Source organism: Belnapia sp. AC561, assembly GCF_979252845.1.
This window is the reverse complement of sequence record NZ_CEEDBP010000001.1, coordinates 55460-110966: the sequence shown is the minus strand read 5'-3', so window position 1 is coordinate 110966 and position 55507 is coordinate 55460. Positions and strand designations below refer to the sequence as shown.

The 55507-nt window shown below is 72.1% G+C and carries 52 protein-coding genes and 1 tRNA gene (2 of these 53 cut by a window edge); 28 read left to right on the top strand and 25 right to left on the bottom strand.

The features are described 5' to 3' along the window. The 5 genes from AC0IW9_RS00525 to AC0IW9_RS00505 form a co-directional block, all read left to right on the top strand. Positions 1-881 carry the 3' portion of a protein adenylyltransferase SelO gene (locus tag AC0IW9_RS00525; RefSeq protein ID WP_471646245.1) on the top strand. It extends 583 nt beyond the left edge of the window, so the window shows 881 of its 1464 coding nt (coding positions 584-1464); its start codon lies beyond the left edge, outside the window; it ends in the stop codon at positions 879-881. Positions 882-999: 118 nt separating this feature from the next. Then, positions 1000-1653: a hypothetical protein gene (locus AC0IW9_RS00520; RefSeq protein WP_471646244.1), complete on the top strand. Its 654-nt coding sequence runs from the start codon at positions 1000-1002 to the stop codon at positions 1651-1653. Continuing rightward, complete coding sequence (locus AC0IW9_RS00515) at positions 1646-1912, top strand: acyl carrier protein (protein WP_471646243.1); 267 nt, start codon at positions 1646-1648, stop codon at positions 1910-1912. Before AC0IW9_RS00520 ends, AC0IW9_RS00515 begins: the two co-directional genes overlap by 8 nt. Beyond that, positions 1909-3528 (top strand): AMP-binding protein, encoded by a 1620-nt coding sequence (locus AC0IW9_RS00510; RefSeq protein ID WP_471646242.1) that lies wholly within the window; start codon positions 1909-1911, stop codon positions 3526-3528. The genes AC0IW9_RS00515 and AC0IW9_RS00510 overlap by 4 nt, the downstream gene beginning before the upstream one ends. Before the next feature lie 131 nt (positions 3529-3659). Further along, a complete protein-coding gene (locus AC0IW9_RS00505) occupies positions 3660-4052 on the top strand; it encodes a hypothetical protein (RefSeq protein WP_471646241.1) in 393 nt (130 codons plus the stop codon). A gap of 60 nt (positions 4053-4112) precedes the next feature. Here AC0IW9_RS00505 and AC0IW9_RS00500 read toward each other — a convergent pair whose 3' ends face one another. The 3 genes from AC0IW9_RS00500 to AC0IW9_RS00490 all read right to left on the bottom strand — a co-directional run bounded on the left by AC0IW9_RS00500 (position 4113) and on the right by AC0IW9_RS00490 (position 6045). Beyond that, entirely contained in the window at positions 4113-4769 is a 657-nt protein-coding gene (locus AC0IW9_RS00500) for a glutathione S-transferase family protein (protein WP_471646240.1), read from the bottom strand. After that, positions 4763-5524: a class II aldolase/adducin family protein gene (locus AC0IW9_RS00495; RefSeq protein WP_471646239.1), complete on the bottom strand. Its 762-nt coding sequence runs from the start codon at positions 5522-5524 to the stop codon at positions 4763-4765. The genes AC0IW9_RS00500 and AC0IW9_RS00495 overlap by 7 nt, the downstream gene beginning before the upstream one ends. An 86-nt stretch (positions 5525-5610) precedes the next feature. After that, on the bottom strand, positions 5611-6045 hold the full coding sequence (locus AC0IW9_RS00490) for a M23 family metallopeptidase (RefSeq protein WP_471646238.1): 435 nt from the start codon (positions 6043-6045) through the stop codon (positions 5611-5613). 314 nt (positions 6046-6359) lie between these two features. Here AC0IW9_RS00490 and AC0IW9_RS00485 point away from each other — a divergent pair, with 314 nt between their 5' ends. Both AC0IW9_RS00485 and AC0IW9_RS00480 read left to right on the top strand, forming a co-directional pair. Beyond that, positions 6360-7526 (top strand): fumarylacetoacetate hydrolase family protein, encoded by a 1167-nt coding sequence (locus AC0IW9_RS00485; protein ID WP_471646237.1) that lies wholly within the window; start codon positions 6360-6362, stop codon positions 7524-7526. 157 nt (positions 7527-7683) lie between these two features. After that, a complete protein-coding gene (locus AC0IW9_RS00480) occupies positions 7684-8466 on the top strand; it encodes an alpha/beta hydrolase (protein ID WP_471646236.1) in 783 nt (260 codons plus the stop codon). Here the strand turns inward: AC0IW9_RS00480 and AC0IW9_RS00475 are convergent. Next, a complete protein-coding gene (locus AC0IW9_RS00475) occupies positions 8392-9294 on the bottom strand; it encodes a Rossmann-fold NAD(P)-binding domain-containing protein (RefSeq protein ID WP_471646235.1) in 903 nt (300 codons plus the stop codon). The two genes, AC0IW9_RS00480 and AC0IW9_RS00475, sit on opposite strands and share 75 nt — an antisense overlap. Before the next feature lie 45 nt (positions 9295-9339). On the opposite strand from AC0IW9_RS00475, the gene AC0IW9_RS00470 reads away from it, so the two are divergent. Further along, positions 9340-10170 (top strand): tetratricopeptide repeat protein, encoded by an 831-nt coding sequence (locus tag AC0IW9_RS00470; RefSeq protein ID WP_471646234.1) that lies wholly within the window; start codon positions 9340-9342, stop codon positions 10168-10170. 10 nt (positions 10171-10180) lie between these two features. Here AC0IW9_RS00470 and fzlA read toward each other — a convergent pair whose 3' ends face one another. The 4 genes from fzlA to AC0IW9_RS00450 are packed head-to-tail and all read right to left on the bottom strand — an operon-like array spanning position 10181 to position 13623. Further along, positions 10181-10849, bottom strand: coding sequence for an FtsZ-binding protein FzlA (fzlA, locus tag AC0IW9_RS00465; RefSeq protein WP_471646233.1), 669 nt, complete (start codon positions 10847-10849; stop codon positions 10181-10183). Positions 10850-10899: 50 nt separating this feature from the next. After that, complete coding sequence (locus AC0IW9_RS00460) at positions 10900-11583, bottom strand: MarC family protein (protein ID WP_471646232.1); 684 nt, start codon at positions 11581-11583, stop codon at positions 10900-10902. 4 nt (positions 11584-11587) lie between these two features. Beyond that, positions 11588-12838 carry an aminopeptidase gene (locus tag AC0IW9_RS00455; protein ID WP_471646231.1) on the bottom strand — a complete coding sequence of 417 codons (1251 nt, stop codon included), beginning with the start codon at positions 12836-12838 and terminating at the stop codon, positions 11588-11590. Positions 12839-12879: 41 nt separating this feature from the next. Further along, positions 12880-13623 (bottom strand): SH3 domain-containing protein, encoded by a 744-nt coding sequence (locus AC0IW9_RS00450; RefSeq protein WP_471646230.1) that lies wholly within the window; start codon positions 13621-13623, stop codon positions 12880-12882. Positions 13624-13731: 108 nt separating this feature from the next. Here AC0IW9_RS00450 and AC0IW9_RS00445 point away from each other — a divergent pair, with 108 nt between their 5' ends. Further along, positions 13732-15093, top strand: a complete 1362-nt coding sequence (locus tag AC0IW9_RS00445; protein ID WP_471646229.1) for a hypothetical protein — start codon at positions 13732-13734, stop codon at positions 15091-15093. Positions 15094-15135: 42 nt separating this feature from the next. Here AC0IW9_RS00445 and gltB read toward each other — a convergent pair whose 3' ends face one another. The 3 genes from gltB to AC0IW9_RS00430 form a co-directional block, all read right to left on the bottom strand. Further along, the gene (gene gltB / locus AC0IW9_RS00440) at positions 15136-19665 is read right to left on the bottom strand and encodes a glutamate synthase large subunit (protein WP_471646228.1); all 4530 of its coding nucleotides are present in this window, start codon (positions 19663-19665) and stop codon (positions 15136-15138) included. Positions 19666-19670: 5 nt separating this feature from the next. Continuing rightward, positions 19671-21110 carry an NAD(P)-dependent oxidoreductase gene (locus AC0IW9_RS00435; protein WP_471646227.1) on the bottom strand — a complete coding sequence of 480 codons (1440 nt, stop codon included), beginning with the start codon at positions 21108-21110 and terminating at the stop codon, positions 19671-19673. A 216-nt stretch (positions 21111-21326) separates the two neighbouring features. Next, on the bottom strand, positions 21327-22286 hold the full coding sequence (locus tag AC0IW9_RS00430; RefSeq protein WP_471646226.1) for a complex I NDUFA9 subunit family protein: 960 nt from the start codon (positions 22284-22286) through the stop codon (positions 21327-21329). A gap of 149 nt (positions 22287-22435) precedes the next feature. On the opposite strand from AC0IW9_RS00430, the gene AC0IW9_RS00425 reads away from it, so the two are divergent. The 8 genes from AC0IW9_RS00425 to hpf all read left to right on the top strand — a co-directional run bounded on the left by AC0IW9_RS00425 (position 22436) and on the right by hpf (position 29487). Further along, positions 22436-22522: transfer RNA gene (locus AC0IW9_RS00425), tRNA-Leu, on the top strand. Between the two features lie 115 nt (positions 22523-22637). Next, on the top strand, positions 22638-23642 hold the full coding sequence (locus tag AC0IW9_RS00420; RefSeq protein WP_471646225.1) for a 2-hydroxyacid dehydrogenase: 1005 nt from the start codon (positions 22638-22640) through the stop codon (positions 23640-23642). 148 nt (positions 23643-23790) lie between these two features. Next, positions 23791-24471: a ribonuclease D gene (locus tag AC0IW9_RS00415; protein WP_471646224.1), complete on the top strand. Its 681-nt coding sequence runs from the start codon at positions 23791-23793 to the stop codon at positions 24469-24471. A gap of 212 nt (positions 24472-24683) precedes the next feature. Next, entirely contained in the window at positions 24684-25379 is a 696-nt protein-coding gene (gene lptC, locus AC0IW9_RS00410; protein ID WP_471646223.1) for an LPS export ABC transporter periplasmic protein LptC, read from the top strand. Next, positions 25376-26431, top strand: a complete 1056-nt coding sequence (locus AC0IW9_RS00405; protein WP_471646222.1) for an LptA/OstA family protein — start codon at positions 25376-25378, stop codon at positions 26429-26431. Before lptC ends, AC0IW9_RS00405 begins: the two co-directional genes overlap by 4 nt. Continuing rightward, positions 26428-27216 (top strand): LPS export ABC transporter ATP-binding protein, encoded by a 789-nt coding sequence (lptB, locus tag AC0IW9_RS00400; RefSeq protein ID WP_471646221.1) that lies wholly within the window; start codon positions 26428-26430, stop codon positions 27214-27216. Before AC0IW9_RS00405 ends, lptB begins: the two co-directional genes overlap by 4 nt. A gap of 28 nt (positions 27217-27244) precedes the next feature. Next, positions 27245-28729 (top strand): RNA polymerase factor sigma-54, encoded by a 1485-nt coding sequence (gene rpoN / locus AC0IW9_RS00395; RefSeq protein WP_471646220.1) that lies wholly within the window; start codon positions 27245-27247, stop codon positions 28727-28729. A 134-nt stretch (positions 28730-28863) separates the two neighbouring features. Continuing rightward, positions 28864-29487 carry a ribosome hibernation-promoting factor, HPF/YfiA family gene (hpf, locus tag AC0IW9_RS00390; protein ID WP_471646219.1) on the top strand — a complete coding sequence of 208 codons (624 nt, stop codon included), beginning with the start codon at positions 28864-28866 and terminating at the stop codon, positions 29485-29487. Positions 29488-29562: 75 nt separating this feature from the next. Here hpf and AC0IW9_RS00385 read toward each other — a convergent pair whose 3' ends face one another. Both AC0IW9_RS00385 and AC0IW9_RS00380 read right to left on the bottom strand, forming a co-directional pair. Next, positions 29563-29811 (bottom strand): DUF1150 family protein, encoded by a 249-nt coding sequence (locus AC0IW9_RS00385; RefSeq protein WP_471646218.1) that lies wholly within the window; start codon positions 29809-29811, stop codon positions 29563-29565. An 81-nt stretch (positions 29812-29892) separates the two neighbouring features. Next, positions 29893-30378, bottom strand: coding sequence for an Hsp20 family protein (locus AC0IW9_RS00380; RefSeq protein ID WP_471646464.1), 486 nt, complete (start codon positions 30376-30378; stop codon positions 29893-29895). Positions 30379-30532: 154 nt separating this feature from the next. Here AC0IW9_RS00380 and def point away from each other — a divergent pair, with 154 nt between their 5' ends. From def to truA, 3 genes are all read left to right on the top strand, one after another. After that, on the top strand, positions 30533-31060 hold the full coding sequence (gene def, locus AC0IW9_RS00375; RefSeq protein ID WP_471646217.1) for a peptide deformylase: 528 nt from the start codon (positions 30533-30535) through the stop codon (positions 31058-31060). Further along, the gene (gene fmt, locus AC0IW9_RS00370; protein ID WP_471646216.1) at positions 31060-31965 is read left to right on the top strand and encodes a methionyl-tRNA formyltransferase; all 906 of its coding nucleotides are present in this window, start codon (positions 31060-31062) and stop codon (positions 31963-31965) included. The genes def and fmt overlap by 1 nt, the downstream gene beginning before the upstream one ends. Before the next feature lie 115 nt (positions 31966-32080). After that, on the top strand, positions 32081-32842 hold the full coding sequence (gene truA, locus AC0IW9_RS00365; protein ID WP_471646215.1) for a tRNA pseudouridine(38-40) synthase TruA: 762 nt from the start codon (positions 32081-32083) through the stop codon (positions 32840-32842). Here truA and AC0IW9_RS00360 read toward each other — a convergent pair. Genes AC0IW9_RS00360 through dapD form a run of 4 tightly spaced genes read right to left on the bottom strand, consistent with a single transcriptional unit; the run spans position 32839 to position 36690 of the window. Further along, positions 32839-34137 carry a leucine-rich repeat-containing protein kinase family protein gene (locus AC0IW9_RS00360; protein WP_471646214.1) on the bottom strand — a complete coding sequence of 433 codons (1299 nt, stop codon included), beginning with the start codon at positions 34135-34137 and terminating at the stop codon, positions 32839-32841. The genes truA and AC0IW9_RS00360 overlap by 4 nt on opposite strands. After that, a complete protein-coding gene (locus AC0IW9_RS00355) occupies positions 34134-34688 on the bottom strand; it encodes a hypothetical protein (protein ID WP_471646213.1) in 555 nt (184 codons plus the stop codon). The genes AC0IW9_RS00360 and AC0IW9_RS00355 overlap by 4 nt, the downstream gene beginning before the upstream one ends. Positions 34689-34717: 29 nt before the next feature. Next, positions 34718-35854: a succinyl-diaminopimelate desuccinylase gene (dapE, locus tag AC0IW9_RS00350; protein WP_471646212.1), complete on the bottom strand. Its 1137-nt coding sequence runs from the start codon at positions 35852-35854 to the stop codon at positions 34718-34720. Beyond that, a complete protein-coding gene (gene dapD / locus AC0IW9_RS00345) occupies positions 35854-36690 on the bottom strand; it encodes a 2,3,4,5-tetrahydropyridine-2,6-dicarboxylate N-succinyltransferase (RefSeq protein ID WP_471646211.1) in 837 nt (278 codons plus the stop codon). The genes dapE and dapD overlap by 1 nt, the downstream gene beginning before the upstream one ends. A gap of 157 nt (positions 36691-36847) precedes the next feature. Between dapD and AC0IW9_RS00340 the strand changes: the two genes are divergently transcribed. Both AC0IW9_RS00340 and AC0IW9_RS00335 read left to right on the top strand, forming a co-directional pair. Beyond that, positions 36848-38326 (top strand): sensor domain-containing diguanylate cyclase, encoded by a 1479-nt coding sequence (locus AC0IW9_RS00340; protein WP_471646210.1) that lies wholly within the window; start codon positions 36848-36850, stop codon positions 38324-38326. Beyond that, positions 38326-39576: a DUF2336 domain-containing protein gene (locus AC0IW9_RS00335; RefSeq protein WP_471646209.1), complete on the top strand. Its 1251-nt coding sequence runs from the start codon at positions 38326-38328 to the stop codon at positions 39574-39576. The genes AC0IW9_RS00340 and AC0IW9_RS00335 overlap by 1 nt, the downstream gene beginning before the upstream one ends. 46 nt (positions 39577-39622) lie before the next feature. On the opposite strand, the gene AC0IW9_RS00330 is transcribed toward AC0IW9_RS00335, so the two are convergent. Further along, positions 39623-40351: a transporter substrate-binding domain-containing protein gene (locus tag AC0IW9_RS00330; protein ID WP_471646208.1), complete on the bottom strand. Its 729-nt coding sequence runs from the start codon at positions 40349-40351 to the stop codon at positions 39623-39625. A gap of 149 nt (positions 40352-40500) precedes the next feature. Here AC0IW9_RS00330 and AC0IW9_RS00325 point away from each other — a divergent pair, with 149 nt between their 5' ends. Next, positions 40501-41652: a phytanoyl-CoA dioxygenase family protein gene (locus AC0IW9_RS00325; RefSeq protein WP_471646207.1), complete on the top strand. Its 1152-nt coding sequence runs from the start codon at positions 40501-40503 to the stop codon at positions 41650-41652. 55 nt (positions 41653-41707) lie between these two features. Here AC0IW9_RS00325 and AC0IW9_RS00320 read toward each other — a convergent pair whose 3' ends face one another. Then, positions 41708-42145 carry an anthrone oxygenase family protein gene (locus AC0IW9_RS00320; protein ID WP_471646206.1) on the bottom strand — a complete coding sequence of 146 codons (438 nt, stop codon included), beginning with the start codon at positions 42143-42145 and terminating at the stop codon, positions 41708-41710. 279 nt (positions 42146-42424) lie between these two features. On the opposite strand from AC0IW9_RS00320, the gene ligD reads away from it, so the two are divergent. The 3 genes from ligD to AC0IW9_RS00305 are packed head-to-tail and all read left to right on the top strand — an operon-like array spanning position 42425 to position 47231. Then, positions 42425-45025, top strand: a complete 2601-nt coding sequence (gene ligD / locus AC0IW9_RS00315; protein WP_471646205.1) for a DNA ligase D — start codon at positions 42425-42427, stop codon at positions 45023-45025. Next, the gene (ku, locus tag AC0IW9_RS00310) at positions 45025-45903 is read left to right on the top strand and encodes a non-homologous end joining protein Ku (protein ID WP_471646204.1); all 879 of its coding nucleotides are present in this window, start codon (positions 45025-45027) and stop codon (positions 45901-45903) included. The genes ligD and ku overlap by 1 nt, the downstream gene beginning before the upstream one ends. A gap of 11 nt (positions 45904-45914) precedes the next feature. Beyond that, complete coding sequence (locus AC0IW9_RS00305) at positions 45915-47231, top strand: PQQ-dependent sugar dehydrogenase (protein ID WP_471646203.1); 1317 nt, start codon at positions 45915-45917, stop codon at positions 47229-47231. A 37-nt stretch (positions 47232-47268) separates the two neighbouring features. On the opposite strand, the gene AC0IW9_RS00300 is transcribed toward AC0IW9_RS00305, so the two are convergent. Then, entirely contained in the window at positions 47269-47502 is a 234-nt protein-coding gene (locus tag AC0IW9_RS00300; RefSeq protein WP_471646202.1) for a hypothetical protein, read from the bottom strand. A gap of 188 nt (positions 47503-47690) precedes the next feature. On the opposite strand from AC0IW9_RS00300, the gene AC0IW9_RS00295 reads away from it, so the two are divergent. Both AC0IW9_RS00295 and AC0IW9_RS00290 read left to right on the top strand, forming a co-directional pair. Continuing rightward, positions 47691-48674 (top strand): Bug family tripartite tricarboxylate transporter substrate binding protein, encoded by a 984-nt coding sequence (locus AC0IW9_RS00295; protein ID WP_471646201.1) that lies wholly within the window; start codon positions 47691-47693, stop codon positions 48672-48674. A 5-nt stretch (positions 48675-48679) separates the two neighbouring features. Continuing rightward, a complete protein-coding gene (locus AC0IW9_RS00290; RefSeq protein WP_471646200.1) occupies positions 48680-49597 on the top strand; it encodes an amidohydrolase family protein in 918 nt (305 codons plus the stop codon). Positions 49598-49708: 111 nt separating this feature from the next. Here the strand turns inward: AC0IW9_RS00290 and AC0IW9_RS00285 are convergent, their stop codons facing one another. The 5 genes from AC0IW9_RS00285 to AC0IW9_RS00265 all read right to left on the bottom strand — a co-directional run. After that, on the bottom strand, positions 49709-50143 hold the full coding sequence (locus AC0IW9_RS00285; protein ID WP_471646199.1) for a response regulator: 435 nt from the start codon (positions 50141-50143) through the stop codon (positions 49709-49711). 195 nt (positions 50144-50338) lie between these two features. After that, positions 50339-51670, bottom strand: coding sequence for a dihydroorotase (locus tag AC0IW9_RS00280; RefSeq protein ID WP_471646198.1), 1332 nt, complete (start codon positions 51668-51670; stop codon positions 50339-50341). 84 nt (positions 51671-51754) lie between these two features. Beyond that, entirely contained in the window at positions 51755-53515 is a 1761-nt protein-coding gene (gene asnB, locus AC0IW9_RS00275; RefSeq protein ID WP_471646197.1) for an asparagine synthase (glutamine-hydrolyzing), read from the bottom strand. Continuing rightward, positions 53515-54525 carry a glycosyltransferase gene (locus AC0IW9_RS00270; protein ID WP_471646463.1) on the bottom strand — a complete coding sequence of 337 codons (1011 nt, stop codon included), beginning with the start codon at positions 54523-54525 and terminating at the stop codon, positions 53515-53517. Before AC0IW9_RS00270 ends, asnB begins: the two co-directional genes overlap by 1 nt. Positions 54526-54545: 20 nt before the next feature. Beyond that, positions 54546-55507, bottom strand: the 3' portion of a protein-coding gene (locus AC0IW9_RS00265) for a glycosyltransferase (protein ID WP_471646196.1). It continues 55 nt past the right edge of the window; only the last 962 of its 1017 coding nucleotides appear in the window; its start codon lies off the right edge, out of view; the stop codon is at positions 54546-54548.

Sequence of the window (55507 nt, the reverse complement as noted above, 5' to 3'; positions counted from 1 at the left end):
TGCGCCTGCTGGCCGACCATGCCATCGCCCGCCACTATCCGGAGGCCGCGGCGGCGCCCAGCCCCTACCGCGCCCTGCTGGAGGGCGTGGTGGCGCGGCAGGCCGGGCTCATCGCGCAGTGGCTGCTGGTCGGCTTCATCCACGGGGTGATGAATACCGACAATTGCACCATCTCCGGCGAGACCATCGACTACGGCCCCTGCGCCTTCATGGACGCCTATGACCCGGCGACGGTCTACAGTTCCATCGATCATGCCAGCCGCTATGCCTACGGCAACCAGCCGCGCATCGCCCAGTGGAACCTGACCCGGCTGGCCGAGGCCCTGCTGCCGCTGCTGGCCGAGGACCAGGATGCGGCGGTCGCCCAGGCGCAGGAAGCCCTGGCCGGCTTCGGCCCGACCTTCCAGGCCGCCTGGCTGGCCGGGCTGCGGCGCAAGCTCGGCCTGCTGGAGGCGCAACCGGAGGATGCCGACCTGGCCCAGGCGCTGCTGACCGCGATGACCGAGAATCAGGCGGACTACACCCTGACCTTCCGCGGGCTGGGCAACCTGCTCGCCGGCGGCCCCTCCCCCCGCACGCTGTTCGCCGACCCCGCCGCCTTCGATGCCTGGGAGGCGCGCTGGCAGGCCCGGCTGGCCGCGGAGGCGACCGATCCGGCCGCCCGCCTCGCCGCCATGCAGGCCAGCAACCCGGCCTTCATCCCGCGCAACCACCGGGTGGAGGCGGCGCTTTCGGCCGCCGTCGAGCGCGACGACTTCGCCCCCTTCGAGGAGCTGATCGCGGTGCTGGCGCGGCCCTTCGAGGACCAGCCCGGCTTCACCCGCTACAGCCTACCGCCGGAGCCGGAGGAGCGGGTGCTGGCGACCTTCTGCGGCACCTGATCCCTTTCCCGTTTCTTTCCCCGGTCGAAAGCAATGGTTGACCACCAGCCGGGGCGGCTTCTAACGTCCCGGTTGTAATCATTTCTCCATTCCGCGGTCGAACCGGGTACCCTGCCTCATGCCGGATGGCTCCCTTGTCGCTGCCCGGACCGCGGCCGATGCCGCGTTGTTCCGGAATTTCGAGAGCCTCGGCGACAATTGCGAATTCGGCTTCGTCCATTACCACTTCAACCCAACCAATACCTCCAGCCTGCTCCGCTGGGCCGGGACGGACGTGGACCGGCTGGTGCATGGGCTGGAGACCGGCTTCGCCGGGGTGGGCGACCCGGCCCATACCCGGATCATCTGGAGCGAGCGGGAATACTCGCTGCACGACCCGCGCTTCTTCACCACCCATACCTTCCACCAGCAGCAGGCGCCGACGCCGGAGCGCGAGGCCGAGTTGCTGCGGCGGGGCTGCGCCGCGTTGCGGCTGCTGCGGCGGATGCTGCTGCGCGACATCGCCGAGGGACGGCGGATCTTCGTCCATAAATCCGCCAGCCCGCAGTTCGACGAGCCGGCGATGCACCGGCTGCATGCGGCGCTGCGCCGGCATGGCCCGGCCGGGCTGCTCTGCGTCCGGCCGCCGCGGCCGGGCGAGGTGGCGGGCGACGTCTCGCGGCTGGCGCCGGGCCTCATGCTGGGGCGGATCGACCGCTTCGTGATGGCGGAAGGGCCCTACGACATGTGGCATGGCCTCTGCCGCCAGGCGCTGGCGCTGCACCATGGCTGAGGGCGGGGCTGAGCGGGCCGCCCTGCTGGCCGCCCTGGCCGGGATGATGCCGGCGATCACCGGCATGCCGACCGGCGAATTGCGGGCGGAAACCCTGCTGGAGGATATCCCCGGCCTCGACAGCCTGCGGCTGATGGAGCTGCTGGCGACCGCCGAGAGCCGCTTCGGGGTGGAGCTGGACCCGGCCGACCTCGAGGACCTCCTGCGGCTCGGCGATATCGCCACGGCGCTGGAGCGGGCGCCGGCGCCGCGGGCGTGAACCCGCATCGGCAGGCGATGGCGGCGGCGCTGCGCCGGGCCGGGCCGGAGGGCTGGCTGAGCACCCCGGACCTGCCGATGGACCATCGCGGGCCGCTGGACTGGCCCTACCTCCCCTGGGGCGGGGCCGGCGCGGCCCGGCCGCTGCTGGAGGCGCTGCGGGAGGCCATGCGGCGCGCCCCGGACAGCCTCGCCTGCGAGGATGCCGAGGGCAGCCTGGACTTCGCCGGGCTGTGGCAGGCCGTCGCACGGCTGGCCCGGGCCATGGCGGCGCAGCCGGCGCCGGTGGTGGCGATCCTCGCCCCGGGCGGGCGCGGCTGCCTCGCGGCGATCCTCGCCTGCCTCGCCGCCGGGCGCATCGGCGCGGTACTGGATGCCAAGGTGCCGGAGGCACGGCGCGCCCTGCTGCTGCGGCTGACCGGGGCCGGGCTGGTGCTGGCGCCCGCGGCCACGGCCGCGGCGATCGCCGCCGCGCATGGCCTGCCCGTGCTGCCGCTGGAGACGGGCTTCGCCGGACCGCCGGCCAGGATGCCAGCCACCACCCCGCGCGACCCGCAGGCACCGGCGGTGATCCTGGCGACCTCCGGCAGCACCGGGGAGCCGAAGCTGATCGCCATCGGCGAGCGCGGCCTGGGCTTCCGCCTGGCGACGCGGATCGACGAATGGCACATCGGCCCGGCCGACCGGGTGCTGGTGGTCTCCCCGGCTTCCAGCATCGGCGGGCTGAAGGCCCTGCTCTATGCGCTGACCGGCGCGGCGGTGCGGGTCGAGGCGCTGGGACCGGGCGGGCTGCGGCCGCTGCTCGCGGCCATGGCGGCCTGGCGGCCGACCATCCTGCGGCTGGTGCCTTCCCTGCTGCGCAGCCTAGTGGCGCAGCCCGGCGCCGCGGCCGGGCTGGCCAGCCTGCGCCTGGTCTGCTGCGGCGGGGAGCCCCTGCTGCGGGCCGATATCCCGCTATTCCGCCGGGCGCTGCCGCCGGGCTGCCTGATCGCCAATGCCTATGGTTCGACCGAGGCGGAGGGCATCGTCTGGTTCGCGGATGAGGCCGATGCGCATGACCCGGTGCGGGTCGCCGCCGGGCGGCTGGTGGGCGACGTCGAGGTGCGGATCGCCGACGAGGATGGCCGCCCCTGCCCGCCCGGCGAGGTCGGCGAGCTGGAATTCCGCAGCCACTGGCTGGCGCTGGGGGAATGGCGGGAGGGCATGCTGGTGCCCGGCCGGCTGCGGCCGGACCCCGCCGACCCGGCCCGACGCATCTATGCCAGCGGCGACCTGGCGCGGCTGGATGCGGATGGGGTGGTCGTCGTGCTCGGCCGGCGGGACCGGATGGTGAAGCTGAACGGGCTCCGGGTGGAGCTCGGCGAGATCGAGACGGCGCTGCTGGCGGTGGCGGGCGTGGCCGAGGCCAGCGTGGTGGCGCGGCAGGCCGAGGGGCGGGTGCTGGTGCGCGGCTTCGTCGTCGGTGCGGCGACGGTGCCGGCGCTGCGGGCGGCGCTGCGGTCCCGGCTGCCGGCCTACATGCAGCCGGGGACCTTGCAGGTGCTGGAGGCCTTGCCGCGGCTGCCCGGCGGCAAGGTGGACCAGATGGCGCTGCTGGACTGGCCGCTGCCGGGTTGAAGCGCTATCGTCTGAGAACCAGAACGAATGACGCGAACCATGCGACACTGACCAGACGCCGATGCATGGCACCCGGGCCAAGGTCGGCGATGATGGACTGTGGAGCATCGAGTGGCAGGCGAGGCGCGCGCATGATCGATCGCAGAGAACAGCGTGTCTTCGCATCGCTGGCCAGCCTCGCGGGTGTCGGTGCCGCCGGCTTTCTCATCACCCTGATCTCGGGGGGCGACGCGCCGCGTGGCCTACAGGTGGCCGTGTTCCTGACCGTTTTTGCGCTTGGGCCGGGTATTGCCCTGGCACTCTGCGCGGAGGCGCTTCTGGAGCGTTTCGACGAGGTGTCTTGGGGTGCCTACGCCACCACGGGTTTCTTCGGGGGTGGTATCCTGTCGGTTCTGTTTCTGGGCGTTGGCGGGGATGACCCGAACGGGTTCCTCACCGGGCTGGCCTGTAGCTCAGCGGGGGCGAGCGCATATTGGGCCGTCCTGAGACCGGACCGCTACGATGAACGGGACGATGTGGCGTAGGTCCGCCCTAGGGTCGGCAGCCGACCCGGCTGCCGGGTACCGGACGTCAGGCACGCAGCATTAGGCCGGTTCCAGGTCCCGCTTCGCCATCATCGCCTTGAAGGCCGGCCGCGCGTGGCAGGTCTTCAGCCAGGCCGAGAGTGCCGGATAGGGCGTGAACAACTCCGTCGCGGGCATGGCGTAGCGCACCACCTCCGAGAGGGTGATGTCGGCCACGGTGAAGCGGCCGCCGACCGCATAGCCGGTGGCCGAGAGTGCCTGATCCAGCACCGCGAAGGGCGCGCGCAGCGCGGCGACCGAGGCGGCGGCGAGGGCCGCGTCGCGTTCCTCCGGCGGCTTGGCGGCGAGGTTGTAGAGCACCTGGATGGAATGCGGCTCCACCTCGGTCGCGGCCCAGAGGGTCCACATGCCCATCAGCCCATCCTCCGCCGCATCCGCCGGCCCCAGCGCGCCGCCGTAGCGCCGCGCGAGGTAGAGGTTGATGGCGAGGGATTCGTGCAGCACCAGCCCGTTGTCGTCGATGCTGGGGATGCGCCCGTTCGGGTTCACCGCCAGGAAGGCCGGCGAGCGGGTGTTGAGCGGCGCATCCGCCGCATCCGGGTCGGCCAGCCGATAGGACTGGATGACCGGGACGTGGCGGAAGGGCAGGCCGATCTCCTCGGCCAGCCAGATGTTGCGCGAGGCGCGGGAGCGCAGGACGCCGTAGACGGTCAGCACCGGTACTTGGCGCCCTTGCGGTCCACGGTGCGGACCAAGCCCTGGAATTCCATCAGGCCGTATTCCGGGGTGGCGCGCATCTTCTTCATCCGGGCGGCGGCGCGGTCGATGATGTACTGCTCGATCGCCACCGGCGGCTCGTCCAGCTGGCGGGCCATGAGTTCGAGCTCGCAGGCGCGCTCGAGCATGTAGAGGCGCATCATGGCGCCGTGGATGGTCTCGCCGAGCGTCAGCAGGCCGTGGTTGTGCAGGATGACGCAGGAGCCGCCCTTGCAGGATTCGGCCAGCGCGTCGCATTCCTCCTGCGAGGTCGGCACGCCGTATTCGTGGTAGACCACGTCGTCGTAGACGTGCAGCGCATCCTGGCTGATCGGGCGCAGGCCGCGCTTCATGAGGGAGACGCCGCCGCCCGCGCGGGTATGCGTGTGCAGCACGCAATTCGCATCCGGCCGGCCGATGTAGACCCCGCTGTGGATGGTGAAGCCGGCGGCGTTGTAGCGGCCCTGGTCGCCGATGACGTTGCCCTTGAGGTCCATCTTCACCAGGGAGGAGGCGGTGACCTCGTCGAACATCTCGCCGTAGCGGTTGATGACGAAATGCTCCGGCTCGCCGGGGATGCGGGCGGACATGTGGGTGTTGATCAGGTCGGTCCAGCCGAGGTCGTGGCAGACGTGGTAGAGCGCGGCGAGGTCGCAGCGGGTCTGCCACTCGGCATCGGACATGTCGGAGCTGGCGAGCTTCATGGCTGATGACATCGGGGATTCCCTTCGCATCGCGTCCGGCGGACGCGCCGGGCGGGGCATGGTGCGCGACCCCGGCACGGGCTGCAAGGCGATGATGGCTAGCGCCTGCAGGATTCGAGGCGGAAGGCCGGGGCGGGATCCTGGCGGACGCCGTTCAGCCAGAGCTCCAGGTGCAGGTGGGTGCCGTAGGTGATGCCGGTGCGGCCGATCCGGCCGATCGCCTCGCCCGCGGCGACGCTGCGGCGGCCGGTGGCGAGTGCGGGGGTGACGGTGCCGAGATGGGCGTAGCGGGTCATCCAGCCGCCAGGGTGGCGGAGGTCCACTTCCAGCCCGGTGCCGCCGCGGCGGCGGATGGCCAGGACCTGGCCGGCGGCGGCGGCGCGGATGGTGGCGCCGGCGGGGGCGGGCAGGTCGAGGCCCGGGTGGTCGCGCGAGGCGCGCGGACCGCCGGCCGGGCGCGGGCCGAAGGGCGAGGAGATGCAGGCCGGGGTGACGGGCGGCAACCAGGCGGGGGCGGGTGAGTCGAGGGCCATGCAGCGGATCAGCTGGGGATAAAGCCTGCTAAAATCCGCACAATTCGGCTCAATTCCATAAAATTCCGCTCAAATCCGTAAAATTCGGCTCAATTTTCGCGCGGTCCCGGCCGACAAGCCATTGATTCCACGCATAATAAAGTTTTACCGGGACGATATCTGCGGGATTCCGCGGCGACAGGGCCGATGCCGCCACTTGATTTTATTCCTATAGCGGTTCGCCCCGCCCGGGGCAAGGGAAAGCCGTCCCGGGGGGGGCTTCGCGCCCTTCCCCGCCCCGCCTAAGAATGCTCCCAATGGGAGAGGATCACGCCATGCAATTGGATCACAGCGCCCTGCCGCAGGATTGGGCCGAGGGAAGCTTCGCCGCGCGGATCATGACCGCGGAAGGCCCCAGCGTCCTCGCCCTGCTGAAGGGGGCGGCTTTCGACATGACCCCGGCCTTCGGCACCAGCAGCGCCTGGCTGAACGAGCCGGACCCGGTCGCCGCCATCCGCAACCGCGGCGTGCCGATCCCGCTCGACCTGCCGGCGATGCTGGCCAATAGCGCGCATGCGACGCGGAATACCGCGAAGCCCTGGCTGCTGGCGCCGATCGACCTGCAGGCGGTGAAGGCCTGCGGCGTGACCTATGTGCGCTCCATGCTGGAGCGCGTCATCGAGGAGCGCTGCCGCGGCGATGCCTCCCAGGCGGAAGCGGTGCGGGGCGAAGTGCGGGCCATCATCGGCGACGACCTGTCGCAGTTGCGGCCGGGCAGCGCCGAGGCGGCGGCGGTGAAGGCGGCGCTGGTCGAGAAGGGCTGGTGGAGCCAGTACCTGGAAGTGGGCATCGGGCCGGATGCGGAGATCTTCTCCAAATGCCCGCCGATGGCCTCGGTCGGCATCGGCGCCAAGGTCGGCGTGCATCCGAACAGCGCCTGGTCCAACCCGGAGCCGGAAGCGGTACTGGCGGTGAATGCGCGCGGCGCCATCCTCGGCGCCATGCTGGGCAACGACGTGAACCTGCGGGACGTGGAGGGCCGCTCGGCGCTGCTGCTGGGGCGGGCGAAGGACAACAACGCCTCCTGCGCGCTCGGGCCGCTGCTGCGGCTGTTCGATGCCGGCTTCACGCTGGAGGACGTGCGGCGGGCGGAGCTGACCCTGACCATCACCGGCCGCGACGGCTTCGCGCTGGAGGAGCGCGGCATGGTCGGCGCCATCGCCCGCGACCCGACCGAGGTGGTGGACCAGATGATCGGGCCGCATCACCAGTACCCGGACGGCGCGGTGCTCTTCCTCGGCACGCCCTTCTCCCCGAGCAAGGACCGCGGCGAGAAGGGCCAGGGCTTCACCCACCATCCCGGCGACGTGGTGCGGATCGCCACGCCGCGGCTCGGGGCGCTGGTGAACGAGGTGGACCGGACGGATATGTGCCCGCCCTGGGTCTTCGGGACGGGGGCGCTATTCGCCAACCTGGCGCGGCGGGGATTGCCGCGGGCTTGAGGAAGAAAGGCCGGGAGAAGGTATTCTCCCGGACCCTCATCTATTTCCATTAATTTGAATGCCGCGTGGCAGTGAGGCTTCGGGACATGGGCAGACTCACAAAAAGGAAGGATGGGGTTCGGGGAAGGAATACTTTTCCTTCCCTGACCTTCCTTCGATGACCGAGGAAACCGGCCGCCTCGACCGCGGCGACGGCATCGAGCTCGCCTGGCGCCGCGTCCCGGGGCGCGAGCCCGGCGTCGTCTTCCTCGGTGGCTTCAACAGCGACATGACCGGCAGCAAGGCGGAGGATCTCTCGGCCTTCTGCGCCGCGCGGGGCCAGGCCTTCCTGCGGCTCGACTACAGCGGGCACGGCGCCAGCGGCGGGCGGTTCGAGGATGGGACGATCGGCTGCTGGGCGGCGGATGCGGCGGCGGTGATCGCGGCGCTGACCTCGGGGCCGCAGGTGCTGGTCGGCTCCTCCATGGGCGGCTGGATCGGCATGCTGCTGGCGGTGCGGCAGCCCGAGCGGGTGGCGGCGCTGGTCGGCATCGCGGCGGCGCCGGACTTCACCCCGCGGATCGAGGCGATGCTGCCGCCGGAGGTGAAGGCCATCATCGCCCGCGACGGGCTCTGGTATCGGCCGAGCCAGTATGGCGCCCCCTTCCCCATCACCGCGAAGCTGCTGGAGGAAGGGCGCGATCACCTGCTGCTGCAGGCGCCGGTGCCGATCGCGGTGCCGGTCCGTCTGCTGCAGGGGCAGGCGGACCCGGACGTGCCCTGGGAGACGGCGTTGAAAATCGCCGGGGCGGTGACCGGCGGGGATGTGCAGGTGCTGCTGGTGAAGGATGGCGACCACCGGCTCTCCCGGCCGGAGGACCTGCTGCTATTGCGGCGGGTGGTCGGGGACCTGCTCGGCGCGCAGGATGGCGGCGAGGCCGGCGCGATAGCCGGGATATAGCCATTCGATGCCGAGCGCCGCCTTGGTCGCGGCATTGGCGACCTTGCGGTTCTCCGTCCAGAAGCTTCGGCCCATGGGGGACATGCCGGCCGCGGCCTGCTCGTAGGGGATGGCGGGGGGCGGCGGCACGCCGAGCAGGCGGGCCGCTTCGGCGACCACCTCGGCGCTTTCCGCCACCTCGTCGTCGACCAGGTTGAAGATGCGCCGGCCGGGCGGCGGGTCCTGCGCCATGGCGGCGAAGGCGGCGAGCGCGATGTCGTCGCGGTGGATGCGGCTGAAGGCGTGGCCGGGCTTGACGGTGCGGCGGGCGGTGCCGGCGCGGAGCTCGTCCAGGGCGCTGCGGCCGGGGCCGTAGATGCCGCCGACGCGGAAGATGTCGACGGCGAGGCCCCCGGCGAAGGTGGCGGCGAAGGCGGCCCAGGCCTGCTCGGCCTCGAGCCGGCGGCGGGAGCGGTCCTGGCCGGGGGCGGGCGGCGTCGATTCATCGACCCAGCCGCCGTCGCGGTCGCCATAGACGCCGGTGGTGGAAAGGTAGCCGATCCAGCGCAGCCCCGGCGCCGCGGCGATGGCAGGGGCATGGGCGGCCAACACCGGATCGCCGGCCTCGCCCGGGGCCGCGGTGACCAGAAGATGGGTCGCGGTGGCGAAGGCCGGGCCGGCCGCGGCGAAGGCCAGCACCGTGGCGCCGGGCGGGGCTCCGGCGCGGGCCGGGTCGCGGGCGGTGCCGGTGACCTGCCAGCCGGCGGCCAGGGCGCGGCGGGCCACGGCGCCGCCGCTGTAGCCGAGACCGGCGACGAGAAGATGTCCGGGGGGATGCGGAGCTGTCATGCAGGTGATCTGGCGCCAAAAGGCCCCGGCCGCTAGACTGCCGGGGTGAAGCTTGTTCGCCCCGTTCTGCTCGGCGCATTCGCCGCCGCGCTGCTGGCCGGCGCCGCCGGGACCGGCTGGCTGACGCTCCGCGGCCCGCAGGCGGAGGCGGCGGCCGATGTGCTGCCCTTGCCGCCGGACGTGCCGCGGCTGGCGGAAAGCCCGGAATACGAGGCCTGCCTGGGGCTGATCCGCAGCGATGCGGAGGGCGCCCGGGCCATGGCGGAGGCCTGGGAAGCCGCCGGCGGCGGCGAGGGCGCGCGGCATTGCGGCGCGCTGGCGCTGCTCGGCATGGGGGAGCCGGAGCGGGCGGCGGAGCGGCTGGAACAGCTCGGCCGGGCCAGCCGGAGCAGCGCGGCGACGCGGGCCTCCCTGTTCGCCCAGGCGGGACAGGCCTGGATGATGGCGGGCCAGGGCAGCCGGGCCTTCGCCACCACCACCATGGGGCTGGGGCTGACGCCGGATGATGCGGAGCTGCTGCTGGACCGCGCCGTGGCGCTGGGCACCCTCGCCCGCTATGCCGAGGCGATGGAGGATGTGAACCGGGTGCTGGCGCTCGACCCCGACCGGGCCGAGGCCTGGGTCTTCCGGGCCGCGGCGAACCGGCACCTGGAGAAGGTGGACCAGGCGGCGGCCGACGTGGAGCGGGCGCTGGCGCTGGCGCCGGAGAATGCCGAGGCGCTGCTGGAGCGGGGGATCATCCGCCAGCTCAAGGGCGATACCGCCGGGGCGAAGCAGGACTGGGAGCGGGCGGTGAGCCTGGCGCCGGACAGCGCGACCGCGGATCTGGCGCTGCAGAACCTGGCGCTGAACGAGGCGGGGCCGCAGCGGCGCTGAGGCCCGGGCGTCAGAAATCCGGGTTGTCGTAATGGTCCGGCGGGGTCAGGCCGCTGACGCGGTCGGCCAGGATGGCGCGGAAGCAGGGGCGCGACTTCATCCGCGCGTACCAGTCGCGCGCCGCGTCGCTCAGCTCCCATTTCACGTCGCCGATGTAGTCCAGCGCCGAGAGATGCGCCGCGGCGGCGAAATCCGCGAGGCTGAGCTGTGGCCCGGCGAGCCAGGCGCGGTTCTCCGCCAGCCAGCCGAGATAGGCCATGTGCGCGCGCATGTTCGCGTAGCCCGCGCGCATCGCCCCCGCATCCGGGTTGCCGCGGCCCATGGTGCGCTTCATCTGCTTCTCGAAGAGCAGGTTCTGGGTGACCTCGGCGTTGAACTTGCCGTCGAACCAGGCGACGAGGCGGCGCACCTCCGCCCTTTCGCCGAGCGTGCGGCCGAACAGCGAGACATCCGGGTAGGCCTCATCCAGGTATTCGCAGATGGCGTAGCTATCGGCGATGGTGAAGCCGTTCTCCTCCAGCAGCACCGGAACGGTGACGGCGGGATTCATCGCCTCGAATTCGGGACGCCGCTCCCAGACCCGCTCGACGCGGAGCTCGAAGGGGATGCGCTTCTCCGCCAGGGCCAGGCGGACCTTGCGGCAGAAGGGCGAGAGGGGGATGTGATACAGGATGCGCACGGGCTGGCCTTATGCCACCCCCCTGCCGGGGGCGGAAGCCGCGTTGGCGATCATTGGCGATGGGCATGGAGTTCCAGCAGCCCGGCCAGCACGTCGGTGACTCCGCTGAGGGTGATCTGGGTGCCGACGCAGAGCATGAGGAAGGCGGCGAGCCGGCTGACGACGCGGGCCCGGGCCTCCCCCAGCAGGCCGGTCACCCGGTCCGCCGAGGCATAGGCGAGCCAGACGAAGGCGGCGACCAGCAGCGCCGCGGCGGAGACGCCGGCGAAGAAGGGCAGCGCCTCCGCCAGCCGGCCGGAGGGGCGGTTGGCGCCGAGGGCGATGGCGACGGAGATGGTGCCGGGCCCGGTGGTGAAGGGCATGGTCAGGGGGAAGAAGGCGACATCCTCCTCCCCCGCCGCGCCCTCGGCCTGTTCCTGCTTGCGCGCCTCGATGCGTTCCGGGGCCGAGAGCAGCGCCCAGGCCCGCGTCGCGACGACCAGCCCGCCGGCGATGCGGAGCGCGGCGAGGCTGACGCCGAAGAACTCCAGCAGGTAGGAGCCGAGCCAGAGCGCGCCCAGCATGACCAGCGCGGCATAGAGCCCGATGCGCCGGGCCAAGGCCAGGCGCTCGGCATGCGAGCGCTCCGCCGTGACCTGGCTGAAGATCAGCGAGGCGCCGATCGGGTTGACGATGGAGAACAGCGCGGAGAAGGCGAGCACGAAGCTCTGCGCCGCCGCGCCGGTATCGATCACCGGGTCAGCCGACCCATTCGCCCTGGCGCATCAGCGGCTCCGCCGTGCCGTCGGCGGCGAGGCCGTCCACATCCGTCTCGGCGGAGCCGATCATCCAGTCGACATGGATGAGGCTGCGGTTGGCGCCGGCGGCGGCGAGCGCGGCCTCGTCCAGGTTCTGGTCGGTGAAGCACTTCGAATAGGCCTGGCCGAGGGCGATGTGGCTGGCGGCATTCTCGTCGAAGAGCGTGTTGTAGAAGAGCAGGCCGCTCTGCGAGATCGGGTTGGAATGCGGGACGAGGGCGACCTCGCCCAGGCGGCGGGCGCCCTCGTCCGTGCCGATCATGCGCTCGAGCACCGACTGGCCGGCGCTGGCGCTGGCCTCGGTGATGACGCCGGCCTCGAAGCGGACGCGGATGTCGCGGATCAGGGTGCCCTGGTAGGCCAGCGGCTTGCTGGCGGCGACCACGCCCTCGGTCATGGCGGCGTGGGGGGTGGTGAAGACTTCCTCGGTCGGGATGTTGGGGTTGCCGGTGATGCCGTTCTTGGCGGTGGAGGAGCCGCCCATCCAGGCATGGCCCTCGGCGAGGCCGACCTTGAGGTCCGTCCCTGGGCCGCGGAAGCGCAGCGCGGCGTAGCGGCGGGCATTCAGCATCCGGCGCTTGGCCATGAGCGTGGCGTTATGCGCCTCCCAGGCAGCGACCGGGTCGGCCTCATCGACGCGGGAGGCGGCGAAGATGGCGTCCCAGAGCCGGGCGACGGCGGCGGCTTCGTCCAGGTCGGGGAAGACGCAGCGGGCCCAGGCGGGGGTGGCATTGGCGACCAGGGTCCAGTTGATGGCGGTCGCGGTGATCAGCTCCAGCGCCGGGCGATAGGCGATGGAGCGGGCGCGGTTGGCGCGGGCGACCTTGGCCGGGTCCTCGGCCGCCAGCAGCGTCGGGTTGTCGCCGACGATGGCGAGGCGGGCGGCACCGTTGCGGAAGGCCTGGGCCATGCCGTCGAAGAGCCAGGCGGGGGCGGCATCGAAGCTCTCGTCCGAGGCCAGGCGGTAGCGGGCCAGGGCGGACTGGTCGTCCGACAGGATGGTGGTGACCAGGCTGGCCCCGGCGCGATAGGCCTGCTCGGTGATGCGGCGGGCGAGCGGCAGGGCCTCGACCGGGGCGGTCATCACCAGCTCCTGCCCCGGGGCGAGGCCGAGGCCGGTGCGGATGGCGAGCATGGCCAGCCGGTCCAGCCGGGCGTCCTGGGTGAGCGTGCTGCGCGGGATGGAATCCATGCGGGGGGGTCTCCTTGGGCGTGACTATCCGCCGGCCGCGCTCAGCGTTCCAGCATGGACTCATGCACCCAGCCGAACGGCTGGTCCTCCCCCACCTGCCGCCAGCCGCCGGGGGCCTCGGCGAAGACCCGCAGCGAGGAGGCGCGGGGGACGATGCGGACCACGGCGCCGCCGCCGGCCGGGCTGCTGCGGATGTTGACGGGGTGGGCGGCGGTGGTGGTGACGGTGCCGGTGGGGCGTGCGGTTGTAGGCGGGGTAGCCGCGGCGGCGGAGGGTGCCGCCGGGGCCGGGGCCGGCGGGGCGGCCGAAAGGGCGCCATCGGCCGGCAGCGGCGGCAGGGCGCGGGCGGCCTGGCCGGGGGTATTGCGCGGGCCGCCGCCGTCGAAGCAGCGGTCGACGCTTTCGATATAGACCCGCGTCGCCTCCATGTTGGAAACGCCGAGGACGAGGTCGGTCCGCACCGCCTTGCCGTCCTTCAGCGTGACGGTGGCGACCCAGGGGATGAAGGGGTCGTTGGCGCCGCCGCCCGGGTTGGTCTGGCCGCAGACCGCCAGCGTCTCCGGCATCTGCTGGCGATAGACCTGCACGGCGCGCAGCCGCAGGTCGCCGACCATGCGGAGGCGGCTGCGGACCTGGTCCTCGGCGGCGCGGCGGGCCTCGGCCAGCGTGGCGGCCTGGGTGGCTTCGGCCTCGGCGGGCTTGGGCGGGTCGTCGCAGGCGGCGAGGCCCAGCAGGGCGGCGAGGGCGAGGGGCAGGTGCCAAGGGGACAGGAAGCAGGGAGACATGCGGCGAGGCATGCGGGAATTGCCCGCGGAATGCCAGCATCCCCGGCGCACATGATTGAGTGACCACGGCCGCGGCCATAAGGTCCGGCCGCGCTGAGGGAGCATGCCATGCCGCGATCGACGGGCCCGGAGGACGGGAGGGTGGAGGCGGCGGTGGCCCAAGGGGAGGCCCAGGCCAAGGCCGCGGCGCCGGGGCTGCGCAGCATCCTCTTCACCCATTGCGAGGATGCGGAGACGCTGGCGCTGCTGCGGCCGGAGGCGGGCGACCTGGCGACCGCGGCGGCGGTGAACCGGGCGGCGGCCGCGGCGATGGCAGCCGCCGGGGTGAAGGTCTTCGTCCAGCGCGGCGACCGGGCGCGCTTCGCCGACTGGATGGAAGGGCGCGACGACCGGCCCGGGGCCTGGCGCGACCGCGGCCGGCTGCTGGCGGGCGGCGAGGCGCTGGCGCTGCTCGGGCTGGACCCGAAGCTGGCGCGGCCCCGCCCCGGCCGGGCCAGCGGCACCCCGGCGGACCGGCTGCTGCGGGCCTTCCTCGGCGAGGATGCGGCCGCATTCGAGGCGGTGGCGCAGGAGGTGCTGGAGGCCGGGCGGGACGGCGCGATCGAGGTGGCGCTGCGCAAGGCCGCCGAGCGCTACGGCGAGGAGGCGGCCGGGGAGCTGGCGGAGGAGCTGCTGCAACTGGCCGAGGGGGCGGCGATCGGCCCCTCCGGCTGGGCCGAGCTGGCGGTACTGCCCTTCGCCCTGCCGGCGGGGCCGCTGCCGGATGCGGCGGCGCTGGGGCGGGGCTTCCTCGGCAGCGGCGCCTTGCCGGACAGCGTGGAGCTGCGGCTGCTGCCGGAATGGCGGCTGGCCGAGGCGGTGGAGGCGCTGGGCCCCGGCGGGCTGCGCCGGGTGCTGCTGGACATGGTCGCCGGACGGCCGCCGGCGGCGCTGCCGCCCGTCGCGGCTCCGGCGCTGGACGAGGACGGCTTCGCCGTGCTGCTGGGGCTGCGGCTCGACTGGGACATCCCGGACTGGGACCAGGTGGCGGCGGAAGGGCTCACCCCCGAGCTGCCCGAGGATGCGCCACTGCCGCCGCCGACGCCGGAGGAGACCGCCCGGGCCGAGGCCTTCGCCCGCTGGCGCGAGGCCATCGTCGAGGCGACGGCGGGCTGCCAGCCGCTCGGGCTGGTGCCGCCCTCCGAGCTGGCGGCGGAGATCGAGGATTTCCTCGCCGGCGAGGAGGAGGCGGCGGATGGGCTGGAGGAGATCCGCGAGTTCGTCGCCATGGCGCAGCGGGAGGTGCCGGGCGAGGAGGTGGTCTGCCGGCCGGAGGTGATCGGCGAGGCGCTGGAGCTTTCCTTGTACACGCGCGCCGGGCGCTTCCTCGACAGCCTGCGGCTGGGGCCGGAGCAGCTGCCGGCGCGGGCGGAGGCGATGCCGGCGGTGATCGCCGGCTTCGTGCCGCTGGTGAAGGATGCGCCGGGGTGAACCAGGCGCCTGGCCGGGGGAGTCCCGGCCAGGCGGTAGGCGCTACTCCGCGGCGACCGCGGCGGTGTCCTGCATCGGCGCGGCCAGGTACTTGGCGTATTCCTTCGGCACGACATGCCAGAAGCGGCCGCGTTCCTGGGCCCAGTCGTTCAGCAGCCGGGCGGCGAGGCGCGAGCCCGTCTCCGCGACATGCCGGGCGAGCAGGGATTGCAGCTCTGCCTCCCAATGGGTGGAGGCGAGGCGGGACCAGAGCAGCGTGTCGGGATTGACCCGGCGCTCGAAGGTATCCTCGGCGTCGTAGAGGAAGGCCATGCCGCCGGTGAAGCCGGCGCCGAAGTTGTCGCCGACCGGGCCGAGGATGACCACCGTGCCGCCGGTCATGTATTCGCAGCCATTGGCGCCGCAGCCCTCGACGACGGCGAGCGCACCCGAGTTGCGGACGGCGAAGCGCTCACCGGCCTGGCCGCCGGCGAAGAGCTCGCCGGCGGTCGCGCCGTAGAGGCAGGTATTGCCGATGATGGTGTTCTCGTTCCAGACCAGCGCCGAGGAGGGCGCCGGGCGGACCACGATGGAGGCGCCCGACAGGCCCTTGCCGACGTAGTCGTTGGCATCGCCCAGCACTTCCAGCTTCAGCCCGCGCACGGCGAAGGCGCCGAGCGACTGGCCGGCGGTGCCGCGCAGCCGCACGGTCAGGTGGCCCGGCTGCAGCCCGGACATGCCGAACTTGCGGGTGATCTTGCTGCTGATCTTCGTGCCGATGGCGCGATGCGTGTTCCGGATGTTGTACTGGAGCTGCATCTTCTCGCCGCGCTCGAACAGCGAGGCCGCGTCGCGGATCATGTCGGCGTCCAAGGTCTCGGGAACCTCGTTGCGGCCTTCCAGGGTGCAGTAGCTGGCATGCGGGCCGGCATCGGCCTGGACCAGCAGCGGGTTGAGGTCGAGGTCGTCGAGATCCTCCGAGCCGCGGCTGACCTGCTTGAGGAGGTCGGTGCGGCCGATGATGTCGGTCAGCTTGCGGACGCCGAGCGAGGCGAGGATCTCCCGCACCTCCTCCGCGACGAAGGAGAAGAGGTTGATCACCTTCTCCGGGGAGCCGGCGAATTTCTGCCGCAGGGTCTCGTCCTGGGTGCAGACGCCGACCGGGCAGGTGTTGGAATGGCACTGGCGGACCATGATGCAGCCCATGGCGACCAGGGACGCCGTGCCGATGCCGAATTCCTCGGCGCCGAGCATGGCGGCGATGACCACGTCGCGGCCGGTCTTGATGCCGCCATCGGTGCGCAGCTTCACCCGGTGCCGCAGCCGGTTGAGCTGGAGCACCTGGTGGGTCTCGGACAGCCCCATCTCCCAGGGCAGGCCGGCATATTTGATGCTGGACTGCGGGCTGGCGCCGGTGCCGCCGGAATGGCCGGAGACCAGGATGGCATCCGCCTTGGCCTTGGCGACGCCGGCGGCGATGGTGCCGATGCCGGAGCGCGACACCAGCTTCACCGTGACGGTCGCATCCGGGTTGATCTGCTTCAGGTCGTAGATGAGCTGGGCGAGATCCTCGATCGAGTAGATGTCGTGGTGCGGCGGCGGGCTGATGAGGGTCACGCCGGGGGTGCTGTGGCGGAGCTTGGCGATGAGCCCGCTGACCTTGAAGCCGGGGAGCTGGCCGCCCTCGCCGGGCTTGGCGCCCTGCGCGACCTTGATCTCGATCTCCTTGCAGGCGTTCAGGTATTCGGCGGTGACGCCGAAGCGGCCGGAGGCGATCTGCTTGATGGCGCTATTGGCGTTGTCGCCATTGGCGCGCGGGGTGGCCCGGGCCGGGTCCTCGCCCCCTTCCCCGCTGTCGGACTTGGCGCCGATGCGGTTCATGGCGATGGACAGCGTCTCATGCGCCTCCGGGCTCAGCGCGCCGAGGGAGATGCCGGGGGCGACCAGGCGCTTGCGGATCTCGGTGATGCTGTCCACTTCCTCGAGCGGCACCGGGGTGCGGCCTTCGGTGCGGAAATCGAGCAGGTCCCGCAGGGCGACGGGCGCCTGGCGGCGGACGGCCTCGGAGTAGCGCTTGAACTTGGTGTAGCTGTCGGTCTCGACCGCATCCTGCAGCGTATGGATCAGCCCGCCGTCGAAGGCATGGCTCTCGCCGCGCAGCCGCCGCTTGTAGAGGCCACCGACCGGCAGGGTGATGACATCGGCATCCCAGGCGCGGGCATGCAGCGCCAGCACCCGGCGGGCGATGCCCTGCAACCCGATGCCGGAGATGCGGCTCGGCACGCCAGGGAAGAATTCGGCGACGAGCGCGCGGGAGAGGCCGATGGCCTCGAAATTCATCCCCCCGCGATAGCTGCTGATGACCGAGATGCCCATCTTGGACATCACCTTCAGCAGGCCCTTGTCCACCGCCTTCTTGTAGTGGGCGACGCAGTCCTTCAGCGCGGTATCGCCGAAGAGCCCGCGGCGCTGGCGGTCGGCGATGCTTTCCTGCGCGAGATAGGCATTCACCGTGGTCGCGCCGGCGCCGATCAGCACCGCGACGTAATGCACGTCGAGGCATTCGGCCGAGCGGATGTTGAGGCTGGTGAAGGTCCGCAGCGAATGCTTCACCAGATGCGTATGCACGCCGCCGACCGCGAGGATCATCGGGATCGGCGCGCGGGCGGCGGCCTGGTGCTCATCGGTCAGGATGATATGGGCGCAGCCGGAGCGCACGCCTTCCTCCGCCTCGCGCCGGATGCGGTCGATGGCGCGGCGCAGGCCGGCCTCGCCCTCGGCGACCGGGAAGGTGCAGTCCACCTCGCAGGCGGTCGCGCCCATGTACTGGCGCATGGCGGCGAATTCGCTGTTCGACAGCACCGGGCTGTCGAGCATCAGCATGTCGCACTGGGTCGGGTCCTCGTCGAGGATGTTCCCGAGGTTGCCGAGCCGGGTCTTGAGCGTCATCACCCGCGTCTCACGCAGGCTGTCGATCGGCGGGTTGGTGACCTGGCTGAAGGTCTGGCGGAAATAGTGGTGCAACCCGCGGTACTGGCCCGAGAGCACGGCGATGGGCGTGTCGTCACCCATGCTGCCGACCGCCTCGGCGCTGTCCTCGACCATCGGGTGGAGGATGGTCTCGAGTTCTTCCAACGTATAGCCGACGGCGAGCTGGCGGCGGCGCAGTTCCTCGTTGCGCAGCAGCTCGGGCTCGCTGCTGTCGGCGCGGACGATCTCGTCGATGCGGGTGGTGCGCTCGGTCCACTTGCCGAAGGGGTGGCGGGCCGAGAGCGCGTCCTTCAGCGCGGCATCGCCGTAGAAGCTGCCGGTCGCCAGATCCACGCCGATGCACTGGCCGGGGCCGACGCGGCCCTTGGCGACGACCGCATCCTCCGCGACCTTCACCATGCCGGTCTCGGAGCCGACGATGAGCAGACCGTCGATGGTCTGCGTGTAGCGCAGCGGGCGGAGGCCGTTGCGGTCGAGGCCGGCGATGACCCAGCGGCCATCGGTCGCGGCGATGGCGGCGGGCCCGTCCCAGGGCTCCATCACCGCGTTGCAGTAGAGGAAGAGGTCGCGATGGGCCTGCGGCATGGTCGCATTGGCGCCGATGCTTTCCGGGATCAGCATCGACTTGGCCATGGGCGCGTCGCGGCCGCCGCGGACCAGCAACTCGAAGACATTGTCGAGCGTCGCGGTATCCGAGCCGCCGGCCTGGACCACCGGCTTGATGTCCTCGAGATGGGCATCGAGCAGCGGATGCGACAGCCGGGTCTCGTGGCTCTTCATCCAATTGGCGTTGCCGTGCAGCGTGTTGATCTCGCCGTTGTGGGCGAGCATCCGGAAGGGCTGCGCCAGCTTCCAGGTAGGGAAGGTATTGGTGCTGTAGCGCTGGTGGTAGATGGCGAAGCGGGAGGTGAAGCGGGTGTCGAGCAGGTCGGGATAGAAGACCGAGAGGCTCTCGGCCAGGAACATGCCCTTGTAGATCAGCGAGCGGCACGACAGCGAACAGAGATACAGCTCGCTGATCTGCGCGGCGATCGCCTGCTTCTCGATCTTGCGGCGGATGACGTAGAGGTCGCGCTCGTAGATCGCCTCGTCGCGCAGCTCCGGGTCGTAGATCAGGATCTGCTCGATCTCGGGGCGGGTCGCATTGGCCTTCTCGCCGATGCAGGCGACGTCGATCGGCACCTGGCGCCAGGAATAGATGGCATAGCCGGCGGCGAGGATCTCGGTCTCGACGATCTGGCGGCAGCGTTCCTGGGCGCCGAAATCGGTCTTCGGCAGGAAGACCATGCCGACGGCGATGCGGCCCGGGCGCAGCCGGTCGCCGCCGCGCTGGACGACCTCGGCGAAGAAGTCCTGCGGGATCTCGATGTGGATGCCGGCGCCGTCGCCGGTCTTGCCATCGGCATCGACGGCGCCGCGGTGCCAGACCGCCTTCAGCGCATCGATGCCGGCCTGGACGACTTGGCGGGAGGCCTTGCCGTTGATGGCGGCGACGAGGCCGACGCCGCAGGCATCGTGCTCGGTGGTGTCGACATGGGCCTCGGTCAGGGTGGCGAGGTTGGCGCGGTAGCCGTCGATGAATTCGCTGCCGGATTCGGTCATGGGGATCACTCCGCCGCTACGGCGAGGGTGCTCGCCTTGGACTTGACGTAGGCATCGATCTGGTCGGCGGCGTCGCGGCCATCGCGGATGGCCCAGACGACGAGGGAGGCGCCGCGGACGATGTCGCCGCCGGCGAAGACGCCGGGCAGGCTGGTCATCATGGTGCGCTGGTGCACCTTCAGCGTGCCCCAGCGGGTGACGGCGAGGTCGGGTTCGCCGAACATCGCCGGCTGGTCCTCGGGGTCGAAGCCGAGCGCCTTGATGGCGAGGTCGCAGGGGATGGTGAAGCCGCTGCCGGGGATGGTGGCGACCTGCTGCCGGCCGGTCGCATCCGGCAGGCCGAGGTGCATGCGGCTGGCGCGGACACCCTCGACCTTGCCGTCGCCCACGAATGCTTCGGGCGCGGCGAGCCAGGTGAATTCCACCCCCTCCTCCTCGGCGTTCTTCACCTCCCGCATGGAGCCGGGCATGTTCGCCTTGTCCCGCCGATAGAGGCAGGTGACGGCGGTGGCGCCCTGGCGGATGGCGGTGCGGACGCAATCCATCGCGGTATCGCCGCCGCCGATGACGACGACGCGCTTGTCCTTGGCATCCAGCGCGCCGGAGGCGAAGTCCGGCACGGCGTCGCCGAGGTTGTCGCGGTTGGAGGCGGTGAGGTAGTCGAGCGCCGGGACGATGCCGCTCAGGTCGTTGCCCGGGGTGGCGATGTCGCGGGCCTTGTAGACGCCGGTGGCGATGAAGACCGCATCGTGGCGGGCGCGGAGCTCGGCCATGGTGATGTCGGTGCCGATGGCGACGTTCAGGTGGAAGTGGATGCCGCCCGCCTCATACTGCTGCCAGCGGCGGAGCACGACCTCCTTCTCCAGCTTGAAGTTCGGGATGCCGTAGATCATCAGCCCGCCGACCCGGTCGTAGCGGTCGTAGACGTGGATCTGGTAGCCGCGGCCGCGCAGCCGCTCGGCGACCGCGAGGCCGGCCGGGCCGGCGCCGATGATGCCGATGCTCTGGGCCAGTTCCTGCCGCGGCGACGGCGGTTTGACCCAGCCGTTCTCCCAGGCGGTATCGGTGATGTATTTCTCGACCGCGCCGATGGTGACGCTCTCGAAGCCCTTCTCGATGACGCAATTGCCCTCGCAGAGCCGGTCCTGCGGGCAGATGCGGCCGCAGATCTCGGGCAGGGTATTGGTCGCGGCGGCGACTTCGTAGGCTTCCTCGAGCCGGCCCTCGGCGGTGAGCTTCAACCAGTCCGGGATGTTGTTGTTCAGCGGGCAATGCACCGAGCAGAAGGGCACGCCGCATTGGCTGCAGCGGCTGGCCTGCTCGGCGGCGGCGCCGGCGGCGAATTCGCGGTAGATCTCGCCGAAATCCTCGCGCCGGGCGGAGACGGGGCGCTTTTCCGGCGGTGCCTGATGGAGGCGGACGAATTGCAGCATGCGTTCGGCCATGGCCGGGGTCCCCGCTCTCTGATCCGGGGCGATGGGCGCGCGCTGCGCCGCAGCCGCCGGGGCTGACATCTGAGGCGCAGCATTACGACCCGTGAGCGGGGGATGCGAGTCTTTTTTGGCCAATAGGTCAGATTGAGTGACCTATATTCCGCTGCTCGACCCGCCGAGGTAAGGACCCATTAGCTTCCAGTGAGCCAATAGGTCCGATTCGGACATTCAGCCGGCGAACTGCGGCCGGCGGCCCCCGCCGGTGCGGAAGCGCCGGAGATAGCCGGGCACCACCGATTCCACCGACTTCGGCGTGATGCCGAGATCGGCCAGGCCGAGGGCGCCGCCGGCGACCACGTTGTCCTTCTGCAGCATGAGGAGCTGGTCCTCGGTCAGCGGCGGGTTGGGCAGCAGCTTGCCGATGGCGATCTGCAGCTTCACCAGCGGGCCGGGCATGTCGACCAGCGGGCGGTGGTGGCCGGTGGTATCCAGGATGAAGCGCAGCAGCTCGCGGAAGCTCTGCACCCGGGGGCCGCCCAGCTCATAGGTCTTCCCGGCCGCATCCTCCCGCGTCGCGGCGGCGATGACGGCATCGGCCACGTCGCCGACATAGACCGGCTGGAAGCGGCTGGCGCCGGCCACTACCGGCATGACGGGCAGCATCCGGGCAAGGCCGGCGAAGCGGTTGAAGAACTGGTCCTCCGGCCCGAAGACGATGGAGGGGCGGAGGATGGTCGCGGTCGGGAAGGCCTCCCGCACCGCGGCCTCGCCGGCGGCCTTGGTCTTGCCGTAGCGGCTCGGGCTGGCCGGGTCGGCGCCGATGGCCGAGAGCTGGATGAAATGCTCGACCCCCGCGGCGGCGGCGAGGCGGGCGAGGCGGCCGGCGCCCTCGGCCTGGATGCGCTGGAAATCGCCGGCCTTCGATTCGTGCAGGATGCCGACCAGGTTCACCACGAGGTCGGCGCCGGCGATGGCGCGGGCGCAGGCGCCCTCATCCCCCAGGCTGGCGGCGAGCGGCACGATCTGGCCGACGCTGCCCTGGGTCTGCAGGAAGCGGGCCCCGGCCGGGTTGCGCCCGGCGACGCGCACGACGAAGCCGCGGGCGGCCAGGCGTTGGACCACGTAGCGGCCGATGAAGCCGGCGCCGCCGAAGACCGTGGCGACGCGGCGGGTATTGAGTTGGCGCATGGGGAGGGCTCCGGGTGCAGGCGGGCGGACCATATGGCGGCCAGGATGTAGCACCAAGCGTGGAAGCTGAAAGGGGCGCTTGACGGCCGCGGCTGGGCCCTCTATCAGGCCGCTCCCGGCGACGAGTTACGCCGCGGGCCGCGACCTTTGCCCAGGTGGTGGAATTGGTAGACGCGCTGGCTTCAGGTGCCAGTAACCGCAAGGTTGTGAAGGTTCGAGTCCTTTCCTGGGCACCACGGTTGACGGCGACCCGATGCGGGTCGCGGCGGCCAATCCTCCCTCCCCTTCGCCATCGTGCCGACCGTGCCTTAGAATGCCCTTCGGGGTCATGGCCAGGGACGGGTATCGCCGATGGATGTCGTGGTCTTCAGCAGTAAATCCTACGACCGGGAATTCCTCGGCGCCGCGGCGGGGCCGCATCGGCTGCGCTTCCTCGACCCGCGGCTGACCGCCGAGACCGCGGTGCTGGCGCGGGGCGCCGGCGCGGTCTGCGCCTTCGTGAACGACCAGGTGGATGCGGCGGTGCTGGGCGAATTCGCAGCCCTCGGCATCGGGCTGGTCGCGCTGCGCTCGGCCGGGTTCAACAACGTGGATCTGGCGGCGGCGCGGCGGCTCGGCATCGCGGTCGCGCATGTGCCGGCCTATTCGCCGGATGCGGTGGCGGAACATACGGTGGCGATGATCCTGGCGCTGAACCGCCAGATCCACCGCGCCTGGGCGCGGGTGCGGGAGGGGAATTTCGCGCTCGACGGGCTGCTGGGCTTCAACCTGCGGGGGCGGGTGGTCGGCGTCGTCGGCACCGGGCAGATCGGCGCGGCGGTCTGCCGCATCATGCTCGGCTTCGGCTGCAGCATCCTGGCGCATGACCCGGCGCCGGATGCGGCGCTGGCAGGGCTCGGCGTGCGCTACCTGCCGCTGCCGGAGGTGCTGGGGCTGGCGGATATCCTGACGCTGCATTGCCCGCTGACGCCGGCGACGCGGCACCTGATCGATGCGGCGGCGATCGCCCGGATGCGGCGCGGGGCGATGCTGGTGAATACCAGCCGCGGCGCCATCGTCGATACCGCGGCGGTGATCGCCGGGCTGAAGGACGGCACGATCGGGCACCTCGGCCTGGATGTGTATGAGGAGGAGGCCGGGCTGTTCTTCGAGGACATGTCGGACCAGGTGATCCGCGACGATGTCTTCGCCCGGCTGCTGACCTTCCCCAACGTGCTGGTGACCGGCCACCAGGGCTTCTTCACGGCGGAGGCGCTGGGCGCCATCGCCGCGACGACCATGGCCAATCTTTCCGCCTTCGAGGCGACCGGGCGGCCGCTGCATGCGGTGCCGGGCAGCCAGGGCGTGATCGTCTGAGGTGGCAACACCGAAAGGCGTGAATCGCGCGACAGAACAATAGCCATCCCATGCCGGGCGTTGCCATGGCGGCAGCGGGCGTCTACCAGACTGCGGTTCCGCGACGGCGGCCCCTCGCCACCTCCTGTCCCGCGAAGGGGATCGTCACTTGGGGACCACCCTTTTCGCCCGGCCCAACCGTGGCGCCGCAGCAAGGACCCGCACCGTGATCAGCCTGCACCGGCATGACCTGCCCGATGGCCTCGACCTGGGACCGGTGGTGGCGATCGATACCGAGACCATGGGCCTCAACCCGCATCGCGACCGGCTCTGCCTGGTGCAGCTCTCCGCCGGCGACGGCCATGCGCATTGCGTGCAGATCGTGCCGGAGCGCCTCGGCGGGCATGGGGCGGATTGCCCGAACCTGAAGCGGATGCTGGCCGATGCCGGCACCACCAAGCTGTTCCACTTCGCCCGCTTCGACTGCGCCGCGCTGTACAATGCCCTCGGCGTGACGGTGGCGCCGGTGATCTGCACCAAGGTTGCGGCCAAGCTGGTGCGGACCTTCACCGACCGGCATGGGCTGCAGGTGCTCTGCAAGGAGCTGCTCGGGGTCGAGATCTCGAAGCAGCAGCAATCCTCGGACTGGGGCGCGCCGGAGCTGAGCCCGGAGCAGCTCGCCTATGCCGCCTCCGACGTGCTGCACCTGCATGCGCTCTGGGCCCGGCTGGAGGGGCTGCTGCGGCGCGAGGGGCGGCTGGAGCTGGCGGAGGCCTGCTTCCGATTCCTGCCGACGCGGGGCGCGCTGGACCTTCTGGGCTATGCCGATCCGGACATCTTCGCGCATTGAGCGAATGGCGGAGCGTTCCGGAGGGGCAAGGAAATCATGGCTTGTCAAGCCTTCCGGCGGCTCTGGCATGATTCTTGTCCAAGCGGCCTCCGGCGCGTTGACCCCCGGGCCGGGCACGCCCATAGAAGGGGCGTGAGCATCCATCCTTCCTGCCGTGCCGACCGGAGCGGGGCCCGATCCCGGACCCCCTTGGGGACGCCGTCCTGTCCGTGATGGCCCAGCAATCCCCCCCTGGCCGGCCGGGTCCGGCCCAGCCCATGGTCGCCTCCGGCCGGCAGATGCTGCCGCTGTCGCGCGAGCGGCGCGGGCTGAGCCGCGGCCAGCTGGCGCGGCGGCGCTTCGCCGTGCGCTGGACCAAGCGGCTGCTGCCGGCGCTGGCCCTGGCGCTGCTGGCCACCGTGGCCTTCTGGCCGGAGATCGAGGGCAATGAGGACCGGTCCCGCGTGAGCTTCCGCCGCACCGTGCAGCCGCGGGCCGAGGGCCTGCGGGTGGTCAATCCACGCTACCAGGGGGTGGACGAGCTGAACCGGCCCTTCACCATCACCGCCGATGCGGGGCAGCAGCCCGGCGCCGCCCAGATCCTCGACCTGGAGGAGCCGCGCGGCGACCTGCTGATGACCGATGGCTCCTGGGTCTATGTGCAGGCGCGGACCGGCCGCTTCGACCGGCCGGCCAATCATCTCGACCTGGCGGGGGATGTGACGATCTATCACGACAACGGGCTGATGCTGCTGACCGAGAGCGCGGCGGTGCAGATGGATGCCGGCAGCGCCAGCGGGGATGACCCGGTGGCGGCGCAGGGCGGCTTCGGGACGCTGACCTCGGAAGGCTTCCGCCTGACCGAGCGCGGCGCGGTGGTGGTCTTCACCGGCCGGGCCCATGCGGTGCTGGAAGGCGGCCGGCGATGAGGCGGCTGCTGCTCGCCGGCGTCTTCGGGCTGGCCGCCCTCGGGCTGCAGGCCCCGGGGCATGCGCAAGGCATCGACATGTCCCAGGGCGGGCCGGTGGATGTCACCGCCTCGGACGGGATCGAATGGCGGCAGGCCGAGCAGGTGGTGATCGCGCGCGGCAATGCGCGGGCCATCCGCGGCGCGGTGACGGTCGATTCGGACCGGCTGATGGCGCGCTACCGGCCGCAGGCGCGGGCCGGCGGGGCGGCGCCCCAGGGGACGACCCAGGCCCCCACCCCGGCCGCCGCCCCGGCGGCCACCCCGCCCGGCGCCGCGCCCGACCAGACGCTGAGCGGCGGCAGCGAGATCTGGCGGCTGGAGGCGGAGGGGCATGTCCGCATCACCTCCGCCACCGATGTCGCCCGCGGCGACCGCGCCGTCTACGACATCGACCAGGCGGTGCTGGTGCTGACCGGGCGCGACCTGTCGCTGACCACGGCGCAGCAGGTGATCACCGCGACCGACAGCCTGGAGTATTGGTCCGCCCGCAAGATGGCGGTCGCCCGCGGCAATGCCGTGGTGGTGGACAATGCCGAGGGGCGGCGGATCACCGCGGATACGCTGGTCTCCTACTTCCTCGACGGACCGGGCAGCGCGCCCTCCGCGCCGCGGCCGGCCGCAGCCCCGGGTCCGGGCGGTCGGGAGCCGCCCGGCTCGGGCAAGCTCGACCGGGTCGAGGCCTTCGGCAATGTCGAGATCCGCACCCCGACCGATGTCGTGCGCGGGTCCCGCGGCGTCTACAGCGCGGCGACCGGCATGGCCCGGCTGCTGGGCGACGTGCGGATCACCCGCGGCGACAACCAGATCAATGGCCAGGAAGCCATCGTCAACATGCGGACGGGCGTGGCACGGCTGGTCTCGACCCCCGGCGCCCGGGTGCAGGGGCTGATCCTGCCGAACCAGAACCCGGAGCAGCAGGGGGGCCAGGCCCCCGGCACGCCCGGTGGCAGGCCCGGTGGCACGCCCGGGGGCGCGACCCAACCCGCGACGCCGGAGCGCCGTAGCCGATGAACGACCAATCGCCCCTCGCCACGCCCTCCCCCGGCTCCCCGCCGCTGCGCACCATCGAGGGCGAGGGCGGGCTGGTCGCGGTCGGCCTCGGCAAGCGCTACCGCAAGCGGCCGGTGGTGCGGAACGTCTCGATCAACCTGAAGCGCGGCGAGGCGGTCGGGCTGCTCGGGCCGAATGGCGCGGGCAAGACCACGACCTTCTACATGATCACCGGGCTGGTGCAGCCGGACGAGGGCCGGGTGGTCATGGACGGCCACGACGTCACCACCCTGCCGATGTACCGCCGGGCGCGGCTCGGCCTGGGCTACCTGCCGCAGGAGGCCTCGATCTTCCGCGGGCTGAGCGTGGAGGACAATATCCGCGCGGCGCTGGAGGTGGTGGAGCCGGAGCGCGACCGGCGCGAGCAGATGCTGGACGAGCTGCTGGCCGAATTCGGCATCGCCCATCTGCGCCGGGCGCCGGCGCTGGCGCTCTCGGGCGGCGAGCGGCGGCGTTGCGAGATCGCCCGGGCGCTGGCGACGCACCCGAGCTACATCCTGCTGGACGAGCCGCTGGCCGGCATCGACCCGATCGCCGTCGGCGAGATCCGCGACCTGGTGAAGCACCTGAAGAACCGCGGCATCGGCGTGCTGATCACCGACCACAACGTGCGCGAGACGCTGGAGATCATCGACCGGGCCTATATCCTGCACGACGGCCAGGTGCTGATGGAGGGGCTGCCGCACGACATCGTGGCGCATGAGGGCGTGCGCCGGGTCTACCTCGGCGAGCGATTCAGTTTGTGACCACCTGCCGGGCTGAGGCCTTCTAGCCATGAGCATGGCGCCGCGCCTCGACCTGCGGCAATCGCAGTCGCTGGTGATGACGCCGCAATTGCGGCAGGCGATCAAGCTGCTGCAATCCTCCAACCTCGAGGTCACCGCCTTCGTCGAGGAGGAGCTGGAACGCAACCCGCTGCTGGAACGCGACGACCGCGTGCTGGCCGGGCCGGACGACGGGCACCGGGTCGATACCGCGCCCCGCGTCGAGGAAGGCGCCGACAGCCATGCGGTGGCGATGTCGGACACCCTGCCGGCCGAGGGCGCGGCGCCGCTCGATGCGGATTTCGAGAATGTCTACGACCAGGGCGGCGGCTACGAGACGCCCTATGGCAAGGGCGGCCGGGCGGATTTCGGCGAGGACCTCTCGGGCGTCGACGACCTCGCGGCGCATGGCCATACCCTGCGGGAGCATCTCGGCGAGCAGGCGCGGCTGACCTTCCAGTCCCCGCGCGAGCGGCTGATCGCGGCCCAAATTCTTGCCCTGGTCGATGCCGCCGGGCGGCTGCCGGTGGAGGATGCCCAGCTCGCCGCCGCCATGGGCTGCGCGGTGGAGGTGGTGGCGGCGGTCCGCCGGCGGATGCAGCGCTTCGACCCGGTCGGCATGTTCTGCCGCAACCTGGCGGAATGCCTCGCGGTCCAGCTCGCCGAGAAGAACCGGCTGGACCCGGCGATGCAGACGCTGCTGGACAACCTCGATCTGCTGGCGCGGCGCGACCGGGCCGGGCTGATGGTGCTCTGCGGCGTCGATGCCGAGGACCTCGGCGACATGATCGCCGAGATCAGGCGGCTGGACCCGAAGCCGGGCGCCAGCTTCGACCAGTTGCCGGCGCCGGCGCTGGTGCCGGACGTGCTGATGCGCCGCGCGCCCGACGGCGGCTGGATCCTGGAGCTGAACCCGGAGACGCTGCCCCGCGTGCTGGTCAACCGCGGCTTCCACGCGAAGTGCCAGGTCGGCGCCCGCAGCAAGGACGACAAGGCCTTCCTGGCGGAGAAGCTGCAGAGCGCGAATTGGCTGCTGAAGAGCCTCGAGCAGCGCGCCAATACCATCCTGAAGGTCGCCGGCGAGATCGTCCGCCGCCAGGACGGCTTCTTTCGGCACGGCGTGGAATACCTGCGGCCGCTGATCCTGCGCGACGTGGCGGAGGAGGTGCAGATGCATGAGAGCACCGTCTCCCGCGTCACCGCCAACAAGTACATCTCGACGCCGCGCGGCACCTTCGAGCTGAAGTACTTCTTCACCACCGCCATCGCCGGGACCATGGGCGGCGAGTCCCACAGCGCCGAGGCGGTGCGGCACCGCATCCGCGGAATGATCGACCAGGAGGGGCCGGAGGCGGTGCTCTCGGATGATGCGATCGTGGAGCGGCTGCGGCAGGAAGGCGTGGACATCGCCCGGCGAACGGTGGCCAAATACCGGGAGGCGCTGCGCATCCCATCGTCCGTGCAGCGCAAGCGGGAGAAGGCCGTCCCGGCCTGACCCTGCCGATGGGCGGCCATCGACCCATCGGCATGTGACCCTGCGGCGCAAGCCGGGGGGGCCGCGCCCCCCAGGGTTTGCCGCCGGTCCGCCGGGCGGCCCCTTCCGGTTTACCGGGAAGGAGGTCTGTCCACATGCACATCACTGTCGCGGGCAAGCAGGTCGAGACCGGCGAGGCGCTGAAGACGCACGTCAGGGAGGGTCTCACGACGATTGCCCGCAAGTATTTCGACCATGCACTGGAAGCGAACGTGACCTTCCGGCGCGACGCGAAGGGCCGGATGGGGGCCTTCTTCGCCTGCGACATCAACCTGAAGGCTGGCAAGAACCTCTTCATGCGGGGCGAGGGCGAGGGCGTCGATGCCCACAAGGCCTTCGAGGTCGCCGCCGAGCATGTCGCCAAGCGGCTGCGGCGCTACCGCCGGCGGGTGAACGACCATGCCCGGAGCCTGGCCGAGGAACGGCCGGATGCCGCCGAGGCGGCGACCCAATACGTGCTGGAGGCAGAGCCCGAGGAGGAGACGCGCGAGGCCGGCCCCGGCGAGCCGGAGGCGGAGCAGCCCGAGACCGGGCATAGCGCCATCATCGCCGAGCAACCCAGCTTCATCGCCCGGCTGACGGTGCGGGAGGCGGTGATGCGGCTGGACCTGACGCATCAGCCGGTGCTGATGTTCCGCAACAGCGGCTCCGGCGCGCTGGCGGTGGTCTACCGGCGGCCGGATGGCTGCGTGGGCTGGATCGATTCCAACCCGGGCTGAGCGAGCAAGGGGTCGGGGCGCGAGGCGCCCCGGCTTCCCGCCGGGCGCCCTGGGGCACCCGGCGGGACCGCAGCCTCAATGCACCAGGACGGCGGCCAGCTCGTGCTGCTCGATGGCGGCGATGGCCGATTCGGCGTTCGGGGCGGCGCCGATGGGGGTGCCATCCGCGGCATGGATGGAGATGGCGGCGACGCCGTTCACCACCACGGGGCGGATATAGGCGATCTGCTGGACGCCGAAGCGCGCCCAATCGGCCACCGAGATGTGGCGCAGGGCGAAGCTCGCGGGAGCGGCGTCGGTCGGGACATCATGCTTGTTCATCATAATCTCTCCTGATTGGCATGGCCGGATGGCCCATGCGGTTGGGGCGCCCTGCGGCATCTGCCGCGATCGGCACGCCCGGCATCAGCCGCGGTTGGCACGCCCCTCGACGATCGGCAGCGGGGCGACGTTGGCAGTCATCTCCCGGGTCGGACCCCGCGCCGAAGCCGGCGGGACGGGGTGGCGGGCCGGGTTGCCGTTGATGGGGATGCTGCGCACCCGCACCTCCGGCTGGGGCCGCTGCAGATCGACATGCAGCAGGCCGTTGTCGAGCCAGGCGCCTTCCACCTCGATCCCCTCGGCGAGCACGAAGGCTCGCTGGAACTGGCGGGCGGCGATGCCGCGGTGGAGGAAGATCCGGCCTTCCGCATCATCCCTCTGGCGGCCGCGGATCACGAGCTGGTTGTCCTCCTGCGTGATCTGCAGGTCGTCCATCGAGAAGCCGGCGACGGCCAGGCTGATGCGCAGCCGGTTCTCGGTGGTCTGCTCGATGTTGTAGGGCGGATAGCCATCCGAATTCTTGGCGACCCGGTCGAGCATCTGTTCCAGATGGTCGAAGCCGAGGAACAGCGGAGAGCCGAAAACGGATGGGCGGGACACGCGGAGCCTCCTCAGATGGAGCGAAGCGGGTGGCCGGACCCGAAGCATCCGACCGATCAGGAATGTTGTCGGCGGTGGCTCCGGTTGCAAGGGGTGGGCGCCGGGGCTACATCGCGCAACCGCCATGACAGACCCTGAAACGCTGCCGATCCTTCTGGTTCCCGACCCCAAGCTGCGCGCCAAGGCACGTGCGGTCTCGCCGGCCGATGCCGATGCCCTGCGCGACCTCGCGCCGCGGATGCTGGATGCCATGTACAAGGCGCCGGGCATCGGCCTGGCGGCGCCCCAGGTGGGGGTGCTGCTGCGCTTCGTGGTGATCGACCTGCAGAAGGACGACAAGCCGGACCCGCTGGTGCTGGTGAACCCGGAGATCATGGCCGCGAGCAGGGAATTGGCGACGCGGGAGGAAGGCTGCCTGTCCCTCCCCGGTCAATTCGCCGAGGTCACCCGGCCGGCGCGGGTGAAGCTGCGCTACCTCGACCTCGGCGGGGCGAAGCGGGAGATTGAGGCGGAGGGGCTGCTGGCGACCTGCCTGCAGCACGAGGTCGATCACCTCGATGGCGTGCTGTTTGTCGATCATATCAGCGCCTTGAAGCGGAACATGCTGCTGCGGAAGCTGGCGAAGGACCTCAAGGCCCGGGTGCGCGACTGATGCGGATTGCCTTCATGGGCAGCCCGGATTTCGCGGTGCCGGCGCTGCAGGCGCTGCAGGCGGCCGGGCACGAGATCGCCGCGGTCTATTGCCAGCCGCCGCGCCCGGCCGGGCGCGGCCAGAAGGAGGCCCCCTGCCCCGTCCACAAGGCGGCGCTGGCGCTGGGGCTGGAAGTCCGCACCCCGGCCCGGGTGCGGCGCGACGCGGCGGAGCATGCGGGTTTCGCGGCGCTCGGGCTGGATGCGGCGGTGGTCGCGGCCTATGGGCTGATCCTGCCGCGGCCGATGCTGGAGGCGCCGAAGCGCGGCTGCCTCAATATCCATGCCTCGCTGCTGCCGCGCTGGCGCGGGGCGGCGCCGATCCATGCAGCGATCCTGGCCGGCGATGCCGAGAGCGGCGTGACCATCATGCAGATGGACGAGGGGCTGGATACCGGCCCGATGCTGCTGCGCGGCACCGTGCCGATCGGCCCGCGGATGACGACGCCCGAGCTGCACGACGCGCTGGCGCCGCTGGGCGCGCGGCTGGTGCTGGAGGCGCTGGAGCGCGACCCGCCGGCGGTGCCGCAGCCCGAGGCGGGCATGACCTATGCCCCGAAGCTGACCAAGGACGACGCCCGGCTGGACTGGGCGCTGCCGGCCACGGTGCTGGACCGCCGGGTGCGGGCGCTGAACCCCTGGCCGGGAACCGCCTTCCGCCATGGCGGCGAGGCGATCCGGGTGCTGGCGGCCGAACCGGCCGCGGGGTCCGGGGCGCCGGGGACGGTGCTGGATGCGGCCGGGCTGGTCGCCTGCGGCGAGGGCGCGCTGCGGCTGCTGCGGCTGCAGCGGCCGGGGCGTGGGCCGATGCCGGTCGCGGATTTCCTGCGGGGGTTCCCGCTGCCGGCGGGCACCATCCTGGGATGAAAGAAGCCGGCCGATTCACGCCTGCGGGCCCTGCGGCCCTCCGGCGATCGGGGATGCAGGAAGCCGGCCGATTCACGCCTGCGGGCCCTGCGGCCCTCCGGCGATCGGACGGCTGATGCCCCTCTATGCCCTGACCCTAGAATACGACGGCGGCCCCTTCGTCGGCTGGCAGCGGCAGGAGAACGGGCTCTCGGTCCAGCAGGTGCTGGAGGAGGCGGCGGCGAAGCTGAATGGCGGGGTGGTGCCGGCCTCGGTCGCCGCCGGGCGGACCGATGCGGGGGTGCATGCGGAGGGCCAGGTGGCGCAGCTCGGGATCGACCGCGACCTGCCGCCGGAGCGGCTGCGGGAGGCGCTGAACTTCCACACCCGGCCGCATCCGGTCTCGGTCGTGGCGGCGGCGCTGGCGCCGGCGGCCTGGAATGCCCGCTTCTCGGCGATCCACCGGGGCTATCGCTACCGCATCCTCAACCGCCGGGCCCGGCCGGCGCTGGACCTCGGCCGGGTCTGGCATGTGCAGGGGCGGCTGGATGCGGCGGCGATGCATGCGGCAGCGCAGGGGCTGCTGGGGCGGCATGACTTCTCGGCCTTCCGCGCCGCGGCCTGCCAGGCGAAGAGCGCGGTGCGGACCCTGGACCGGCTGGAGGTCAGCCGGCAGGGCGACGAGGTGGTGATCGTGGCGGAGGCGCGGAGCTTCCTGCACCACCAGATCCGCAACCTGGCCGGGACCCTGCTGGAGGTGGGCCAGGGCAAGCGCGGGGTGGACTGGCCCCGGCGGGTGCTCGACGGCGCGGACCGGACGCGGGCGGGGCAGACGGCGCCGGCGGAAGGGCTTTGCTTCAGCTTCGTCCGGTACGAGCAGGAGCCGGACTGGGTCTAGCCGGGCAGCATCGCCAGGGCCTCGGCAAGCCGCGGCCGGGCGGCGACCACGGGCTGGGTGCAGGCCGCCTCCACCGCCCGGGCGGTGGCCGGCGCGGCCTCGCAGCGGTCCAGCAGCTCGCCCAGCAGCAGGCCCCAGGCCCGGACTTCCAGCCGTTGCAGGGTCTCGCCCAGCTTGCCGGGCGGCAGGAAGGCGGCGGCGCCGAGGTCACTCAGCACCGCCTCCCCCGCGGTGCCATCCCAGAGCACGTTATGGGCATAAAGGTCGCCATGCAGCAGGCCCTGGCCATGCAGATGCAGCGTCGCGGCGCCGATGCCGCGGGCGATCCGCAGCGCGACGGCGGGCGCCAGCCGCAGCGCCGGGTCGTAGATATCGCGGCTGCAGCTCTCGAGGCTGGGCGGGCCGGCGAGGACGCGCCAGGCGGCGGGCAGCAGCGGCATCACCAGCCCCTGCAGCGCCGCCGGATGGCCCGCCAGCCGGCCGAGCGCGCCGATCAGGTTGGGATGCGCGCCGGCGGCCAGGCAGGCGGCCATCTCGCGCTCCGGCAACCCGTCGCTGGTCATGGCGCCCTTGAAGAGCTTCAGCGCCACCGGACGCCCGGCCCAGGACGCGGCATGGACATGGCCCGAGGCCCCCTCCCCCAGCAGCGCGCCGGGGGTCAGGGCGGACCAGGGAATCGCCGGGGCGGCAGGGGCCGCGCCGGGTCCCTCGCAGGGATTGCCGGCCATGGCGAGCCAAGCCAGCGCGGGCAATTCGCCGACCCAGGGCGGCAGCGCCTCGAAGCGATTGGCGGCGATGCGGAGGAGCTCGAGGGCCCCGGCCGCGGCCAGCCCCTCCGGCAGGCGCTCCAGCCGGTTGCCGGAGAGCATGAGCTTCTGCAGCGCGGGCCGCTCGCCGAGCGCGGGCGGCAGGCGGACCAGGGCATTGTCGGTCAGGGTCAGCCAGCGCAGCGCCGGCGGCAGGGCTTCGGCCGGGACCTCCGCCAGGGCGCTGCCGCGGCAGCCGATCTGGCTGAGCGCCGGGCAATCGCCCAGTACCGGCGGCAGCCGGCCGAAGGGATTGCCGGAGCCGAAGAAGACCCGCAGCTTGCGGCAGCGGGCGAGGCCGGGCGGCAGCGCCACCAGCGCATTGCCGCCGAGGTCGAGCAATTCGAGGGTTTCGGCGAGGCCGAGGATCTCGGCCGGGAATTCGGTCAGGCCGAGGCCGCCGAGGCGCAACGCCCGGATGCCGGCGAGGTCGCCGCGGCGCAGCGCCGCCAGGGTATCCGCGGCCTCCCGGTTCGGCGCGACGGTCACCCGCCCGACAGCCGCGCCACCAGCCCGCCGACGAAGATGCCGAGCATCAGGTCCAGCAGCACGAAGGCTGCCGCCCGGCCGCCGCTGACGCGCAGCGCCGCCTTGGCCACGAACCATTCGAGCCAGAGCGCATAGCCCAGCGCCGCCAGCCCCAGCCCATGCGCCAGCAGCGGCGGCAGGCCGAGCGAGGCGGGCACGGTCAGCGCCAGCAGCACCAGGTACTGCACCACATTGGCCCAGTTCCAGGCGGCGATGAACTGCGGCCATTCGGCGCGGCGTCCGGTCGCCTCGGCCAGCGGCAGGGTGGCGAGGGCGAAGCCGGACCAGGTGCAGACATAGCCGATCAGCTCCGCCAGCAGGCTGCGGCCGACATCGGGCACGCCGGCCTCGGCCCAGCCGAGCAGGCGCAGCGCCAGGAAGCCGGGCAGGCAGAGGGCGGCGGCCCAGAAGCTGCGGGCGACGCCGGCCGGGCTGGATTCAATCAGCATCAGCCCCTCGGGCCGGCCGCGGGCGAGCATGGAGGCGCCGCGCAGACCCGCCTCGATCACCATCTTCAGGGGTGGAGGGGTGATAGGCGCACTCAGCGCAGGCTCTCCTCGAGGACCATGCGATAGAGGCCGGCGAGGTCGCGGAGTTCCGCGACGGGGACACATTCATCGACCTTGTGCATGGTCGAGCCGACGCCGCCGAGTTCCGCCACCGGGCAGACGCGGGCGATGAAGCGGGCATCGGAGGTGCCGCCGCCGGTATCGAGCGTGGCGGGGCGGCCGGTGGCGCGTTCCACCGCGCGCTGCAGGCCATCCACGAAGGGACCGGGCTGGGTGAGGAAGCTCTCGCCCGAGCAGTCGACCCGCATCTCGTAGCGGGCCTCCTCGGCGCGGAGGGCGGCGTGGAGATGCTCGGTCAGGCCGGCGCTGGTATGGAGGTCGTTGAAGCGGATGTTCAGCATCGCCCGCGCCTCGGCGGGGATGACGTTGTTCGAGGGATTGCCGGTGTCGAAGCCGGTGACCTGCAGCGTGGTCGCCTCGAAGAACTCGCTGCCCCCGTCGATCGGCGTGGCGGTGAGGCGATGGAGGACGCGGACCAGCCGGTGGATCGGGTTGTCCGCCCGCTGCGGATAGGCGCTGTGCCCCTGGGTGCCGAACAGGGTGATATAGGCGGTCATGCTGCCGCGGCGGCCGACCTTGATGATGTCGCCGAGGGCGACGCGGGAGGTGGGTTCCCCCACCAGCGCCATGTCGGGGATGTGGCCGGTCTCGGCCATCCAGTCGAGCACGCGGGTGGTGCCGTCCTTGGCCGGGCCTTCCTCGTCGCCGGTGATCAGCAGGCTGATGCTGCCGGCATGGTGCGGATTGGCGGCGAGGAAATCGGTCAGCCCGGCGACGAAGGCGGCGATGCCGCCCTTCATGTCGCAGGCGCCGCGGCCGTACAGCGTGCCGTCGCGGACCACGCCGGCGAAGGGGCTATCGGTCCAGCCCTGCTCCCCCGGCGGGACCACGTCGGTATGGCCGGCGTAGCAGAAATGCGGGCTCTCGGTGCCGCGCCGGGCAAAGAGGTTCTCGGTCTCGTTGAAGCGCATCCGGTGGCAGGCGAAGCCGAGCGGGACCAGCGCCGCCTCCAGCACCGCGAGCGCCCCGGCATCGGCCGGGGTGACGCTCGGGCAGCGGATCAGCGCCTGGGCCAGCGGCACCGGGTCGGTGGGGGTATTTCCCGCCATCAGTCGCGCAGCAGCTCGTTGATCGAGGTCTTGGAGCGGGTCTGGGCATCCACCGTCTTGACGATGACGGCGCAGTAGAGGCTCGGCCCCGGCGTGCCGTCCGGCAGCGGCTTGCCCGGCAGGGTGCCGGGGACCACCACGGAATAGGCCGGGACGCGGCCGACATGGACCTCGCCCGTCGCGCGGTTGATGATCTTGGTGCTGGCGCCGAGGAAGACGCCCATCGACAGCACGGCGCCGCGCTCGACCACCACGCCCTCGGCCACTTCCGACCGGGCGCCGATGAAGCAGTCGTCCTCGATGATGACCGGGTTGGCCTGGAGGGGCTCCAGCACGCCGCCGATGCCGACGCCGCCCGAGATATGCACGTTCTTGCCGATCTGGGCGCAGGAGCCGACGGTCGCCCAGGTATCGACCATGGTGTTGCGGTCGACATAGGCGCCGACGTTGACGAAGCTCGGCATCAGCACGACGCCGGGGGCGATGTAGGCGGACTTGCGGACCACGGCGCCGGGGACGGCGCGGAAGCCGGCATCCTTGAAGCGGTTCGGGCCCCAGTCGGCGAATTTCAGCGGCACCTTGTCGTAGGCGCCGGCGGCGGTGTCCATCGGCGCCGAATCGACCAGCCGGAAGGACAGCAGCACCGCCTGCTTGGCCCACTGCTTGACCTGCCAGGTGCCGGCGGCATCGGCCTCGGCGACGCGGAGCTGGCCGGAATCCAGCGCCTCGAGCGCCGCCATGACCACGGCGCGGTCCTCCCCGCCGGTGGCGGAGGAGACGGTGTCCCGCCGCTCCCAGAGGGCTTCGATCGGGGCCTGGAGGGCGGCATACGACATGGGGCGGGGTCCTCGGCGGCGCTTGGGGATGGCGGCGGACCATGCCGATGCGGGCGCGCCGCTGTCAACGCGCCGTCTGCGGCGCGCTGGCTCCGATGCGGCCATGATGGGGGCGGGATTAACCGGGCCTTCAGGGGGCTGGTGGACACTCCGTGGCATGGACCCCTTCCCAAGCCCCGATGCATCCCCGCGCTCCGGCCCTCCTCCGGCGGGGGCGCCGCCGCCCCTGGTGGCGCCGGGTCTGGTCGCGCCGGGCCTGGCGGTGCCGGTGCTGCGCGGCGCGCTGCTGGAATCGCGGCAGCGCTGGCGGGACTTCACCGCCCTGGCGACCGACCTGGCCTTCGAGACGGATGCGGCCGGGCGGCTGACCTTCCTGACCCCGGACCCGGCGCTGGGCTGGCCGCAGGGGGCGCTGCTGGGCCAGCCGGTGAACGGGCTGCTGGTGCATCCCGAACCCGACCCCTTCCGGCCCCGCAGCGGCAACCTGCTGGGCGGCGGGCGCGGGGTACAGGCCTGGCTGCGCCAGGCGGATGGCGTGCCGGCCTGCTACAGCCTGGCGGTCGTGCCGCTGGTGGATGCCGAGGGCCGCCCGGCCGGGCTGCGCGGCATCGGCCGGGACGTGACCGCCGAGGTGCGGGAGGCCGATGCCCAGGCGGCGGCGCTGCGCCGGGCCCAGGCGCTGGAGACGCTGGTGCGGCGGGTGCGGCGGCAGGTGCTGGCGCCGCAGATGCTGGCGGCGGCGCTCGAATCCCTGCCGCCCGCGCTGGGCTGCGCCGGGGCGGCGGTGCTGGAGATGACCCCCTCCGGCCTGCCGCAGGTGACGCACCGGCATGGCGACGACCCCGGGCCGCTGCTGGAGGCGGTGAGCACCCTGCTGAACGACGACGTGCCGAGCTATGCCGAGGGGCCGGGGCGGGAGATGCTGGCGCTGCTGCCGCATCCGCAGCGCCGGGTGCCGCGGTATGCGCTGCTGGCCTGGCGGGCGCCGGGCGGCCGGCCCTTCGATGCCGACGACCGGCACCTGCTGACCTCGGCGGCGGACCTGCTCTTCGTCGCGCTCGGCAACCAGGCGCTGCAGCAGGAGCTGGAATTGCGGGCGCGGACGGATGGGCTGACCGGGCTGCTGAACCGCCGCGCCTTCCTCGAGGACCTGCACCGGCGGCTGGAGCGGATGGACATGGACCCGCCCCGCGCGGTGGGCGCGGTGCTCTTCGTGGACCTCGACAATTTCAAGCCGCTGAACGACCGGATGGGGCATGAGGCGGGCGACCAGGCGCTGATCGCGGTCGGCCGGCTGCTGCGCGACATCGTCCGGCCGACCGATCTCGTCGCCCGCTTCGGCGGCGATGAATTCGCGATCTGGCTGCAGGAGGCGGATGCCGAGGCGGCGGCGCTGCGGGCCGCGGCGATGTGCCGGACCGCGGTGGTGGTGCTGCCCGGGCTGATCCCCGGCTGTACCCTGCCGCTGACCTTCAGCATCGGCGGCGCGGTGCGGTCCGTCGATGGGCCGGATACGCCGGATGCGCTGCTGGCCCGGGCGGATGGCGCGATGTATGCGGCCAAGCGCGCCGGCCGCAACGGCTGGCGGCTGGCGCCGGAACCCCGGCATGCGGCACCGCCGGCGGCGGCGGGCTGATGCGCGGCCAGGCGACCTCGGGCCAGCCCGCGCCCCCATCCCCCGGCGGCGCCGGGTCCGACTACGAGACGGCGAAGCGGCTGGCGCGGGATGGCGCGGAAGCCGAGCGGGTGGCGCTGGCCGGCCGGGCGGAGACGACGCCGGAGCTGCTTTATTTCCTCGCCGCCGATGGCGCGCCGGCGGTGCGGGCCGCCGTCGCCGCCAATGCCGCGACGCCGCTGCAGGCCGATACGCTGCTGGCGGGGGATGCCGAGGCCGCGGTGCGGGCCGCGGTCGGCCGCAAGCTGGCGCTGCAGGCGGCGCGACTGCAGGCCCGGGCCGAGGCCGCCGCGCGGGCGCGGGCGGCGGCGCAGGACCGGCTGGGGCTGGCCGGCTGGCGCACGCTCTGCGGCCTGGCCGAGGATACGGCGGTGCAGGTCCGCGCGGTGATCGCCGAGGAGCTGAAATCCATGCCGGATGCGCCGCGGGCGCTGATCCTACGGCTGGCCGGCGATGCGGCGATGGCGGTGGCGGAGCCGGTCATCCGGCTTTCCCCCTTGCTGACCGAGGCGGATCTGCTGGCGCTGGTGGCGGCGCCGCCGGTGCCGGCGACCATCACCGCCATCGCCCGGCGGCCCTGCCTCAGCGAGGATCTCTGCGATGCGATCGCCGCCAGCGCGGATGAGGCGGCGATCGGCGCGCTGCTGGGCAATGGCTCCGCCAGCATCCGGGAACAGACGCTGGATGGGCTGATCGTGCAGGCGGCGACGCGGGTGCCCTGGCAGGAGAGCCTGGTGCAGCGGCCGCGCCTGTCGCCGCACTCGCTGCGGGCGCTGGCGCTCTGCGTCGCCGGGCATCTGCTGGAGAGCCTGGCGGCGCGGCCGGAGCTGGACCCGGCGGTGACCCAGGCGCTGCAGGCGCGGGTGGAGGCGCGGCTGGTCGCCGATGCCGAGGCCGAGCCCAGTGCCGAAAGCCAGTTCGAGGAGGCGGCGCTGCGTGGCGATACCCAGGCCATGGCGCTGGTGCTGGCCACCCATGCGGCGGTGCCGCTGAGCGCGGTGGAGCGGGCGGCACGGCTGCGCAGCGCCAAGGGCATGGTCGCGCTCTGCTGGCAGGCCGGGCTCGGGGCGCGCTGCTGCCTGCTGGCGCAGAGCACGCTAGGGCAGCTGGTGCCCGGCGCGGTGATGCTGCCGGGGCCGGATGGCGACTGGCCGCTGACCACGGCGGAGATGCTCTGGCAGATCGAGCTGCTGGCCGAGCCGGCAGTCTAGCCAGGCGGGACAACAACCCTGGCGAGACCTGCGGTGAAGCCGCGCCTCAGGCCGCGGCGGGGGCGACCGAAAGGCCGCGGACCTGGTGCTTCTCGATCAGCCGGGCGACGAGGCCGGAGGCCTTCGCCTGCTCCACGAAATCGGCCAGGAAGGCGGCGGCGGCGGTATTGGCGCGGGCGGTGCCGATCGCCTGCTGCACGGCGGTGAACTGGCCATCCAGGATGCGGGCGCCGGGCAGCGTCGTCACATCGGTCAGCAGCCGGGGGCGGAGGCCGGCCAGCACCTCGAACTTCTCCTTCACGAAAAGCTCCAGCGCGGCGTCGAGGCTCGGCGTGCGGACCAGCGTCGCCTTGCGGATGTTGCGCTCGAGCCAGAGGTCGTAGGCGGCCCGGGCGGTGACGGCGATGCGGTTGCCGGGCTGGTCCACCTGCTCGAGCGAGGTGATGGGGGAGCCGGCGGGGACCAGGTAGGTCGCCTCGATCTCGGCATAGGCGGCGGTGAAGGCGATCTTCTCGGCCCGCTGCGGCTCGGCGCCGATCAGGCCGATGTCCCAGGTATTCGTGCCGACCGCATCGGCCAGCTCGCCCGGCTTGGGGAAGGGCACGTAGTGGACGGGCACGCCGAGTTTCTCGGCGATGGCGCGGGCCATGCCGGGGGAGACGCCATCGGGCTCGCCATCCGGGCCGCGGCCGGTGACCAGCAGGAAGTTGCTCATGTTGATGCCGGCGCGGAGCACCCCGGTCGGGGCGAGCTGGGCGAGGATGTCTGCGTTCATGCCTTGGGGGCTCCGGTGCTTCCTGGACGTGGCGCCGAGCTTAGGCCCCGGCGGGCCGGGCTGTCACCCGAGGGGGCCAAGGGGGGTGGATGCTTGCATGGGCGGCCGGGGCGGTCCTACCGTCGCGGCAAAATACCGGAGGATGCGGCATGAACCAGCTTGCCCCGATCGACTATGGCCCGGAAGCCGCGGCCATGCAGGCCTATCTGCGGGACGGCGAGGCCCGCGCGGCGGCGCTCGGCAACCGCGGGCCGATCCGCTTCGGCAGCGACGGCCGCATCCACCCCGAGATCCTCGAGGCCTATTGGCGCTGCGGCTTCTATGTCTTCGAGGGCGTGCTGGGCGCCGGGGAAGTGGCCGATCTCGATGCCGACCTGAAGGACATCCTCGACCGCTTGCCGGCCGAGCGCGGCGCCGCGCTGGATGCCAAGGGCCGGCCGGCGCTGACGGCGGGGAATACCGCCAATACGCTGTTCTGGTCCCGGCCGCTGGGCGATCCCTTCGGCGGCACCGACCTCGCCAATGGCCGCCACCCGGTGAAGATGTTCGAGCCGACGCCGGATGCGGCGGCACCGAAGGAGGTGGTCTACCTCATCCTCGGCTCGCTGCAATTCTCCGACGCGGCACTGCGGCTCTATGCCCACCCTGCCCTGCTGGCGATGGCGGCGGCGGTGAACGGCGACGACTTCGTCCCCTTCAACGAGGCGATCTTCATCAAGGAGCCGGGGCGCGGCGCCTCGGTCGCCTGGCATCAGGATGGGGTGACGCATTGGGACAGCCCGGACTGGGACCAGGGCTCGCATGGCTTCAACTTCATGGCGCAGCTCTATGGCTGCACCGCGGCCAACGGGGTTTGGGTGGTGCCCGGGTCGCACAAGGGCGGCAAGGCGGACATCAAGGCGATGGTGGCGGCGGCGGGGACGGAGCGGCTGCCGGATGCGGTGCCGATCATCTGCGCGCCGGGCGATGTCGCCATCACCAACCGGCAGGCGGTGCATGGCTCCTTCGCCAATACCAGCAAGGATTGGCGGGTGACCTGGAACTTCGGCTTCCACCGGCGGCGCTCGGTGCTCGGCGTGCAGGGCGGCGGGGTGCACAACGCACCGGCCATCTACGACGCCGAGCGCATCCGGCAGCGGGCGCGGCTGATCGGCCTCGGCATCGCGGCACGGCGGCAGCGCTTCCCGGAGGAGGCGCCCTTCGCCTATGCGCCGCAGGCGGGCAGCGGCGAGCGCTTCACCTGGGATGCGGCAGCGAAGGCGAGCCTCAGGGACTACAACTTGCTCGACCTGAGCATCTAGTGGCCGACTCCGACGCTTGATACCCACCCAGGTCAGGCCCGATTAAACGCTAGACCTAGCGGGTGACCAAGAAGCCCCAGGCGAACAGGAGCGACGCGGCAGAGCCGAGCAAACCCCTGACGGCATGCAGACCGCCCCAACGACGCAGCAGGTCACGGCTTTCCGCCCCCGCATGCTGCGGCTGCATCGCCATCAACCGCTTGTTCGTCGGCATGATGACCAGCATCGTGAACGGCCAGTTGGCGAGCAGAAGCAGACTTCCTGCGAACCACTGCCAGTCGCGCAGGAAGAACCAGCTCAGAAGCCCTGCTGCCCCGCCCAGCACGGCGAGGCCGGCCTGGATGGGCAGGGCGCGGTTGTAGCTGGGCTGCCACTGCGCGAGCAGGGGCCCGTCTTCCAAGCCCATCCTGGCAGGATGCTCGACGAGGGTGATGTAGAGCGCGGCCCCGGCAAAGAGGGTCGCAGCGACAAGCGCAACAAGGCCAGGGACCACCTGAACTCTCCTCTGGTGCGCTGCGGGACCACGCCGGATGCGCCTTCCCCGATACGGATCGGGTCGTGCCGCCGAGGCTGAGAAGGACCCGTCCGAGGACGGGCGCAGGAACTACCGACCTGCAACTCCATGTCCCGCTGAGCCACGATGCCGGATGCCCATGGAAATGGCAACGCGCCGCAGGACCGCACGCCGTCGAGCGCGGCCAATGTGCGACGGCTACTCGATGGCAGGGCTCATTCGCCAGGAACCTCCTCGGTCGGGCAACGTTGGCCCGGCATGCCGCAGCAGGGTCGCGACACCTCCATCGTCACCTACCGGGCGAAGCGCAATTTCGACGCGACCCCAGAACCTGCGCCTGGCCGCAAGGCGCGGGGCAAGACCCTGCGCTTCGTCGTGCAGAAGCATGACGCCCGCCGGCTGCACTGGGATTTCCGGCTGGAACTGGACGGCGTGCTGCTGAGCTGGGCGGTGCCGAAGGGCCCCTCGCTGGACCCGGCGGACAAGCGCCTGGCGGTGCGGGTGGAGGACCATCCGCTCGACTACGCCGATTTCCACGGCAGCATCCCCGAGGGCAATTACGGCGCCGGCACCGTCGAGATCTGGGATGCCGGAAGCTGGTCCCCGCTGGGCGATGCCGCCGCCGACCTCGCCGCGGGGGAGATGAAATTCCGGGTCGAGGGCGCCCGGCTCTCGGGCGGCTTCGTGCTGGTGCGGATGAAGCCGCGTGGCCGGGAGCGGGCCGAGAATTGGCTGCTCATCAAAGAACACGACGAGGCCGAGCAGCCCGGCGGCGATGCCGCGGCGCTGGAGGCGAAGCCGCCGCCCAAGGCACGGAAGGTGCCGCAGAAGGCCAAGCCGGCACCGGTGCTGAAGGCCGAGGCCGCCGCCGCGCCGGTCGCCCGGCCCCTCACGCAACCGGGGACGGTGGTGGCGCCGAAGCCCGAGGCGGCGCCCCGCGCGAAGCCCGCCGATGCCCCCGCCGCCGGCGCCATCCAGGGCAGCCTGCCGGAGAGCCAGAAGCCGATGCTGGCGACGCTGGTCGAGGAACCGCCGGAGGGCGACGGCTGGCTCTCGGAGGTGAAGTTCGACGGCTATCGGCTGCTGGTCAGGAAGCATGGCCGCGACGTGCGGCTCATCACCCGCAACGGCCTCGACTGGTCGGCCAAGCTGCCGGACATCGCCCGCGCCGTGGCCCGGCTGAAGCCGGACAAGCTGCTGCTGGATGGGGAGCTGGTGGCGCTGCGGCCGGATGGGCTCTCCTCCTTCGCCGCCCTGCAGGCGGCGCTCAGCCTCGACGGCGACCGGAGCGGCCTGTTCCTTTACCTGTTCGATGCGCTGCACTGGGACGGCTGGGACCTGCGGCCCTGCCGGCTGGCCGACCGCAAGGCGGTGCTGAAGCCGCTCGATACCTGGAAGGGCGCGCTGCGCTTCAGCGACCACCTGGAGGGCGAGACGCCGCGGGTGCGGCGGCAGGCCTGCACGATGGGGCTCGAGGGGATCATCTGCAAACGCGCGGATTCGCCCTATCGCGGCGCCCGGACGCGCGACTGGATCAAGCTGAAATGCCAGGGCCGGGACGAGTTCATCGTCCTCGGCTGGACCCCGCCGGCCGGCGCCCGCCAGGGACTGGGCGCGCTGCATCTCGGCTTCCACGACGAGAGCGGGCGGCTGCACTACATCGGCGGCGTCGGCACCGGCTTTTCCGAGAAGGAGCTGGCCAGCCTCCGCCGCCGCCTCGGCCGCCTCGCCAGCACGGCGCCGGAGGGGATGCTGCTGGCCGGCGAGCCGCCCGACCCGGCGATCAACTGGGTGCAGCCGGAGCTGGTGGGCGAGGTGCAGTACATTGGCTGGACCGGCTTCGGCCGGCTGCGCCACGCCACCTGGCTCGGCCTGCGGGTGGACAAGGGGCCGGAGGAGGTGGTGCGGGAAGTCCCCCATCCGGAGGAGCCGCGCATCCCCTTCCAGCCGAAGACCGCCGGCGCCGGGCGGATCGTGCATGCGCCGAAGCCGGTGCGGGGCGCCCAGCGGGTCGGCGGCACCGAGATCACCCATGCGGACCGCGAGCTGTGGCCCGGCGTGACCAAGCAGGATCTGGCGGAATATTGGACCAAGGTGGCGGCGCGGGCGCTGCCGGGCATCGCCGGGCGGCCGCTGGCACTGCTGCGCTGCCCCGATGGGATCGAGGGGCAAAGCTTCTTCCAGAAGCACGGCAACCGCGGGATGCCCCCTGCCCTGCAGGAAGGCAGCGCGGAGGACCAGCCGTATCTCGCCATCCGGGATGAGTCCGGGCTGCTGGCCTGCGCGCAGATGGCCGCGATCGAGCTGCATGGCTGGGGCGCGACGCTGGACGACCCCGGGCATCCGGACCGCATCGTGCTCGACCTCGACCCTGGCGAGGGCGTCGCCTACCCCGAGGTCGTCAAGGCGGCGCTGGGGCTGCGCGAGCGGCTGAAGAGCCTCGGCCTCGAGAGCTTCTGCCGCACGACCGGCGGCAAGGGGCTGCATGTGGTGGCGCCGCTCAAGCCCGAGGCCCACTGGGATGCGGTGCGCGACTTCGCCCATGGCATCGCCCGGGCGATGGAGGCCGCCGAGCCGGACCGCTTCGTCTCCTCCGTGCCCAAGGCCAAGCGGCGCGGCCGCATCCTGGTGGATTGGCTGCGCAACGGCGCCGGCTCCACCGCGATCTGTTCCTATTCGCCCCGCGCCCGGCCGGGGGCGACGGTCGCCACGCCGCTCGCCTGGCGGGAGGTGACGGCAAAGCTGGACCCGGCCGGTTTCACCATCACCACCGTGCCGCAGCGCCTGGCCAGGCAGAAGCAGGACCCCTGGGCCGGCTTCGACGCCGCCGCCAAACCCTTGCCCAAGGAACAGCCGTGATGGCCGAACACCACCAACGCCCGATCTGGCGCGGGCATCTCCGCCTCGCCCTGGTCTCCTGCCCGATCGCGCTGACCAGCGTGCGCCAGGCCTCGGCCGAGCTGCATTTCCACTTCATCAATCCGAAGTCCGGCAACCGCGTGCGCATGGTGACGCTCGATGCCGGGACCGAGAAGGAGGTGGAGCGCTCGGATCTGGTGAAGGGCTACGAGTTCAAGAAGGACACCTACGTCCTGCTCGACGACGCCGATTTCGAGCGGGCCAAGATCGATACCTCCTCCGTGCTGAACATCGACAAATTCGTCCCCGCTGAGGCTATCGACCCGGTCTACTACGACACCAGCTACTTCATGCTGCCGGATGGCGAGGCGGGCGAGGATGTCTATGCCGTGCTGCGCGAGGCAATCGGCCGGACCGGCAAGGTGGCGCTGTCGCGGCTGGTGATCGCGCGGCGGGAACGCTCCGTCGCGGTGATGCCGTTGGGCAAGGGACTGGTCGTGCATACGCTGGTCGACCCGAAGGAGCTGCACGACCCGGAGGAGGCCTTCGCCGGGCTGGCCGGGCCGAAGCCGGATGCGGCCATGGTGAAGCTGGCGACGCAGCTGGTGGAACGGCAGGCGGCGCGCTTCGACCTCTCCGACATGACCGACCGCTACGAGGCGCGGCTGCGCGAGGTGATCGAGGCCAAGCTGCGCGGCGAGGAGGAGCCCGAACCGGCGGAGGAGCCGAAGCGGGACAATGTCATCGACCTGATGGCGGCGCTGAAGCAGAGCCTGGGCGATGCGCCGAAGGCCAAGGCCGCCTCGAAGAAGGCGGCGCCGAAGAAGGCGGCCGCCGCCGCCAAGCCGCGCGCCGCGCCCAAGCGCCGCAGCGCCTGAAAGTGAAGCCCATGATGCGTTCCCTCCTCCCCGCGGCGCTGCTGCTGGCCTTGGCCGGTTGCGAGGAAGCCAACCACACGGTCGCCGCCGGCACCGGCCCCAACCCGCAGCTGCCGCCGCCGAAGTCGAGCTGGATCCCCACCGTCAACATCGCCCCGGCCGTCGGCTGGCCGGAGGGCGGCAAACCGACCGCGGCGGCCGGGATGCAGGTGGCGGCCTTCGCCAGCGCCCTCGACCATCCGCGCTGGCTGCATGTGCTGCCCAATGGCGACGTGCTGGTGGCCGAGAGCAACAAGCCGCCGAAGGCGGAGAGCGAGGGCATCCGCGGCTGGGTCATGGGGCTGGTGATGAAGCGCGCCGGCGCCGGGGTGCCCAGCGCCAACCGCATCACCCTGCTGCGCGACGCCGACGGCGACGGCGTGGCCGAGACGCGCTCGGTCTTCCTCGAAGGGCTGAACTCGCCCTTCGGCATGGCGCTGGTGGGTGACACGCTCTTCGTTGCCAATACCGATGCGGTGGTCCGCTTCCCCTACCAGACCGGCCAGACCCGGATCACCGTGCCGGGGGAGCGGCTGGCGCCATTGCCGGGCGGGCCGATCAACCACCACTGGACCAAGGGCCTCCTCGCCAGCGCCGATGGGGCGCGGCTCTATGTCAGCGTCGGCTCCAACAGCAACGTGGCGGAGAACGGGATCGCGGCGGAGGAGAACCGGGCCGGCATCCTCGAGATCAATGCGCGGTCGGGCGAGAGCCGGGTCTTCGCCTCCGGCCTGCGCAACCCGGTCGGCATGGCCTGGGAGCCGCGGACCGGCGCGCTCTGGACCGCGGTGAACGAGCGGGACGAGATCGGCAGCGACCTGGTGCCGGACTACATGACCTCGGTGCGCGACGGCGGCTTCTACGGCTGGCCCTATAGCTACTACGGCCAGGTGGTGGACAACCGGGTGCTGCCGCAGCGGGCCGACCTGGTGGCGCGGGCGATCAAGCCGGATTACGCGCTGGGGCCGCATACCGCCTCGCTCGGGCTCAGCTTCGCCGAGGGCAGCCGCCTGCCGCCGGCCTTCCGCGAGGGGGCCTTCGTCGGCCAGCACGGCTCCTGGAACCGGCGGCCGCCGAGCGGCTACAAGGTGATCTTCGTGCCCTTCGCCGAGGGCCGGCCGAGTGGCGCCCCGGTCGATGTGCTGACCGGCTTCCTCAGCGAGGGCGGCGATGCGCTGGGACGGCCGGTGGGCGTCGCCCTGGATAGCCGGGGCGCGCTGCTGGTGGCGGATGACGTGGGCAACGTGGTCTGGCGGGTCTCAGCGGCCGGGGCCGCGGCGGCGCGGTAGGGTGGCGGGCCGGGATGCCGGCCCGCCCATCGCCGTCTCAGGCGACTTCGGGCTCCTGCCCGGCCGGGACGAAGCCCTGCTGGCTCTTCAGCATGATCATGGTGCCGAAAACCATGGCGACGATCGCTGTCAGGTCGCCCAGGTGGTCGCCGCCGCCGACGAGATAGCGGGCTACCGCCAGCACCACGGTGGCGATGCCGGTGATGAGGATCCAGAGCGTCAGGTTGTTGGCGACATGGGCGGTGGAGGCCCGATAGGCGCGCATCGGCATGGAGGTACCTTCCTTGTTTGCGGCAGCCGAAGCAACGCGGGGACTGGGCAATCGTCGGCGGACTATTCCGCCCGGGCACGAAGATGCGGCCAGGGCGGCACCAGGGCGGCAATTGCCGGGCGGTAGCGGCCGGCGCACACTCGGTGCAACGAGGGCCACGCAGCGACGCGGCCGCATGGAGGACAGCGATGCCGATCACCCGCCGCACCTTGGCCGCCTCCCTCGCCACCTCCCTCAGCGGCCTGCTGCCCGCCGCGCCGGCGCTGGCGCAATCCTGGCCGGTGCGGCCGGTCTCCCTCGTCGTGCCCTGGGCGGCCGGCGGCGGCGCCGATACGGTGACCCGCATCTTCGCCCAGGGGCTGGAGCGGGAGCTGGGCCAGCCGGTGAACGTGGTCAACCGCACCGGCGGCAATGGCATCACCGGGCACTCCGCCATCGCGAATGCCGCGCCGGATGGCTATACGATCGGCACCGGCACCTCCGAATTCGTGAATTTCAAGGCGCTCGGCCTTTCCGACTTCGGGCCGGAGAACCTGGATCTGCTGTCGCGGCTGGCGACCATCCCGGCCGGGGTGACGGTGCAGGCGCAGGGCCCCTGGAAGGATTTCCAGGCCTTCGCCCAGGCGCTGAAGGAAGGCCGGCGCGGCCAAGTGACCGGCTCGGGCGTCGGCCCCGGCGGGTCCTGGCACCTGGCGGCAGCGGGGATGACCCGGGCGCTGGGGCTGGAGGCGGACCGCATCCGCTGGATCCCGAGCGTCGGCGGGGCGCCCGCCCTGCAGGACCTGGTGGCGGGGGGGCTCGGCGTCTTCACCGGCTCGCCGGTGGAGGCGCAGTCGCTGGCCGCGGCCGGGCGGGTGCGGGTGCTGGCGGTGATGGCGGAGGCGCGGATGACGACCTATCCCGAGGTGCCGACCCTCAGGGAATGCGGGCTCGACTGGGTCTATGCGAACTGGTTCGCCCTGGTGGCGCCGCGCGGCATCCCGGCGCCGGTCAGGGCGGCGCTGCTGGCCGCGGCCGAACGCGCCCATGCCCGGGCCGATGTGCAGGAGCCGATGCGGGCGCGCGGCATCGTGCCGGTCTGGGATGGGCCGGAGGGCTTCGCCCGCTTCGCCGCCGGCTTCGGCGAGACCTCCGCCGTGCTGCTGCGCGAGCTGGGCCTGGCGAAGGCCTGACCCCGATGCTCGACCTGCCCATCATCGACGCGCATCACCACTACTGGGACCTGCGGCACAACCCGCATCCCTGGCTGCGCGACCTGCCGATGATCCCCTTCCGCTACGGCGACTACTCGGCGCTGCGCGGGCGGGACTTCCTGCCGGCGGACTACGACGCCGTGGCCGATGGGCTGCCGGTGGTGGCCACGGTGACGATGGAGGGCGAATGGGATCCGGCCGATCCCTTGGGGGAAAGCCGCTGGATGACGGCGATGGCCGCGCGCACCGGCCGCCCCGCGGCGCATGTGGCCCAGGCCTGGCTGGACCGGGCGGATGCGCCGGCGGTGCTGGAGGCGCTGGGCCGGATGCCGCTGGTGCGCGGCATCCGCCACAAGCCGCGCGTCGCCGCAGCGCCGGGGCTGGTCGAGGCCGGGGCGCCAGGCGGCATGGGCGATCCGCGCTGGCGGGCGGGCTATGCGCTGCTGGCGCAGCACGGCCTGCACTTCGAGCTGCAGGCGCCCTGGTGGCACCTGGATGAGGCGCTGGCGCTGGTCGAGGCCTATCCCGCGACGCCGCTGGTGCTGAACCATACCGGCCTGCCCGCCGACCGCAGCGCCGAGGGGCTGGCCGGCTGGGGGGCGGCGATGCGGCGGCTGGCGCGGGCGCCGCAGGTGAGCGTGAAGATCTCCGGACTCGGCCTCGCCGGGCGGCCCTGGGCGATCCGCGACAATATCGGGATCATCCGGGAGACCATCGGGATCTTCGGGGTGGGTCGCTGCATGTTCGCCTCCAACTTCCCGGTCGATGAGCTCTGCGGCAGCTTCCGCACGATCTTCGAGGGTTTCGGCGCGGCGGTGGCGGATCTGCCGAGGCGGGAGCAGGCGGCGTTGTTCGCAGGCAATGCCGCACGGATCTATCGAATCCAGGACCGGTCGTCGTGACCGGAGAGGCGGCTGCTACCGCAGCAATAATCGCCTCAAGGTAGAATATCTAAAAATTCAACTCTCGCCATGCGATGGGATGCCACAGATCCGGGTGGCGTCGGTCGCGGTTTAGTGGAGGGGCGCGGCCAGCAGTTCCGGAGGGCTGCCCATGGATGCGACGCAGCGTCCGCCATGTTGCTGCCGCGCCAGGCGGTCCAGCCGGAAGACGACATCGGCCAGCTTGCAGACGTCGTAGGGTTTCTCGAAGAGGGTTTCCCAATCGGCGAGCGGCCGTCCCTGCAGTTGCGCCGGGCTGCCGGTCTCATAGACGACGAAGAGTTCCCGCCGGTGCTGCTTGGCCTTGGCGGCCAGTTCCAGGCCATTGTCGCCCATGCCGAGCCCGACATCGGTCACCATGACGCTGAAAGAATGGTCCGGGTCATGGAGAAGTTTCAGCGCTTCCTGGGCATTGCCTGCCTGGCAGACGTGCAAACCGGCATCCTCGAGGAACATCGTTATGACTTCGAGAAGGGAGGGCTCGTCTTCAACCAGGAGGATAGACATCTCGCGGAAGCCTTTTCTCAGTACCCAGAACCAGCCTTCATGGACCTAGTGACTATGGCTGCTTTGCAAACCCCATGCGAGTGGTCATCGCAAAATTACCCGTTAAAGTTGCATTGGATTCCGGAACGATATCGCGGCCGACAGGCGGTTCCCCACCGGATGGGGGGAAACCGCCCCCTGGGGAACCGCGTAAACTCAGGCCCCGCGGGCCTCCGCGAAACGGACGGGCGTGCCGCGGGGGCTGCCGATCACTTCGTCGTCACGCATCGCCACCTCGCCGCGGATGATGGTGCCGACCGGCCAGCCCTTGCATGCGGTGCCGGCGAAGGGGGTCCAGCCGCAGGGGGAGACAATCCAGTTTTCCTCGATGGTGCGGGTCTTGCCCATGTCCACCAGGGTGAAGTCGGCGTCGTAGCCGGCGGCGAGGCGCCCCTTGCCGGTGACGCCATAGACCCGCGCCGGGCCGGCGCACATCAGGTCCACGAGGCGCGAGAGGCTGAGCCGGCCGGCGCTGACATGGTCCAGCATCAGCGGCACGATGGTCTGCACCCCGGTCAGCCCCGCCGCGCCATCCGGCCAGGGGCGTTCCTTGGCGGCCCGGCTATGCGGCGCATGGTCGGAGCCGACGACATCGATGGTGCCATCGGCGACCGCGGCCCAGGCGGCTGCCATGTGCCGGGCGTCGCGGATCGGCGGGTTCATCACCGCATAGCCGCCGAGCCGGTCATAGGCCTCGTCCGTCTGGGTCAGGTGGTTGAGCAGCACCTCCACCGTGGCGACGTCGCGGTAGTCCCGCAGGAAGGCCAGCTCCTCGGCGGTGGAGACGTGCAGGATATGCGCCGGGCGGCCGGTCTTGCGGGCCAGCGCCATCAGGCGCCGGGTCCCCAGCACCGCGCATTCCACATCGCGCCAGACCATGTGGTTGCGGTGCGGCATCCCGCTGTGGAACAGCGGCTTGCGTTCCTGCAGCCGGTACTCGTCCTCCGAGTGATAGGCGATGCGGCGCCGGCCGCTGCGCATGACGGCTTCGAGGCTGGCATCGTCGGCCACCAGCAGGTCGCCGGTGCTGCTGCCGGCGAAGACCTTCACCGCGCAGACATTGGGCTGCAGCTCGAGGCTGGCGAGTTCGGCGATGTTCTTCATGCTGGCGCCGACATAGATCCCGACGTCGCACCAGGCATGGCCGGCCAGGTAGTCCCGCTTCCAGTCCAGCCGCTCCCGGTCGGTGATGGCCGGGGCGGTATTCGGCATGTCGAAGACGGCGCAGAGCCCGCCGAGGATGGCGCCCCGGGTGCCGTCGGCCAGGGTCTCCACCTTGGGGTCGCCCGGGTCGCGCAGGTGGACATGGGCATCGATCAGCCCGGGCAGCACATGCAACCCGCGGCACTCGATGGTGGAGGCGGCTTCCGCCGTGCGGAGGTCGCCCATGGCGGCGATGCGGCCGGCGCGGACGCCGATATCGGTGACTTCCTCGCCCCAGGGAAGCACGCAGGTGCCGCCACGCAGCACCAGATCGAAGCTTGCCATCCGCCCTTACTCCCCTACCGACCAGCGGGGATTAGGTCAGCGGGGCGCCAGTCGCAAGCAGTGCCAGCCGCAAGCGGGGCCGGCTCAGCGGGCGGCCAGCGTCTCGAAGACATCGCCGGTGCCGCGGTGGCCCTCGATGTGGCGGCGGTGCCACAGCGCGTAGAACAGCAGGTGCCAGGCGGCGAAGCCGCGGTGCTTCTCCCCGCCGGCATGGCGGAACAACGCGGCGACGCGGTCGGGCCGGGCGATCTCGGCGATGCCGGGCTGGGCCGCGACCAGCGGGCCGAGCCTGTCCCCCACCCCCTCGATCCAGGCGCCGACCGGGACGGTGAAGCCCTGTTTCGGCTTGAAGGGCTCGGCGGCGGGGAAATGGCGGGCGAGCCACTGCCGCAGCAGCCACTTGCCGCTGCTGCGCTGGACCTTCAGCGCATCCGGCAGGCGGAAGGCGGCGGCGGCAACGCCGGCATCGAGCAGCGGGGTACGGCCCTCCACGCCATGCGCCATCAGGCAGCGGTCGAGCTTGATCAGCAGGTCGTTCGGCAGCCAGTCGGCGCAGTCCAGCGCCTGGGCGGCTTGCAGGCGGGTACGGCCGGGCGAGGCGGCGGCGGCCTCGGCGGCGCCGGTGCCGTCGCGCCAGCCGGTCGGGGGTTCGCGCAGCACGTCCAGCCGGTCGAAGCTGCCGCGGGAGCGGGGGGCCTTGCCGCCCAGCCACCAGGGGCGCATGGCGGCCCGGTAGCGGCCGTAGCCGCCGAAGATTTCGTCGCCGCCCTCGCCGGAGAGGACGACCTTCACCTCCTCCCGCGCCCGGCGGGCGAGGAACCAGGTGGGGATGATGGCGTAGTCGGCGGCCGGGTCGTCCATGCCGCCGACGATCTCGGGCAGGTGGCGCCAGACATCGGCCTCGGTGACCGGGACGGTCACGTGCTTCGCCCCGGCGGCGGCGGCGAGATGCGCGGCCAGCGCGCGTTCGTCGGCGGCGCCGGGCACGTCGAAGCCGGCGGTGAAGGCGAGCACCGGCTTGTCGTTGAGCCGGGCCATCAGCGCCAGGATGGCGCTGCTGTCGATGCCGCCCGAGAGGAACATCCCGTAGGGCACGTCGCTGCGCTGGTGCAGCAGCACGCTTTCCTCGAGCGCTGCGTCCAGCCGGGCGAGCGCCGCCTCGGCCTCGATCTCCTCCGGCCCGCCCTCGGGCAGGGCGGCGCGGCGGTGGCGCTCGGTGACGGCGCCATTGGCGATGACCACGGTCTCGCCGGGCAGGATGCGGCGGATGCCCTGGAAGATGGTCTCGGCGCCGGTGGTGAACTGGATCTGCAGCAGCTCGGTGCGGGCCTCGGGGCGCACCACCGGCTCGACCAGCCCGGCGGCGATCAGCGCCTGCGGCTCGGAGGCGAAGGCGAGGCCGCCGGCGATCTCGGCGAGATACAGCGGCTTGATGCCGAAGGGGTCGCGGGAGAGCACCAGCTGCTTGCTGCCGCGGTCGTGCAGGGCGATGGCATACATCCCCCGCAGCGTATCGGCGAAGGCGAGGCCGTCGCGGCGGAACAGGTGCAGCGGCGGCTCGCAGTCGCTGCCGGTCGCGCAATGGAGCTGGTTGCGCTCGCGCAGCTCCCGGTAGTTGTAGACCTCCCCGTTGGCGACCAGGGCGGCGGCGCCGGCGAAGAGCGGCTGGTCGCCGGTGACCAGGTCGATGATCGAGAGCCTGGTATGCGACAGCGCGACATTGCCGGCCAGGTGATGGCCATGCCCATCCGGGCCGCGATGGGCCAGCGCCCGGGTCAGCGCATCGAGGATGCTGGCGGAGGGGGTTTGCCCGGAACGGAGGGCAAGGCCGGCGAGGCCGCACATCAGCGGATACTCACACCGGCGAGGAATTCATGCCAGCGGGCAAGGACCGGCGCCGCCGCGTGATGCGCATCGTATTCGGCACGTCCGGCGGCGGCGAGGCGCCCGGCCCGGGCCGGGTCGGCCAGCAGCGCGGCGATTCCGGCCGCCAGGGCGGCGGGGTCCTCCTGCGGGACCAGCAGGCCGGTCTCGCCGGGGCGGATCAGCTCGGTCGGTCCCTGGGCGGCGACGGCGACGACGGGGCGGGCGGCGGACCAGGCTTCCAGGATGATGTTCCCCAAGGGCTCGTGGCGGGAGGAGCAGACGAAGACGTCGCAGGCGGCGAGCAGCGCGCCGGTATCCTGGCGCCAGCCGAGGAAGGCGACCCGGTCGGCCAGGCCGAGGCTGGCGGCGAGGGCCTCCAGCGCCGGGCGCTCCGGCCCCTCCCCGCCGATCGACAGATGGGCGCCGGGCAGCTTCGCCAGGGCCTGGAGCAGGGTGTCGAAGCCCTTGTTCCGGTGCAGCCGGCCGAGGGCCAGCAGGTGGGGACCGGTGCCGGGCAGGGCCGCGGGGGCGGCCGCGGCGAAATCGGCGGCGAAGTTGGGGACATAATGGGTGCGCGCGGCGGGCCAGCCCTGGGCGACGATCCAGCGGCGGAGGTCCTGGGTATTGCCGACGATATGGTCGCAGTGGCGGTAGTATTTCAGGTCGTAGTAGCCGCCCATGCGGCCGATCAGCGGCCAAGGCGTACCGCCGCGCTTCACCCTTCCGGCGAAGCGGCTGGCCCGGTTGGCCCAGGAGACGACGGCCTGGGGCCGGAATTCCGCCAGGGCGCGGCGCAGCCGGGGCGTCGTCGTCAGGTCGAACAGGCCGCCGAAAGGCAGCTCGACCGGCGCCAGCCCGCCGGCGCGGAGCCGGGCGGCACGGCCGGGATCGGTGCGGATGACGGCGAGGACCTGCTCGCCGGCGGCGTGCTGGGCCGTGGTCAGGCGTTCGAAGAAGGCCTCGGCGCCGCCCATCGGGGCGCCGGCCATGACGTGGGCGATTCGGAGGGTCACGCGAGCGCCTCGAAGCGGGCGGCGACCGCGTCCCAGTCCGGGCCGGGGCCGCGGGCCAGGGCGGCGTGGTGCATCGCCGTCCAGGCGGCATCGTCGGCGAGCAGGCGGAGCGCGACGGCGGCGAAATCCTCCGGCGTGGCGGCGACCTGGCCGGTGACGCCATCGGCGATGCGCTCGGGCACGGCGCCGAGCGGCGTCACCACGCAGGGCAGCCCGGCGGCCTGGGCCTCGGCCAGGGCGAGGCAGAAGGTCTCGCCGGGATCGCCGCGGTAGAGCATCACCCTGGAGTCCGCGAGGCGGGCGGCCAGCGCCGGGCGCGGCAGCGGGTCGAAGATCCGCACCCCGGCGCCGTGGAGGGCGGCGGCGCGGGCGAGGACCGGGGCGGCGCGGGCGGCGAGGCGGGCATCGCCGCCATAGGTGGCCGCGCCGGTGAAGAGGTGCAACTCCGCCGCCGGCAGCGCCGGGTGGATGCGCGCCGCCCAGAGCTCCAGCAGCCAGTCCAGCCCGCGCAGGGGATTGGAGGTGAAGATGGCGATGGCGGCGGGCGGCGGGCGCGGCGCGAAGGGCGCATCGAAGGGCGCGGCGACGGCGAGCGGGATGCTGGTGGGGGTGAAGGGCAGCCAGCGCGGCAGGGTCGCGGCATGGCTGGGACCGAGGGTGACCAGCCGCGGCCAGGCGGCCAGCAGCGGCAGGGCATGGCGCGGCTTGCGCAGGTAGCCCAGTGGGTTGTGCAGCCAGAGGAGGCGGCGGCCGCGCGGCAGCCGGCGGAACAGCCGCGGCAGCCGGTTGGCGATGACGAGGTCGGCGGGCGCGCCGCCCGGTGCCAGCGGCGCCCAGTCCAGCCCGTCGCGGGTTTCGGCGGGGGCGGTGCCGGCGCGGAGTTCCAGCGCATGGCCGCGCCGGGCGAAGGCCTGGGCCAGCAGGGCGAAGGCGGTCTCGGCCCCGCCGAGCGGCCGGG

Coding starts and splice junctions, on each gene's coding strand:
- AC0IW9_RS00520 (WP_471646244.1), top strand. CDS start 1,000: ATGCCGGATGGCTCCCTTGTCGCTGCCCGGACCGCGGCCGATGCCGCG.
- AC0IW9_RS00515 (WP_471646243.1), top strand. CDS start 1,646: ATGGCTGAGGGCGGGGCTGAGCGGGCCGCCCTGCTGGCCGCCCTGGCC.
- AC0IW9_RS00505 (WP_471646241.1), top strand. CDS start 3,660: ATGATCGATCGCAGAGAACAGCGTGTCTTCGCATCGCTGGCCAGCCTC.
- AC0IW9_RS00495 (WP_471646239.1), bottom strand. CDS start 5,524: ATGTCATCAGCCATGAAGCTCGCCAGCTCCGACATGTCCGATGCCGAG.
- AC0IW9_RS00490 (WP_471646238.1), bottom strand. CDS start 6,045: ATGGCCCTCGACTCACCCGCCCCCGCCTGGTTGCCGCCCGTCACCCCG.
- AC0IW9_RS00485 (WP_471646237.1), top strand. CDS start 6,360: ATGCAATTGGATCACAGCGCCCTGCCGCAGGATTGGGCCGAGGGAAGC.
- AC0IW9_RS00480 (WP_471646236.1), top strand. CDS start 7,684: ATGACCGAGGAAACCGGCCGCCTCGACCGCGGCGACGGCATCGAGCTC.
- AC0IW9_RS00475 (WP_471646235.1), bottom strand. CDS start 9,294: ATGACAGCTCCGCATCCCCCCGGACATCTTCTCGTCGCCGGTCTCGGC.
- AC0IW9_RS00455 (WP_471646231.1), bottom strand. CDS start 12,838: ATGGATTCCATCCCGCGCAGCACGCTCACCCAGGACGCCCGGCTGGAC.
- AC0IW9_RS00450 (WP_471646230.1), bottom strand. CDS start 13,623: ATGTCTCCCTGCTTCCTGTCCCCTTGGCACCTGCCCCTCGCCCTCGCC.
- AC0IW9_RS00445 (WP_471646229.1), top strand. CDS start 13,732: ATGCCGCGATCGACGGGCCCGGAGGACGGGAGGGTGGAGGCGGCGGTG.
- gltB (WP_471646228.1), bottom strand. CDS start 19,665: ATGACCGAATCCGGCAGCGAATTCATCGACGGCTACCGCGCCAACCTC.
- AC0IW9_RS00435 (WP_471646227.1), bottom strand. CDS start 21,110: ATGGCCGAACGCATGCTGCAATTCGTCCGCCTCCATCAGGCACCGCCG.
- AC0IW9_RS00430 (WP_471646226.1), bottom strand. CDS start 22,286: ATGCGCCAACTCAATACCCGCCGCGTCGCCACGGTCTTCGGCGGCGCC.
- AC0IW9_RS00420 (WP_471646225.1), top strand. CDS start 22,638: ATGGATGTCGTGGTCTTCAGCAGTAAATCCTACGACCGGGAATTCCTC.
- lptC (WP_471646223.1), top strand. CDS start 24,684: ATGGCCCAGCAATCCCCCCCTGGCCGGCCGGGTCCGGCCCAGCCCATG.
- AC0IW9_RS00405 (WP_471646222.1), top strand. CDS start 25,376: ATGAGGCGGCTGCTGCTCGCCGGCGTCTTCGGGCTGGCCGCCCTCGGG.
- lptB (WP_471646221.1), top strand. CDS start 26,428: ATGAACGACCAATCGCCCCTCGCCACGCCCTCCCCCGGCTCCCCGCCG.
- rpoN (WP_471646220.1), top strand. CDS start 27,245: ATGAGCATGGCGCCGCGCCTCGACCTGCGGCAATCGCAGTCGCTGGTG.
- hpf (WP_471646219.1), top strand. CDS start 28,864: ATGCACATCACTGTCGCGGGCAAGCAGGTCGAGACCGGCGAGGCGCTG.
- AC0IW9_RS00385 (WP_471646218.1), bottom strand. CDS start 29,811: ATGATGAACAAGCATGATGTCCCGACCGACGCCGCTCCCGCGAGCTTC.
- def (WP_471646217.1), top strand. CDS start 30,533: ATGACAGACCCTGAAACGCTGCCGATCCTTCTGGTTCCCGACCCCAAG.
- fmt (WP_471646216.1), top strand. CDS start 31,060: ATGCGGATTGCCTTCATGGGCAGCCCGGATTTCGCGGTGCCGGCGCTG.
- truA (WP_471646215.1), top strand. CDS start 32,081: ATGCCCCTCTATGCCCTGACCCTAGAATACGACGGCGGCCCCTTCGTC.
- AC0IW9_RS00355 (WP_471646213.1), bottom strand. CDS start 34,688: ATGGTGATCGAGGCGGGTCTGCGCGGCGCCTCCATGCTCGCCCGCGGC.
- dapE (WP_471646212.1), bottom strand. CDS start 35,854: ATGGCGGGAAATACCCCCACCGACCCGGTGCCGCTGGCCCAGGCGCTG.
- dapD (WP_471646211.1), bottom strand. CDS start 36,690: ATGTCGTATGCCGCCCTCCAGGCCCCGATCGAAGCCCTCTGGGAGCGG.
- AC0IW9_RS00340 (WP_471646210.1), top strand. CDS start 36,848: ATGGACCCCTTCCCAAGCCCCGATGCATCCCCGCGCTCCGGCCCTCCT.
- AC0IW9_RS00335 (WP_471646209.1), top strand. CDS start 38,326: ATGCGCGGCCAGGCGACCTCGGGCCAGCCCGCGCCCCCATCCCCCGGC.
- AC0IW9_RS00330 (WP_471646208.1), bottom strand. CDS start 40,351: ATGAACGCAGACATCCTCGCCCAGCTCGCCCCGACCGGGGTGCTCCGC.
- AC0IW9_RS00325 (WP_471646207.1), top strand. CDS start 40,501: ATGAACCAGCTTGCCCCGATCGACTATGGCCCGGAAGCCGCGGCCATG.
- ligD (WP_471646205.1), top strand. CDS start 42,425: ATGCCGCAGCAGGGTCGCGACACCTCCATCGTCACCTACCGGGCGAAG.
- ku (WP_471646204.1), top strand. CDS start 45,025: ATGGCCGAACACCACCAACGCCCGATCTGGCGCGGGCATCTCCGCCTC.
- AC0IW9_RS00305 (WP_471646203.1), top strand. CDS start 45,915: ATGATGCGTTCCCTCCTCCCCGCGGCGCTGCTGCTGGCCTTGGCCGGT.
- AC0IW9_RS00300 (WP_471646202.1), bottom strand. CDS start 47,502: ATGCCGATGCGCGCCTATCGGGCCTCCACCGCCCATGTCGCCAACAAC.
- AC0IW9_RS00295 (WP_471646201.1), top strand. CDS start 47,691: ATGCCGATCACCCGCCGCACCTTGGCCGCCTCCCTCGCCACCTCCCTC.
- AC0IW9_RS00290 (WP_471646200.1), top strand. CDS start 48,680: ATGCTCGACCTGCCCATCATCGACGCGCATCACCACTACTGGGACCTG.
- AC0IW9_RS00285 (WP_471646199.1), bottom strand. CDS start 50,143: ATGTCTATCCTCCTGGTTGAAGACGAGCCCTCCCTTCTCGAAGTCATA.
- AC0IW9_RS00280 (WP_471646198.1), bottom strand. CDS start 51,670: ATGGCAAGCTTCGATCTGGTGCTGCGTGGCGGCACCTGCGTGCTTCCC.
- asnB (WP_471646197.1), bottom strand. CDS start 53,515: ATGTGCGGCCTCGCCGGCCTTGCCCTCCGTTCCGGGCAAACCCCCTCC.
- AC0IW9_RS00270 (WP_471646463.1), bottom strand. CDS start 54,525: ATGGCCGGCGCCCCGATGGGCGGCGCCGAGGCCTTCTTCGAACGCCTG.